The 57,671-nt window shown below is 38.4% G+C and carries 55 protein-coding genes and 1 pseudogene (1 of these 56 running past the window's edge); all 56 read right to left on the minus strand.

Going from position 1 to position 57,671, the window contains the following annotated elements; genetic code table 11:
- Positions 1-1,001: 1,001 nt before the first annotated feature.
- A pseudogene (locus ACFXN8_RS11790) lies at positions 1,002-3,929 on the minus strand (PolC-type DNA polymerase III); the annotation flags it as partial.
- Between the two features lie 227 nt (positions 3,930-4,156).
- Positions 4,157-5,863, minus strand: a complete 1,707-nt coding sequence (locus ACFXN8_RS11795) for a proline--tRNA ligase (protein WP_386845260.1) — start codon at positions 5,861-5,863, stop codon at positions 4,157-4,159.
- 190 nt (positions 5,864-6,053) lie between these two features.
- Positions 6,054-7,316: an RIP metalloprotease RseP gene (gene rseP, locus ACFXN8_RS11800; protein WP_386845262.1), complete on the minus strand. Its 1,263-nt coding sequence runs from the start codon at positions 7,314-7,316 to the stop codon at positions 6,054-6,056.
- 45 nt (positions 7,317-7,361) lie between these two features.
- A complete protein-coding gene (gene dxr, locus ACFXN8_RS11805; protein ID WP_386845264.1) occupies positions 7,362-8,507 on the minus strand; it encodes a 1-deoxy-D-xylulose-5-phosphate reductoisomerase in 1,146 nt (381 codons plus the stop codon).
- A 166-nt stretch (positions 8,508-8,673) separates the two neighbouring features.
- The gene (locus ACFXN8_RS11810) at positions 8,674-9,474 is read right to left on the minus strand and encodes a phosphatidate cytidylyltransferase (protein WP_376069205.1); all 801 of its coding nucleotides are present in this window, start codon (positions 9,472-9,474) and stop codon (positions 8,674-8,676) included.
- Positions 9,471-10,265 (minus strand): undecaprenyl pyrophosphate synthase, encoded by a 795-nt coding sequence (locus ACFXN8_RS11815; RefSeq protein ID WP_376069203.1) that lies wholly within the window; start codon positions 10,263-10,265, stop codon positions 9,471-9,473. The genes ACFXN8_RS11810 and ACFXN8_RS11815 overlap by 4 nt, the downstream gene beginning before the upstream one ends.
- 960 nt (positions 10,266-11,225) lie before the next feature.
- Entirely contained in the window at positions 11,226-11,783 is a 558-nt protein-coding gene (frr, locus tag ACFXN8_RS11820) for a ribosome recycling factor (protein WP_079560488.1), read from the minus strand.
- Positions 11,783-12,508 carry a UMP kinase gene (gene pyrH / locus ACFXN8_RS11825; RefSeq protein WP_376069197.1) on the minus strand — a complete coding sequence of 242 codons (726 nt, stop codon included), beginning with the start codon at positions 12,506-12,508 and terminating at the stop codon, positions 11,783-11,785. Before pyrH ends, frr begins: the two co-directional genes overlap by 1 nt.
- Before the next feature lie 253 nt (positions 12,509-12,761).
- On the minus strand, positions 12,762-13,649 hold the full coding sequence (gene tsf / locus ACFXN8_RS11830) for a translation elongation factor Ts (protein WP_386845267.1): 888 nt from the start codon (positions 13,647-13,649) through the stop codon (positions 12,762-12,764).
- A gap of 101 nt (positions 13,650-13,750) precedes the next feature.
- On the minus strand, positions 13,751-14,470 hold the full coding sequence (gene rpsB, locus ACFXN8_RS11835; RefSeq protein ID WP_049668466.1) for a 30S ribosomal protein S2: 720 nt from the start codon (positions 14,468-14,470) through the stop codon (positions 13,751-13,753).
- Between the two features lie 157 nt (positions 14,471-14,627).
- Positions 14,628-15,224 (minus strand): DUF6115 domain-containing protein, encoded by a 597-nt coding sequence (locus tag ACFXN8_RS11840; protein ID WP_386845269.1) that lies wholly within the window; start codon positions 15,222-15,224, stop codon positions 14,628-14,630.
- Positions 15,225-15,233: 9 nt separating this feature from the next.
- Positions 15,234-15,542 carry an RNA polymerase subunit sigma gene (locus ACFXN8_RS11845; RefSeq protein WP_349660875.1) on the minus strand — a complete coding sequence of 103 codons (309 nt, stop codon included), beginning with the start codon at positions 15,540-15,542 and terminating at the stop codon, positions 15,234-15,236.
- 36 nt (positions 15,543-15,578) lie between these two features.
- On the minus strand, positions 15,579-16,349 hold the full coding sequence (locus ACFXN8_RS11850) for a FliA/WhiG family RNA polymerase sigma factor (RefSeq protein WP_376069187.1): 771 nt from the start codon (positions 16,347-16,349) through the stop codon (positions 15,579-15,581).
- Positions 16,350-16,773: 424 nt separating this feature from the next.
- Positions 16,774-17,148, minus strand: a complete 375-nt coding sequence (locus tag ACFXN8_RS11855; protein ID WP_386845271.1) for a hypothetical protein — start codon at positions 17,146-17,148, stop codon at positions 16,774-16,776.
- Complete coding sequence (locus ACFXN8_RS11860) at positions 17,148-17,651, minus strand: chemotaxis protein CheD (protein WP_323645584.1); 504 nt, start codon at positions 17,649-17,651, stop codon at positions 17,148-17,150. The genes ACFXN8_RS11855 and ACFXN8_RS11860 overlap by 1 nt, the downstream gene beginning before the upstream one ends.
- Before the next feature lie 3 nt (positions 17,652-17,654).
- Positions 17,655-18,287 carry a chemotaxis protein CheC gene (locus ACFXN8_RS11865; protein WP_132357421.1) on the minus strand — a complete coding sequence of 211 codons (633 nt, stop codon included), beginning with the start codon at positions 18,285-18,287 and terminating at the stop codon, positions 17,655-17,657.
- Positions 18,288-18,296: 9 nt separating this feature from the next.
- On the minus strand, positions 18,297-18,743 hold the full coding sequence (locus ACFXN8_RS11870) for a chemotaxis protein CheW (RefSeq protein ID WP_079560480.1): 447 nt from the start codon (positions 18,741-18,743) through the stop codon (positions 18,297-18,299).
- A 27-nt stretch (positions 18,744-18,770) separates the two neighbouring features.
- A complete protein-coding gene (locus ACFXN8_RS11875) occupies positions 18,771-20,837 on the minus strand; it encodes a chemotaxis protein CheW (RefSeq protein ID WP_386845274.1) in 2,067 nt (688 codons plus the stop codon).
- A gap of 14 nt (positions 20,838-20,851) precedes the next feature.
- Positions 20,852-22,006, minus strand: a complete 1,155-nt coding sequence (locus ACFXN8_RS11880; protein ID WP_386845276.1) for a protein-glutamate methylesterase/protein-glutamine glutaminase — start codon at positions 22,004-22,006, stop codon at positions 20,852-20,854.
- Positions 22,007-22,882 carry a MinD/ParA family protein gene (locus tag ACFXN8_RS11885; RefSeq protein WP_376069173.1) on the minus strand — a complete coding sequence of 292 codons (876 nt, stop codon included), beginning with the start codon at positions 22,880-22,882 and terminating at the stop codon, positions 22,007-22,009. It abuts the gene before it with no gap.
- Complete coding sequence (flhF, locus tag ACFXN8_RS11890; protein ID WP_376069171.1) at positions 22,879-24,075, minus strand: flagellar biosynthesis GTPase FlhF; 1,197 nt, start codon at positions 24,073-24,075, stop codon at positions 22,879-22,881. The genes ACFXN8_RS11885 and flhF overlap by 4 nt, the downstream gene beginning before the upstream one ends.
- Positions 24,072-26,105, minus strand: coding sequence for a flagellar biosynthesis protein FlhA (flhA, locus tag ACFXN8_RS11895; protein ID WP_376069168.1), 2,034 nt, complete (start codon positions 26,103-26,105; stop codon positions 24,072-24,074). The genes flhF and flhA overlap by 4 nt, the downstream gene beginning before the upstream one ends.
- A 23-nt stretch (positions 26,106-26,128) precedes the next feature.
- Positions 26,129-27,217, minus strand: a complete 1,089-nt coding sequence (gene flhB, locus ACFXN8_RS11900; protein ID WP_386845279.1) for a flagellar biosynthesis protein FlhB — start codon at positions 27,215-27,217, stop codon at positions 26,129-26,131.
- Between the two features lies 1 nt (position 27,218).
- Complete coding sequence (gene fliR / locus ACFXN8_RS11905; RefSeq protein WP_376069162.1) at positions 27,219-27,995, minus strand: flagellar biosynthetic protein FliR; 777 nt, start codon at positions 27,993-27,995, stop codon at positions 27,219-27,221.
- A 4-nt stretch (positions 27,996-27,999) separates the two neighbouring features.
- The gene (fliQ, locus tag ACFXN8_RS11910) at positions 28,000-28,269 is read right to left on the minus strand and encodes a flagellar biosynthesis protein FliQ (protein ID WP_197141919.1); all 270 of its coding nucleotides are present in this window, start codon (positions 28,267-28,269) and stop codon (positions 28,000-28,002) included.
- Between the two features lie 13 nt (positions 28,270-28,282).
- Positions 28,283-28,948: a flagellar type III secretion system pore protein FliP gene (fliP, locus tag ACFXN8_RS11915; protein ID WP_376069157.1), complete on the minus strand. Its 666-nt coding sequence runs from the start codon at positions 28,946-28,948 to the stop codon at positions 28,283-28,285.
- Positions 28,945-29,613, minus strand: a complete 669-nt coding sequence (locus tag ACFXN8_RS11920; RefSeq protein WP_376069154.1) for a flagellar biosynthetic protein FliO — start codon at positions 29,611-29,613, stop codon at positions 28,945-28,947. The genes fliP and ACFXN8_RS11920 overlap by 4 nt, the downstream gene beginning before the upstream one ends.
- A gap of 10 nt (positions 29,614-29,623) precedes the next feature.
- Positions 29,624-29,986 carry a response regulator gene (locus ACFXN8_RS11925; RefSeq protein WP_049668450.1) on the minus strand — a complete coding sequence of 121 codons (363 nt, stop codon included), beginning with the start codon at positions 29,984-29,986 and terminating at the stop codon, positions 29,624-29,626.
- A gap of 21 nt (positions 29,987-30,007) precedes the next feature.
- A complete protein-coding gene (gene fliY / locus ACFXN8_RS11930) occupies positions 30,008-31,246 on the minus strand; it encodes a flagellar motor switch phosphatase FliY (protein WP_386845283.1) in 1,239 nt (412 codons plus the stop codon).
- Positions 31,239-32,234, minus strand: coding sequence for a flagellar motor switch protein FliM (fliM, locus tag ACFXN8_RS11935; RefSeq protein ID WP_376069148.1), 996 nt, complete (start codon positions 32,232-32,234; stop codon positions 31,239-31,241). Before fliM ends, fliY begins: the two co-directional genes overlap by 8 nt.
- A 31-nt stretch (positions 32,235-32,265) precedes the next feature.
- Positions 32,266-32,694, minus strand: coding sequence for a flagellar basal body-associated protein FliL (gene fliL, locus ACFXN8_RS11940; protein WP_376069145.1), 429 nt, complete (start codon positions 32,692-32,694; stop codon positions 32,266-32,268).
- Positions 32,684-32,905, minus strand: coding sequence for a flagellar FlbD family protein (locus tag ACFXN8_RS11945; RefSeq protein ID WP_049668748.1), 222 nt, complete (start codon positions 32,903-32,905; stop codon positions 32,684-32,686). The genes fliL and ACFXN8_RS11945 overlap by 11 nt, the downstream gene beginning before the upstream one ends.
- Positions 32,906-33,042: 137 nt before the next feature.
- Positions 33,043-34,008, minus strand: coding sequence for a flagellar basal body rod protein FlgG (gene flgG / locus ACFXN8_RS11950; protein WP_386845286.1), 966 nt, complete (start codon positions 34,006-34,008; stop codon positions 33,043-33,045).
- A 79-nt stretch (positions 34,009-34,087) separates the two neighbouring features.
- Positions 34,088-34,459, minus strand: a complete 372-nt coding sequence (locus ACFXN8_RS11955; RefSeq protein ID WP_376070000.1) for a TIGR02530 family flagellar biosynthesis protein — start codon at positions 34,457-34,459, stop codon at positions 34,088-34,090.
- Between the two features lie 15 nt (positions 34,460-34,474).
- Positions 34,475-35,164 carry a flagellar hook assembly protein FlgD gene (gene flgD / locus ACFXN8_RS11960; RefSeq protein WP_386845288.1) on the minus strand — a complete coding sequence of 230 codons (690 nt, stop codon included), beginning with the start codon at positions 35,162-35,164 and terminating at the stop codon, positions 34,475-34,477.
- Positions 35,165-35,166: 2 nt separating this feature from the next.
- Complete coding sequence (locus tag ACFXN8_RS11965) at positions 35,167-36,450, minus strand: flagellar hook-length control protein FliK (RefSeq protein ID WP_386845290.1); 1,284 nt, start codon at positions 36,448-36,450, stop codon at positions 35,167-35,169.
- 21 nt (positions 36,451-36,471) lie between these two features.
- A complete protein-coding gene (locus ACFXN8_RS11970) occupies positions 36,472-37,080 on the minus strand; it encodes a MotE family protein (RefSeq protein WP_386845292.1) in 609 nt (202 codons plus the stop codon).
- Between the two features lie 4 nt (positions 37,081-37,084).
- Entirely contained in the window at positions 37,085-37,534 is a 450-nt protein-coding gene (gene fliJ, locus ACFXN8_RS11975; RefSeq protein WP_386845294.1) for a flagellar export protein FliJ, read from the minus strand.
- A 1-nt stretch (position 37,535) separates the two neighbouring features.
- Entirely contained in the window at positions 37,536-38,864 is a 1,329-nt protein-coding gene (fliI, locus tag ACFXN8_RS11980) for a flagellar protein export ATPase FliI (protein WP_386845296.1), read from the minus strand.
- Positions 38,865-38,869: 5 nt separating this feature from the next.
- Positions 38,870-39,658 carry a flagellar assembly protein FliH gene (gene fliH, locus ACFXN8_RS11985; RefSeq protein ID WP_386845298.1) on the minus strand — a complete coding sequence of 263 codons (789 nt, stop codon included), beginning with the start codon at positions 39,656-39,658 and terminating at the stop codon, positions 38,870-38,872.
- Complete coding sequence (fliG, locus tag ACFXN8_RS11990) at positions 39,651-40,664, minus strand: flagellar motor switch protein FliG (protein WP_053483301.1); 1,014 nt, start codon at positions 40,662-40,664, stop codon at positions 39,651-39,653. Before fliG ends, fliH begins: the two co-directional genes overlap by 8 nt.
- Positions 40,665-40,679: 15 nt before the next feature.
- The gene (fliF, locus tag ACFXN8_RS11995) at positions 40,680-42,269 is read right to left on the minus strand and encodes a flagellar basal-body MS-ring/collar protein FliF (RefSeq protein WP_386845300.1); all 1,590 of its coding nucleotides are present in this window, start codon (positions 42,267-42,269) and stop codon (positions 40,680-40,682) included.
- Between the two features lie 339 nt (positions 42,270-42,608).
- Positions 42,609-42,914, minus strand: coding sequence for a flagellar hook-basal body complex protein FliE (fliE, locus tag ACFXN8_RS12000; protein ID WP_376069125.1), 306 nt, complete (start codon positions 42,912-42,914; stop codon positions 42,609-42,611).
- 23 nt (positions 42,915-42,937) lie between these two features.
- A complete protein-coding gene (flgC, locus tag ACFXN8_RS12005; protein WP_376069122.1) occupies positions 42,938-43,399 on the minus strand; it encodes a flagellar basal body rod protein FlgC in 462 nt (153 codons plus the stop codon).
- 3 nt (positions 43,400-43,402) lie between these two features.
- A complete protein-coding gene (gene flgB / locus ACFXN8_RS12010; RefSeq protein ID WP_386845303.1) occupies positions 43,403-43,795 on the minus strand; it encodes a flagellar basal body rod protein FlgB in 393 nt (130 codons plus the stop codon).
- A 1,265-nt stretch (positions 43,796-45,060) separates the two neighbouring features.
- Positions 45,061-45,840: a GTP-sensing pleiotropic transcriptional regulator CodY gene (gene codY, locus ACFXN8_RS12015; RefSeq protein ID WP_376069118.1), complete on the minus strand. Its 780-nt coding sequence runs from the start codon at positions 45,838-45,840 to the stop codon at positions 45,061-45,063.
- An 87-nt stretch (positions 45,841-45,927) separates the two neighbouring features.
- Positions 45,928-47,328: an ATP-dependent protease ATPase subunit HslU gene (gene hslU / locus ACFXN8_RS12020; RefSeq protein WP_376069115.1), complete on the minus strand. Its 1,401-nt coding sequence runs from the start codon at positions 47,326-47,328 to the stop codon at positions 45,928-45,930.
- The gene (gene hslV / locus ACFXN8_RS12025) at positions 47,328-47,873 is read right to left on the minus strand and encodes an ATP-dependent protease subunit HslV (RefSeq protein WP_376069112.1); all 546 of its coding nucleotides are present in this window, start codon (positions 47,871-47,873) and stop codon (positions 47,328-47,330) included. The genes hslU and hslV overlap by 1 nt, the downstream gene beginning before the upstream one ends.
- A 20-nt stretch (positions 47,874-47,893) precedes the next feature.
- A complete protein-coding gene (gene xerC, locus ACFXN8_RS12030) occupies positions 47,894-48,793 on the minus strand; it encodes a tyrosine recombinase XerC (protein ID WP_376069110.1) in 900 nt (299 codons plus the stop codon).
- 426 nt (positions 48,794-49,219) lie between these two features.
- Complete coding sequence (trmFO, locus tag ACFXN8_RS12035; protein ID WP_376069107.1) at positions 49,220-50,533, minus strand: FADH(2)-oxidizing methylenetetrahydrofolate--tRNA-(uracil(54)-C(5))-methyltransferase TrmFO; 1,314 nt, start codon at positions 50,531-50,533, stop codon at positions 49,220-49,222.
- A gap of 18 nt (positions 50,534-50,551) precedes the next feature.
- On the minus strand, positions 50,552-52,630 hold the full coding sequence (gene topA / locus ACFXN8_RS12040) for a type I DNA topoisomerase (protein ID WP_386845307.1): 2,079 nt from the start codon (positions 52,628-52,630) through the stop codon (positions 50,552-50,554).
- A gap of 92 nt (positions 52,631-52,722) precedes the next feature.
- Positions 52,723-53,619 (minus strand): DNA-processing protein DprA, encoded by an 897-nt coding sequence (dprA, locus tag ACFXN8_RS12045; protein ID WP_376069102.1) that lies wholly within the window; start codon positions 53,617-53,619, stop codon positions 52,723-52,725.
- 600 nt (positions 53,620-54,219) lie between these two features.
- Complete coding sequence (gene sucD, locus ACFXN8_RS12050; protein ID WP_376069099.1) at positions 54,220-55,122, minus strand: succinate--CoA ligase subunit alpha; 903 nt, start codon at positions 55,120-55,122, stop codon at positions 54,220-54,222.
- A gap of 17 nt (positions 55,123-55,139) precedes the next feature.
- The gene (gene sucC, locus ACFXN8_RS12055) at positions 55,140-56,300 is read right to left on the minus strand and encodes an ADP-forming succinate--CoA ligase subunit beta (RefSeq protein WP_376069098.1); all 1,161 of its coding nucleotides are present in this window, start codon (positions 56,298-56,300) and stop codon (positions 55,140-55,142) included.
- A 162-nt stretch (positions 56,301-56,462) separates the two neighbouring features.
- Positions 56,463-56,765, minus strand: a complete 303-nt coding sequence (locus tag ACFXN8_RS12060; RefSeq protein ID WP_376069095.1) for an EscU/YscU/HrcU family type III secretion system export apparatus switch protein — start codon at positions 56,763-56,765, stop codon at positions 56,463-56,465.
- A protein-coding gene (locus tag ACFXN8_RS12065) for a hypothetical protein (RefSeq protein ID WP_386845310.1) crosses the window boundary here: on the minus strand, positions 56,762-57,671 show its 3' end. Its footprint extends 983 nt past the window's final position; the window shows 910 of its 1,893 coding nt (coding positions 984-1,893); its start codon lies off the right edge, out of view — the gene reads right to left on this strand; the stop codon is at positions 56,762-56,764. The genes ACFXN8_RS12060 and ACFXN8_RS12065 overlap by 4 nt, the downstream gene beginning before the upstream one ends.

Here is a 57,671-nt window from a genome sequence, read left to right on the forward strand (position 1 = left end):
GCGTCCGATGAGCCGCTTCACTCGCGTTGCTCGCTCCAGGGTCTCATCTGTGACGCTGATCCCCAAGGAGTCGCCCAGCCTCCACTCCAATCAACTTATATACATGACAGATGTTTTAACAAATGGCATCCACAAATTTTGGTGATGAGCCTTTTAAATCTTCACTTGTAAATATCTGTGAAGTATCAACCTTTTTCGCTTTCTATAAAAAGGTTATCAAATGTCTCTTGCAAACCAAAATATTTCTTAACTTTTGAATCATTAAGTCAGCCAACTAATCACTTCCTTTACGAAGTTTTCGTTCTCTTTAGTCATACACGAATCTGACTTATTGTAGGTTTTGTTTCAACGTTAACGACTTGTGCCCTTCCCTCTGAAATGTTTTTCCCTCCGACTTATTGGTTATTCAGTCATCAACAGCATTTCTTCGTCAGTACTACGGCACTACTGCCACTCCTTTAAAGTATGTTATAGCCATTTAGCATTTCCATACACCGTCGTCATTGAAGTGCAATCTTCTCTTACGTTAGGAGCTTCACACGTTCCACTATTTCTATCTGTACATAATTCCCTTAGGTTCCCTCTAAATTCCGCTAGGCTGGATTGTGCCTGTAACACAATATGGATTTTCATAACCTAACACTTACTCATCCACACCTAGAAGTCCTAACTGGACCCCGTAGCATTTCTACTACGTGACATTCACGAAAAGTCAGTCGAGGGTTCGTCTCGGTTATTCTACCGCTTCTAACCATAGGAATTTTATAGACGCCAGGCCTATCATTCACAAGAGATTTCTATCTCTCTTTCCACAGCCGAACTGTTTGGGTGAACTTCAGCCTACTTTAACGAGCTTCAAACGTTTTTGGTGTTTGCAATACCATCTACGCTTGTCGTAGCTTCAGCGAGTGTGTTTCAAGGCGTTACTCTCTCATTCCACACTTCGAAATAGCAGTTCTACCAACTAAGGTGGTTAACCTTTTCAGTTAACAACGTGTCGCACTCAAATCGATATCAGGTACCTTATCTCCTTTAAAGCCAAGGAACGTTTCGAATGGGATATCTTGCCCATCCTTTTTATACGGTGTTCCACATTCCGTACAATCTTTATTTGGCAAGTCAAAGCCTGAGCTTACTGAACCATCATTAAAAAACTCGGAATGCTTACAATTTGGACAAATATAATGAGGTGGAAGTGGATTTACTTCAGTAATCTCCATAAAGGTCGCTACTAGTGAAGATCCAACTGAACCACGGGAACCTACTAAATAGCCATCAGCTAATGATTTTTTCACAAGCTTTGCAGAAATTAAATAAATTACTCCGAAACCATGTCCTAAAATTGATTTTAATTCCTTTTCAATTCGGGCCTTTACGATTTCTGGAAGCTCTTCTCCGTATATAAGATGAGCCATTTCATAGGTTAAATTTGTAACCTCATCATCTGAGCCTTCAATTTTTGGTGTATATAAATCATCTTTAATTGGCTTTACATCGCCTATCATATTGGCGACTTTTTGAGAGTTGGTAACAACAACTTCCTTCGCAAGATCCGGTCCTAAAAAATCAAATTCTTCAAGCATTTCATCAGTAGTTCTAAAATGAACTTCAGGCAACTTCGATCTATTTAAAATATTGGCGCCACCTTGAGAGCCAATTAGAATTTGTCTGAACATCCCATCTGTTGGATCTAAGTAATGGACATTACCGGTAGCTACAACGGGTTTATCCATTTTCTTTCCTAGCTTTACAAGCTTGCGAATAATATCTTCAAGCGTCCATTCATCACGTACGACATTGCGCTCAATTAACGGTGCATACACGGCCTTTGGTTGAACTTCAATATAATCATAGAATCTCGCAACTTGCTCTGCTTCCTCTGGGGATTTATTCATCATCGTCTCAAATAATTCACCATTATTACAACCTGATCCGATTAATAACCCTTCTCTATATTGCTCTAGGACCGCTCGTGTGACACGAGGTACACGATAGAACGTTTTTGTATGCGAGTGGGTAACTAATTTAAATAAATTTTTTAGTCCAACATTATCTACTGCTAATATCGTGCAGTGCATTGGTCGTCCCTTTTTATAGGCATCCCCGCCACCAATATGCTTATTAAAGTCATCGTGATATTTAATACCTAATTCATCTGCATCTTTTAACAGCTGTAAAAGTAAGAAGCCGGTTGCTTCTGTATCGTAAATAGCCCGGTGATGCTGAGTTAAATCGATATTGAATTTTTTACAAAGTGTATTTAAACGATGGTTTTTCATCGTTGGATAAAGTAATCGAGCTAACTCCAACGTATCAATAACTGGATGAATTGTTCCCTCTAGCCCATATTTTTTATAGCCTGTGTATAAGAAGCCAATATCAAATGATGCATTATGGGCTACTACTATGCCATCTCCGATAAATGCATGGAACTCCTTAATGACTTGCTCCACTTCTGGTGCATTTCGTACCATATCATCTGTAATGCCTGTCAGTTCAATGGTCGTCGCAGAAAGTGGGTGATGGGGATTGGCAAAGCTCTCATATTTGTCGATTACCTGCCCATCTTTAATTTTCACCGCGGCAAGCTCAATGATCGTATCGTAAGCAGTAGACAGACCTGTCGTCTCTACGTCAAACACGACAAAGGTATCATCATCTAATAATCGATGCTCAGCTGCATAAGCAATCGGCACACCATCATCTACTAAATTAGCCTCCAAGCCATAAATAACTTTTATACCATGCTTTTTCCCTGCTGCATAAGCCTCTGGGAAGGACTGCACAACAGCATGGTCGGTAATAGCTACCGCTGGATGACCCCACTTCGCAGCCTGCGTAACAAGTCTATCAACTGGTGTCACAGCGTCCATTGTGCTCATTGGTGTATGCAAATGCAATTCAACTCGTTTTTCTCCCTCTGGAGCCTTATCCTGTCGTGTTTCTTTTTTGATTTCATTGATATCGTTTGCCATAACGATTAAATCACGAATGAATGTGTCAGTTTGTACGGAGCCTCGTACTTTTACCCACATACCCTTTTTCAAATATTGCATAAGTTCCGCATCATCATTATCACGTGAGAACATTTTTACAACGATGGAATCTGTATAGTCGGTAATTTTAATTTGCAATAAAGAACGACCGCTTTTCAGCTCTTTAACTTCTGCATCAAATACAAAGCCTTCAATGATCACACGACGTTCTTCCTCAACAATGCGTTTAATTTCCATTGTTTCATCATCTTTAATAAACATACCAAGCTGGAATGGTCGATCACCAAGATTGGCAAGAGCAGGATTTTCTTTCTTCTCCTTCTCACGTTTTTGATAATCTTGGATTGCTTGCTGAGCTAAAGCGGCTTCTTCTAAACGCCTCTGCTCCATGAAAGCTTCCTGTGCCGCAATCATTTCTTCTGTTTGATCTTGAAGCACGAAATCACTCACAATATGCGGAAAGCCGAACTGACTATAGCTTGCAGAAATCTTTTCTGCATACTTTGTTTTCAGCATCATAAATTCCATTTCTTGCATGCAGGACAACGTAATTTTTTGCCCATTCCACATAGGGACTTGCGATACTAGGCAATTTTTTAAAGTTGGCGCCATATCATCGATTTGCTCTACTATTGTTAACCAATATTGTTGGACAAGCTCCTCCGTAACATTTTGCTCTACCGTATCAAAAGTTGTGTGGATTTCAGCGATAGCTGAAAATTTCTCAGCTAAGCGAGTACGAAAAAGTTGGTATAATGAAAAAGGAAGTATATCTCGTAATTTAATGGTAAAATTCCATAGCCTATTCTTTTTGTGTACAGTTAGTCGTGATAATTCACCTTCCTCAAAAAAAGACATATACACATCATCTGTTAATTCTAGTTGTTGCAAGAGCATTTGAAACCTTGTTCTTGCTTCTTGTTGCTGTTCCAATCTATTGACACCTACTTTCAGAAAGAGGCAGACTTACATGCCCCTTGTTTTATTTCCTCACCAACATTTACGATTTGAAGAAAAAAATTCGCACCCTTTCCGCGGGCGACCATCAAGCCTCACAAATCCTAAACATCTATGAATTCATGCTTGGCTCGCTGTCCCCGAGAAGTGGCGCGAATTTTTTATCTATTTAATACCATTTGGGACAGAAGTTTTTAAGGAAGTTAATGTTTGCGGAAAAATTCATTTAAGCGATCAATGACCTCTTCTTTTTTCCATTCGAACGTTTCACCTGTTTGACGGAATTTAACCTCAACAATACCTTCAGTCGCTTTTTTACCTACTGTTACACGAACAGGTAAGCCAATTAAGTCAGCATCTGCGAATTTAACCCCTGCGCGCTCTGCACGATCATCAAATAGCACATCATAACGGTATGATTTCAATAAGCCATATAGCTCATCAGCTAAGGCAACCTGTGTTTCATCCTTTGTATTAACAGGTACAACATGGATATCATAAGGAGCTAATTGTGTTGGCCAAACAAAACCATTGTCATCTTGGAAATGCTCTGCAACAGCAGCTAAAATACGTGATACACCAATACCATAGCATCCCATAATAAATGGCTGTGCCTTACCTTGCTCGTCTAAGAATGTACCATTCATTTTTTCAGAGTAAGTTGTGCCTAACTTGAAAATATGACCAACCTCGATACCTTCTGCAAATTTAATAATACCTTGTCCATCTGGAGATGGATCACCCTCTTGAATAAAACGAATATCTAAGTATTCATTCACTGCAAAATCACGCTCTGGATTAACATTTACTAAATGGAACCCATCCTCATTTGCACCAGCTACACCGTTACGAATCGATTTAATAGCTTTGTCAGCTACTACTTTTATGTCTACTGGTAATTTAACAGGACCGATTGAACCAACTCCACAGCCTAATAACTCGCGGATTGCCTCTTCACTAGCAAGTTCAACAGAACCAGCATCAAGTGCATTTTTCAGTTTAATATCATTAATTTCGTGATCTCCACGAGCAAGTACTACCACTAATTCACCGTCTACATCAAATACTAATGACTTGATGACATTTGAAGGGTCAACATTTAAGAAAGCTGATACTTCTTCAATCGTTTTTTGATCTGGTGTCTCCACTTTTTCAATGTCTTTTAATGCTGCATCTGATGGTTGATAGTCTACAAGAACTTCTGCCATTTCAATGTTCGCAGCATAGTCAGATGTATCAGAGTATGCAATAGTATCTTCCCCAATTTCAGAAAGCACCATAAATTCATGGGTACCTTTCCCACCAATTGAGCCGGCATCTGCAATAACTGCACGATAGTTTAAACCAAGACGGGAGAAAATATTTGAATAAGCACGATACATATCATCATATGTTTCATCTAAACTTTCACGCGATGCATGGAAAGAGTATGCATCTTTCATAATAAACTCTCTGCCTCGTAGTAAACCAAAGCGAGGACGCTTTTCATCACGGAATTTAGTTTGAATTTGGAAAAGTGTTAGCGGTAATTTTTTATAAGATTTGATTTCATCGCGTACTAAAGTTGTAATCACTTCTTCATGTGTTGGCCCTAATGCGAAATCACGATTATGACGGTCCTTTATACGCATTAATTCTGGACCATATTTTTCCCAGCGGCCTGACTCCTGCCATAGTTCTGCAGATTGTAATGAAGGCATTAAAAGCTCAACTGAATTGATTGCTTCCATCTCTTCACGAACAATATTTTCTATTTTTGTTAACACACGTTTTGCAAGCGGTAAATACGAGTATACCCCACTTGTATTTTGACGAATAAACCCTGCACGCAGTAATTGTTTGTGTGATTTTACCTCTGCATCAGCAGGTACTTCACGTAGCGTTGGGATAAGTGTTTTACTTTGCTTCATTCAGTGTTCCACCTTTTTTATAGATAAGTTTTATACTCTAATTAGCATAAACAAATTTAGCTTTGAACGCAATCTTTCAAAAAAATTGCGCTCAAAGCTATGTTTTTCCAATCAATTTTCACCTTGGCGTAATTGCCAGGGCTTCTTCTAAATATGTTTTACTTGAAAAACTTAACTTAACTTCATTTAGTTAAAAGAAAAATCGTTGTATATCGTTCCATGTAACTACGACCATTAAGATCATTAATAGGACGATACCTACAAAATGAACAAGCCCCTCTTTTTGACGATCGATTGGTTTGCCTCTTACTGCTTCGAAACCAAAGAACAATAGACGACCACCGTCAAGTGCTGGAAGCGGTAGTAAATTCATAATTCCAAGGTTAATACTTAACATCGCAGCCCAATTCATTAAATTGATGAATCCATATTGAGCTACCTGCTCTGTCGCTTTATAAATTCCTACTGGACCTGATAAAGCATCTATCGTGAATTTACCGGTAATTAACATACCAAGCAATTCAAATATTTTAGCAGTCATATTATAAGTTTCTTGAGCGCCATAAACAACAGACTTTAACGGATTAAATTCACGTGGGCTCTCATACTTAACCCCTATTTGACCATACTTATCGCCATTTTGTTCTATTTCTTTTACCTTCATTTTTAGGTTAACTTGCTGACCATTTCGATCAACTATAACAGTAATATCTTCACCTGGATGATCTTGTACAATAGCAGCTAAATCTTGCCATTTTTCAACCGCTTGTCCGTCAATGTTAACTACTCTATCCCCTGCAAGCATTCCTGCCTGTGCAGCTGGATCATTTTCTACTACTTCTGTAATGATTGGCTCATACGTAGGCACACCATGAATTAAACCAATCAGCATATAAATAACAAAAGCTAATATAAAGTTAAATAATGGGCCTGCAAAGATTGTCATAGCTCGTTGACCGACTGTTTTAGCGTTAAATTGACGGTCATATGGTGCAATTAACGTTTCTTTACCGTTTTCTACGAGAATACAATCTCTTGCAACATTATAACGAACTAATTTTTCCTCTTCATCGTAGCCTTCTACAAACAAATCCTTTTCTAAATCTGCACGCTCAACTTCTAAAAATAATAAATCTGGTAATTGCTTATTATTTTGATTAAAGATAATTTTCTTTACCTCATTATCTTCATCTACAATAAGCCCTACTCGATAGCCCGGCTGTAATTCGGCGCCATCCATGTCCTCACCAGCCATACGCACGTAACCACCGATCGGCAATAAACGTAGCGTATAGATTGTTTCACCATGTGTTTTCCCATAAATTTTCGGTCCCATACCGATTGCAAATTCTCGAACCATAATTCCTGCTCGTTTCGCAAACAAGAAGTGACCAAATTCATGGAAGAATACAAGTAGGCCAAATATTAAAATAAATGCAATAGCTGTTTGCATAATCCCCCACCTTTAAAAGCGAATAGTTATCGATATCTTCTCTCTTTATTTTACCATGTCTAACACTGTTTTTCTTGTTTCACTGTCTACATGCAAAATTGTTTGCAAATCTGGCACTAATATGTTGTTATGTGCTTGCATTACACGCTCAATCGTTTCGTCAATTTCAAGGAAAGTTATTTTCCCTTGTAAAAATGCCGCAACTGCCGCTTCATTCGCTGCATTCATCGCTGTTAAAATTGTACCGCCTGCGCGACCAGCCTCATATGCTAATCGCAATGCAGGATAACGTTCAAAATCCATTTCTTTAAAATGTAACTGACCAATCTGTGCTAAATTAAGTCGTTGTCCGTTATGCAGTGGCATACGATCTGGGTAGCTTAATGCATATTGGATAGGTACACGCATGTCCGGCGTACCTAGCTGTGCAATGACACTAGTATCATGATACTCAACTAGGGAGTGAATAATACTTTCTTTATGCAAAAGTACATCAATTTTATCATATGGCATGTCAAATAAGACATGTGCTTCAATGACTTCTAGTCCTTTATTCATCATTGTAGCAGAATCTATCGTAATTTTCGCACCCATTGACCAGTTCGGGTGGTTTAGTGCATCTGCAACCGTTACATGCTTCAATTCCTCGCGTGTTTTGTCACGGAAGCTACCACCAGAAGCTGTAATAATTAAACGTTCAATATTTTTTGGATTCTCACCATTCATCGATTGGAAAATTGCTGAATGCTCACTATCTACCGGCAAAATTGTTGCATTGTATTTCTTAGCCTCTGCCATTACTAAATGTCCAGCGGTTACAAGCGTTTCTTTATTGGCAATGGCAATAGTTTTGCCCATGCGAATTGCGGCCAATGTCGATTCTAGTCCAACACTTCCAAGAACCGCATTTACAAGCACTGTCGAATCAGGATGTGTAGCAACCTCTACAAGTCCTTTTGCACCAAACGTAAAGTGTACTTGTGGATAATCATTAGCGAGCATTATTGCATCTTCTTCTAATTGAACAGATACAAGCTCGGGCTTTAAAGTTTCAATCATTTCACGCGTTTTTTCGATATTTTTTCCTGAAGAAAACGCCACTAAATGAAAGGCATCGCGTTGTTCTTTTAAAATATCATAGGTTTGCCAACCGATTGAACCAGTTGCACCAAGTAAACTAATTTTTTTCACGACAAATTGTCCCCTTTTTCTATCTCAGCAAATGATATAGCACGATTATTACCACTCTGTTTAGAGGAAAATGCTATTATTAGGGCTCATCATCATAACGTAGAGTTAATTTCGGTTCCGACTGGGCGCTTTTTAGAGGCGTCCGATGAGCCACTATTGTTTTTAGTTACCAAAAAAAGTGTAAAAAATGTAGTAAAGGCACGACGAATAGTAGACTATCGAAGCGGTCTAAAATACCGCCATGCCCAGGTAAAATTTTGCCTGAATCTTTTACGTCAAAATGGCGCTTTATAGCCGATTCCACTAAATCGCCCATTTGACCAATAATTGATGCCAAGATTGTGATGAAAATAAGCGAGACATAGCCACCATTCGCAAATGGATAAATTGCCTGCATACCAACAGCAAAGATTACTGCAATAACAATGCCACCTACAAAACCTTCTACAGTTTTCTTCGGTGAAATTTCAGGCCATAGCTTATTTTTACCTAGTTTTCTTCCAACAAAATATGCACCTGAGTCAGTTGTCCAAACTACAAGTAAACAATATACGACAAACTCTAGACCATAGCTTCGTGTTTCGATTAAGTAATGGAAGCCTAACCCGACATAAAACGCACCTAATAAAATAAATGCAACTTCATCGAATGTAATTTTATTTTTTACAAGGACTACATATATGAGCAATAGCATCATTAGACCATACACAACCATTAAATCGGAGGAATAGCCAAATGCATCTACTACCTTACTTGACCAGTCCTTTGGTATAACAAGTAGTATTAATGTTAGTAGCCCTAAAAAACCAGGCACTGAAAATAGTGAAATACCTTTCATTTTTAGGATTTCATAAAAGCCAACAACAGCCATTGCAAGCACAAGTATTGTAAACGGCACTTTTCCATAAATAACAAATGGAATAAATAACGCTGCTGCAATTATTGCTGTGATAATTCGTTGTTTCAAGTTGTTTCTTCTCCCTTCAACCCACCGTAACGGCGATTACGTTTCTGATAGTTTTCCACCGCTTCCAGTAAGTTTTCCTCACTAAAATCTGGCCACAATGTATCTGTAAACCAAAATTCTGTATAGGCGAGCTGCCATAACATAAAGTTGCTTAAACGCACTTCACCGCTAGTACGAATTAATAAATCTGGCTCAGGTAGATGAGCCGTCATTAAATGAGATGTCAAGCATTCTTCTGTTATGTCTTGCATCGTTAATTGACCTTCCTGCACCTTTTGAAGCATGGTTTTCATGGCATTAACCATTTCCGAACGACTTCCATAATTCAGAGCAAAATTTAAAATTAATCCTGTATTATGTTTCGTTTCCTCCATCGCCTCAAACAACGCTTTTTGCGTATGTGCAGGTAACAAAGATGGATCTCCTATCATTTCAACACGTACATTGCGTTCCATCATTTCAGGTAAAAAGGAACCTAAAAATTCCACAGGTAAACGCATTAGAAAATCGACCTCAGGTTTTGGTCGCTTCCAATTTTCTGTAGAGAACGCATACACCGTCAAAACTTTAATACCTAGATCTGATGCAAATCTAGTTACCTTTCGTACTGTTTTCATACCTTCGTGGTGCCCAGCAACACGTGGCATGGCACGTTTCTTCGCCCAACGTCCATTTCCGTCCATAATAATCGCTACATGGGCAGGAATCGGCTCGTTTTTAGCAAGGGCAACACGTTCCTCCAATGATTGTGAATCCATATTTACTTGTTTACCTAATAGCTTTTTAAACATGCTAACTCCCCCACTACAACTAATCGGACGTATACTAACCTATCATAACAAACAAAAGCGCTTTTTGTCTTTTTTTTCCCTCTAAATTGACTATGTATGAACTATCTTATTTTAGAACTACACACATTTTAGGCTTATCACCATAAACCATAACGTGGGGTTGATTTCCGTTCCGACTGGGCGCTTTGTTGCTGACGCAGGCGTTATCACAGAACGTGATGTTTTTAGCCTTCGTTCCTCTTTCGCTAATCCCCAAGTAGTCGCCCAGTCTCCACTCCAATCAACTTATCCTCATGATATACGTTTTAACAAAATGTCATCCCTAGCTTTTGGTGATGATCCCTTTATAAAGAAAGGCTAGAAAACTTTTATCATGCCCACTCAAGTATGAATATTAAGAGGTGTTTCCCTTATTTCGTTCAATCTTCAATAATGTATTTCGCTTAAGTAAAGAACAGTTCTTCTTAATCTTAAAAGAAAGCAAAAATAGATGAAAGGTATTTCCCTAAAACTAATCAATTATGCCTCGGCATAATTGCGTCCGGAATCGGCTTTGTGCTTAGGCCTGCACGAGGGCCGACACGATGTCGGTCATTTCGGTAATGCCACAGGACGTGGCGTTTTTACCGATGCAGGTCAGTTAGCCGTTATCGCATGGATGCGATGGTTTTAGGCTAACATCCCCTAAGAACTCCTCTCCGATTCCGTGACATCCGCCGGAGGCTTTAACTTCTTTCATCAGGTGTTTGGACATCCGCTGAAAAGTAGCTTAAATCCGCATTCATCTCACCACTCATAGAGGTGGGGGACTTCTGATGAAAGAAGTTAAAGTTTAATGTATAAGACTTTACTACATCTTTTACATAATAATTTAAAAGTAAAGAGAAAAGACGTCCTGATATTTATAGGACGCCTTCATCTCATCAAAAAGTTCCATCATAGATATGCAAAGCGAGTTGCTTACACTTCTAAAATTTCTTTTTCTTTCTCTTTCGTAACTTGATCTACTTTAACAATGAATTCATCTGTTAATTTTTGAATATCTTCACCGTAGCCACGTAGACCATCTTCTGTGATTTCGCCAGCTTTTTCAAGTTTTTTCAGATCATCATTAGCATCGCGACGAACATTACGTACAGCGATTTTTGCATCCTCTGCTTCTTTTTTCACTTGCTTCACAAGATCTTTACGACGCTCTTCTGTTAAAGCCGGGATCATTAAACGAATAACAGATCCATCATTTGTTGGTGTAATACCAATATCTGATTTCATAATCGCTTTTTCGATTTCACCTAAGATTGTTTTATCGTAAGGTGTAATAACTAATAATCGCGCTTCTGGTACCGAAACACCTCCAAGCTGATTAATCGGTGTTGGTGCACCATAATAATCAACCGTAATGCGATCTAATAGAGAAGCATTTGCACGACCTGCACGGATTGAAGCTAGTTCACGTGAAAAAGCGGCAATTGTTTTGTTCATTTTTTCTTTAGCTTGTTCTAAAACTTGTTTAGCCATTATGCATTCCTCCTAACAACTGTTCCAATTTTCTCGCCTTGTACGGCACGTTTAATATTACCTGGTTCCGTAATTGAGAAGACAATTAACGGAATATCGTTATCCATACATAAAGTAGAAGCTGTTGAATCCATTACTTGTAAGCCCTGTTGAATAACGTCTAAGTATGTGAGTGTATCATATTTAACGGCAGTTGCATCTATTTTCGGATCTGCAGAATAAACACCATCTACATTATTTTTCGCCATTAAAATCGCATCTGCGTCGATTTCAGCCGCTCGTAACGCAGCTGTAGTATCAGTAGAGAAGAATGGGTTACCTGTACCTGCTGCAAAAATTACTACACGTTTTTTCTCTAGATGACGAACTGCTTTACGGCGAATATATGGCTCTGCTACTTGTGTCATTACAATTGAAGATTGTACACGTGTTTCAATTCCTAATTTCTCCAGTGCATCTTGTAACGCTAAAGAGTTCATAACCGTTGCTAGCATACCCATATAGTCGGCTGCCGCACGATCCATTCCCATTTCGCTACCGATTTTTCCACGCCATATATTACCGCCACCTACAACAACAGCAACTTCAACATCAAGATCTACTACTTCTTTTACTTCTTCTGCAACAGACTTGATTATTTTTGGTGATAAACCGAAGCCCGCTTCTCCAGCTAACGCTTCACCACTTAATTTTATAACTACTCGTTTATATTGTGGCACACTCATTGTAAACCTCCGTCAGACTTTATTTAAAACATCTCTATTCCCTTTTCCATTATAGTATAAATAACAATAATTGCTAGTTATGAATAAGGCAGAATAAGAAATTATATGGTTCATCACCATAACGAGTGGTTGATGAACCAATTTTATCTTTTTTTCGTTCATTTCGGAAAAATAGGGAACACGCTATGTTGTGTTCCCCATTTTTTTCTAGAAAATCTAGATATTATTTGATTAAGATCAAATGCAAGCTAAATTAGTTACCTTTAACTTGGCTCATTACTTCTTCAGCAAAGTTATCTTCACGTTTTTCGATACCTTCACCTACAGCATAACGTACGAAGCCATTTACTGAACCGCCAGTTGAAGCAACGAAATCGCGTACTTTTTGATCTGAGTTTTTAACGAATGTTTGGTCAAGTAAGCAAACATCTTCGAAGTATTTACCAAGACGACCTTCAACCATTTTTGCTACGATGTTTTCTGGTTTACCTTCGTTAAGAGCTTGTTCAGTTAATACTTTACGCTCACGATCAACTTCTTCTGCAGAAACTTCATCGCGAGAAACATAAGTAGGGTTAATAGCAGCGATATGCATAGCAACATCTTTTGCAGCAGAAGCATCTGTAGAACCTTCTAAAGATACTAACACACCGATGCGACCGCCCATGTGTAAATAAGAACCGAATGCATCTGCATCAGTTTTTGTTTTCACTTCGAAACGACGAAGAGTGATTTTTTCACCGATTGTTGCAACTGCAGTTGAAATTTGGTCTGCAATTTTCACACCTTCAGCATTTGCAAGCTCTAAAGCAGCTTCAACTGTTGCAGGTTTAGCAGCAAGTAATTGCTCAGCTAAAGAAGAAACTAATACTTGGAATTTTTCGTTTTTAGAAACGAAGTCTGTTTCAGCATTTACTTCAAGAATGATTGCTTCGTTACCTTGTTCTAAGATGAAAGTTGTACCTTCTGCAGCGATACGGTCAGCTTTTTTAGCAGCTGAAGAAAGACCTTTTTCACGTAGGAAATCGATTGCAGCATCTAAATCGCCATCAGTTTGTACTAATGCTTTTTTACAATCCATCATTCCAGCGCCAGTTTTTTCGCGTAATTCTTTTACTAATTGTGCAGTAATGTTTGCCATTTAGTGTTTCCTCCTCAAATTGGTTGTACAAATTTTAGTGATAGGTTCTAAAAAAGGTGATAAGGGTTTTGAGCCACTTATCACCTTTTTCTAAACGTGAATTACTCAGCAGCAGCTTCTACAGCTGGAGCTTCCTCTTCACCTTGTTTTGACTCGATTAAAGCGTCAGCCATTTTAGCAGTTAAAAGTTTAACAGCGCGAATAGCATCATCATTAGCAGGAATTACGTAGTCGATTTCATCTGGATCACAGTTTGTATCAACAATACCTACTAGAGGGATGTTTAATTTAATAGCTTCTGCAACAGCAATACGTTCTTTACGTGGGTCAACCACGAACATTACGTCTGGAAGAGCATGCATATCACGGATACCGCCTAAGAATTTGATTAGACGTTCGTGTTCTTTTTTAAGTTGGATTACTTCTTTTTTAGGTAGAACTTCAAAAGTTCCATCTTCTTCCATTTTTTCGATTGCTTTCATACGTGCAACACGTTTTTGAATTGTACCGAAGTTTGTAAGAGTACCACCTAACCAACGTTGGTTGATGTAGTAGTTGCCTGAACGTTCAGCTTCATCTTTGATCGCTTCTTGTGCTTGTTTTTTCGTACCTACGAAAAGAACTTTACCACCGTCTTGACCAACTTGACGCATGAAGTCATAAGCTTCCTCTAATTTTTTAACAGTTTTTTGTAAGTCGATGATGTAGATCCCGTTACGTTCAACGAAGATATATTTCTTCATTTTTGGGTTCCAACGACGAGTTTGGTGACCGAAATGTACACCAGCTTCAAGTAATTGTTTCATAGAAATTACTGACATGTGTATTTCCTCCTAGTATGTTTGGTTTTTATCCTCCGCATTTATCACTTGCAACAAGCTACCCTAAGCTTAGAGCACCACTTACTACATCAAAATGCGTGTGTATTAATAACACCATTTGCAACTATATCATAGCTTTACCCCATTCGCAACTGTTTTAGTTATGAAATTTCAATAAAAGCTCGATTTCTGTTTTTCCTTTTTGAAGCTGTTTTGCAATTTCTTCTGATGTTTTACCTTGTTTCGCTAATTCAACAACTTGTTGTTCCACTGTTAATGGTTTAGCTTCTTCCTTTTCGGTTGCATCACTTGGTTGTCGGGCCGAATGTACCATCTTAGCTTCAGCTTTAGCTCCAGTTTGCTGTTGACGTGAATAAGCATTGGCTACGATATTTTTGGGCACATAAATACGCGGTTCATGATCGAGACTAATAGAACCATCTACTGTATTTTCTTCCTTTGTCAGAGAAGGCGGTTGCCCCTGCTCCTTTAGTCTCACAATCTGTTCTTCCTGTTTCACAGCATTCGTTTGAGTTTCAGACTTTGAAACTCTTTGCAGCTCTTGAATTAGGCGATCATTTTCATCTTTCATCTCCGCTAAATAGACACTAATGGTGTCATCCATTTCACGCATTAAGCGCTCCTGTTTTTTTTCTAAGTCCTTAAATTTTGCTAGCTTCGTATTTAATATAATAAGGAAATAAAATGAAAGTAGCTGTAAAATAAATAGAACCGCAATTAGTATGATTGTCATAGTAAACTCCTATCCACTAAAATCCACGAAATTTCCTTTAAACGGATGCTGCGCTTGCGTTTCTCGCTTCTCGTTATCCTTATTTTTCTTTTTTCGAGTACCTTTTATATACTCGCCACCTGCTTCTTCATCTTCACTAATCCCATCCATACCCTCTGAAGTATTCACAACTTTTTGCTTGCGTTCTACTTCTTTTTTCAACGCTTCATTTGCATGTGCTTGCTGAGCCAAAGTTTGTTGTTGTGCCTGATCAGCCATTTTTCCTGCTTCAAATGTTTTTGGAATAGCTATTTGTAGTTCGACACCCTTTAAACTCATAAGACCCCTCCTTCAACGATATGTATATAAGGATTATTATGCATTAATCATTTCATTAGATAATAATTTCCGTAGCTTTAATAGCGCCTTGGAGTGGATTTGTGAAATGCGTGATGTTGATAATTCAAGCATTTCTCCAATTTCTGTTAGTGTTAATTCCTCAGTATAAAACAAACTAAGCACTAGCTGCTCCTTATCGTTGAGCTTTTGGATATTTTCCGCTAAATCCCCAAGCAGTTCTGACTTAATGATGGCTTGCTCAGGTGTCTTAGTCGTATCATCACGAATAACAAATGACTTTCCATCAGTCTCCTCTTGATCTTGCTGCTCATTAATGGAAAGAACATTTGAAAAGAAGTGCTCCTGTACAGTTTGGTAAACTTCCTCAACAGGTAAAGTCATATGTTCTGCAAGTTCCTCAGGTGTTACATGACGCATATATTTTTGTTCTAACTGTTCAATCTGTGCATCTAACTTTTTCGCTTTTTCACGTGCTGAACGTGGCAACCAATCTTCCTTACGTAAACCATCAATAATGGCTCCTCTTACTCTAAAAGAAGCATATGTATCAAATTTCAAGTCTCTATTAATATCAAATTTATTCAACGCGTCAAACAGACCTACCATACCTAAGCTCATTAAATCGTCTCGCGATACACTCTTTGGTAAGCTCGCACCTATGCGTTGTACATGATAAGATACTAGCGAAATATATTTTTTTATAAGCAAATCACCAGCATCTGGATCACGTTCATTTATCCAGCGGTTCCACAGCTTTTGTTCATCGTTCAGAATTGGTTGTGTCATGTAATCCACCTCTCTAAGAAAAACGCATTTACGCGCCTGTTTGCCACTGTCTTATATCAATACAAAAAAATATTTGTAGCTGACGTCTCACTTTCGCTACGAAAACACTTGTAGCTGACGTTCCACTTTCGCTACGAAAACACTTGTTGAAAGAAGATCCATTATGCCTCGGCATAAGCAACAAAGCTTTACTAGTTATGAGCCCTTAACATAAAAACCCATCTAATTCTTTCCTATATTATAACAAGAATCGACTATAATTTCATTTGTTTCTCGTACTCTATCACAGATTCTTTACATTTATGTGTCAGCATATTTTAGTTCGGATATAGTCAAAACCCGTTAAAACACCCTAAGCTATAAAATAAGAATTTGCAAAAGAATTAAGATAACTAAAAAGAGCCGCTACTTGCGACTCCCTTTTTTAAGCATTATTTAATTGTTGATCCGCCTCACGATTCATCATCGTTCGTACAGCCTGAGCAATTTCTTCCGAGTTTTCATCTTGAAACTCAACGGTTGAGTTAGCCGTCGGTGTTTCTTGATTTTCTTCCTCTGGATTGTCAGATTCGTTTTCTTCATGCTCACCTTCAACGACTTCTTCCTCGCCCTCAGGTGTGAATAAAACGTAGGCAATTAAAAATCTGACAATATACATGACGAAAAACACAATTATTCCCGCCACAAATGACCCTATGATAATACGTAGTGGTGTATAGGATTTTTGAAATGTAATAAAAAAATATAGAGAAAAGGCCAATAATGTTCCCCATAGGTTATAAAAAATAGAACCAAACATTATATTTCGCTCACTCCTTGGTTAACCGTTCGAATATGTAATGTCGACGTCGCAGGATTAAATTCAATTGTTCTACCACTATTGCCGCCTGTGTCTTCGGCAACTAAACGAATTCCATGACGCTTCAGCTCATGCTTTACAGCTTCTACATTACGTGGGCCGATGCGCATAGAATCTTTATCTGAAGTGAATTGAAACATTTGCGCACCACCTGCAATTTTTGCCTTTAGCTTGAATTTTTGCACGCCTTCTAACTTTAATAAGTCAATCATTGCCGCAATGCCTGTGTCAGCAAATTTAGCCACATTTATTGACTCTTGTCTACCTAAACTCGAATCTGGCAACATCACATGTATTAAACCAGCCATTTTTTTTGATTCATCATATAAAATAACACCTACACAAGACCCAAGACCTGATGTTCTGATCGTATTTGGTAACTTTACTACATCCATTTGTGCGATTCCAACTTTTATAACTTGCCCATCACTACTGTTTAGCATCATCTATGAAACTCCTAATGCTTTAAAAATAGCATCAAAGGAGTCTGGATCTGGTAATAAGAAGAAATGACCTCTCACTGTTTCTTGATCCTCTACACCGTCTTCAAAAATGGATGTGTTTATAACGATAACATTATCGCTAACGTGTGATAATTCAATCAAGCCAATACTAATAATGGCACCAAACATGTCAACACTTAGTCCCGGCACAGTTGGATAAATTTTTAAATTCGTAAAGTCAGATAATGCCGATAAATAAGAGCCGGATAAAATATTACCCATTTCCTGCATAGCTGATAAACCTAACTCTGAAACAGGTCGTTTTTTAAAGTCGAATGATTCATCAAATATGAGACGACGGATAAAACGATTTGCTTGTTCAATTGGCAGGATAAAGAACATACTACCTTCAGCATCACCTTCAATGCGTAGATAGATTCCAACTACGACATTTTCAGATCCTCCTGCAAGCTCCATCATGTCATTAAATGACACCATTTCAACCTTTGGTACTCGCATATCAATTTTTTTACCAAGTAAATTGGAAAGTGCTGTCGCAGCATGCGCAGCACCTATATTACCAATTTCCTTTAATACGTCTAAATGTAGTGATGTAATCTTCTGATTATATGTCATTATCGATCCCTACTTTAGTGGATTTAATACTTTCTCTAAATGCAATAAAATTAATAATCGTTTATCTATTTTTGCTACTCCTGAAATAAACTCTTCTTCCAGTGAACCTACTACTTCGGGCTGTGGTTCAATTGAGTCAGCTGGGATGTCTAATACATCATTTGCAGAGTCAACGACGAAACCTACTTCCATATCTTCTAATGAAATAATGATGATACGTGTTGTTTCTTCATGCTCAGAGATAGGTAATTCAAATCGTTCACGTAAATCAACAATTGGCGTTACGACACCGCGTAGGTTAATAACACCTTTTACATATTTTTCTGTTTTTGGTACACGTGTAATATGCATTAGTTTTTCAATTCCTTGTACATGTGACACCGGAATCGCATATTCTTTATCTGCTAGTTGAAAAACAATTACTTTAATACTTTCTTGTTCCACTGCGTTTGTCATTGTTTACACCTCTCTTATTCATTCACCTTATTTAATAAGTGCGTTACAATCCACAATTAAGGCTACTTTCCCGTTACCTAAAATTGTTGCACCTGAAATTGCAAAGATATTCGTTAAGTAATTCCCTAATGATTTCAGCACAATTTCTTGTTGGCCAATGAATGAATCCACAACTAAACCAGCAAGCTTCTCACCTTTTCGAACGATGACCACTGAATGGAATTCGTCACCCTGAGGTTCTTTGCGAGGTACCTCAAAGATTTCTTCTAAGAATACTAGTGGTACTACTTTGCCACGGAAGTCGATTACTTTTTGATTATGCGCATTCATAATTTCTGATGAACGGATAATTGAAGTTTCAATAATTGATGAAAGTGGAATTGCATAAATTTCTTTTTCGATTTCTACTAGCATGACAGAAATAATCGATAATGTTAGTGGTAATTGAATCGAGAATACTGAGCCTACATCTTGTGTAGATTCAATTGAAATATTTCCACCCAAGGATTCGATTGTTGTTTTAACAACATCTAATCCAACACCTCGGCCTGATACATCAGAAATAACATCCGCCGTTGAGAACCCTGAGGCCAAAATAAGCTCATTAATTTGCTTATCTGACATCGAGTATGATTGTTCTTGTGTAACAATACCTTTAGAAATGGCTTTCGCAAGTACTTTTTCACGGTTAATACCTGCTCCATCATCTTCAATTTCAATAAAGACATAGTTACCACTATGATAAGCACGCAGTACAACTGTTCCTTCTTCTGGCTTACCTTTTGCAAGGCGAGCTGTAGGATTTTCAATACCGTGGTCAACAGAGTTACGAATTAAATGAACAAGTGGATCCCCAATTTCATCGATTACTGTACGATCTAGTTCTGTTTCAGCACCAATAATTTCGAGGTTAATTTTCTTGTTTAGATCACGAGATAACTGACGAATCATTTTCGGGAAGCGATTGAATACTGTTTCAACCGGAACCATACGCATCGTTAAAATAATCGTTTGTAAGTCACCCATGACGCGGCTCATGCGCTCTACTGTTTCATTTAACTCTCCATGGTTAACCTCAGTTGCAATAGACTGTAGTCGTCCTCGATCTATCACAAGCTCTTCAAATAGATTCATTAATATATCAAGTCGCTCGATATTCACACGAATTGTTTTATTACCAACAGGCGCATGGCTTTTATCAGCCTTAGCAGGAGCCGCTGCTGTTGCAGGTTTAGGTGTAGCAGTGTTTTTTTCAGGGACAGTAGCCGGTTTAGCCTCCGCTTCTACCGTTGCTGTTGCTGCTACTTCTTGAATTGCTTGTTCTTTTTCACTATGTTGCTTTGATTCAATAGCGGCGACAATCACTTCTTCGACTTCTGAAACTTTCATAATCTTTTTCTGCATATCTTCAGCAGATTCTTTTGTTACGAAAGCGACGTAAAATTGTTGATCGAACTGTTCGTCTTCAAGCTTTTCTACAGATGGACTTGATTTAATAACCTCTCCATCTTTTTCTAAAATCTCAAACACCATAAATACTCGTGCTGCTTTTAAAAGACAATCCTCACGTAATTTCACTGAAATTTCGAATGCGTTGAAACCTTGTTCAGCAGATTGTGAAATAACTGTTTGTTCAAAACCGTCATACTCTAATGTACTTGCTACAGCAGTAGTTGGTGTCTCAGTAGTTCCTACCACTTCAGGAATCGCTTCCTCACCCAATTCAATGCGCTTTAATTGAGCAACAGTTGAAGATACATCACGTTTTCCATCTCCGCCATTCGCAATGTCCATCACCATTTCTTCTAGATGGTCTACAGACTCAAAGACAACATCTAGAATTTCAGGAGTTACATGGATTTTCTCGTTTCGGATTGCATCCAACACATTTTCCATTTTATGAGTTAAATCCGCTAAATCTTCAAAGCCCATTGTCGCAGACATACCTTTTAATGTATGCGCAGAGCGGAAAATTTCTCCGACAATCGCCAAATCATCTGGATTTTTTTCTAGTTCTAATAAATGTTCACTACACGCTTGTAAATGGTCTTTACTTTCTTCAATAAACATCTCTAAATATTGATTGACTTCCATAAGAGGACACCCCTTTAAGGCAAATATTTCATTATTGTTTGTGCAATATCGTCTACATCTGCTACTTCATCGACAAGTTGCGTTTCCACTGCCGCTTTCGGCATACCATACACTATGCAAGTTTCAGCTGACTCAGCGATTGCCATCACATTTCCAGTACTTTTTAGTGCTTTTAGTCCGTTAGAGCCGTCATGGCCCATACCTGTCATAATAACCGCCACTTTATCAAAATCTTTCAATTGGCTCACATCTTCAAACATCACATCTACAGAAGGGCGATGTCCAGATCTAGGTGGTTCATTATTATCAAGGACTATGCCAAAGGAGGTACCTACTTTTCTAAGTTTTAAATGATACCCACCAGGTGCAATATACGCCACTCCATTTTGGAGAATATCTCCTTGCTCAGCTTCTTTTACGGTAATCTCACTTAATTGATCCAGACGATTAGCAAGAGATTTTGTAAATCCTGCCGGCATATGCTGGACAATTAAAATTGGTGCTTGAATTGATTTTGGGATTTTTGTAATCACTTCTTGTAAAGCTCTAGGCCCGCCTGTGGAGGTCCCTATCAGTACAATTTTCCGACCTACTTTACTCCATTCTTCATGTGGCTTGGATAGTTCTGCCCTTGTCGGGAAAACATTGACAGAAGGAGTCACCCTGCCTTCACTAAGTGAATTTCTTCCAATGATACTCGCTTGTAATGGCTGTTCTTGTTGTCTTTTACTACCAGAAGGTTTCTTTAATTTTGAAATAGGTACCAATGATGCTTGTTCAACCTTGTGGACAAGTTCCGTTTGGATTTTATGTAAATCAAGAGAAATTGTTCCGCTCGGCTTTGCGACAAAATCTACTGCCCCAAATTCAATTGCTGATAAGGCATTTTCTGCTCCTCGTTGTGTTGTACTAGAGAGCATAACAACAGGTACTGGACATACAGCCATAATTTCTTTTAAAGCATCAAGCCCATTCATTTCAGGCATCTCAATATCCATCGTCACAACTGTTGGCTGCAATGTTTGAATCTTTTTTATCGCATCTTTCCCATTTCGTGCTGTTCCAACTACTTCAACCTTCGAGTTGCCAACAAAAAAGTCACTAATTAGCTTTCTCATAAAAGCAGAATCATCAACAACTAACAGCTTGCTTTTATGTAAAAAGTCCAATTAATCACGTCCTTTCGAAAAAATATTTCTTAATTTAGTTAAGAATTTACCCGCTGACTGATCATGTGCATGAACTTCTTCCACACGGTGTTCCATAAAACGCGCCACTATAAGTTGAAGTGTCTTTGTAATAAGTGCGTCTGGATAAGCAAGTGAAAAAGGCACTTGCTCACGCACAGCCTTACGCACAGCAGAATCTTCAGGTAATGAGCCTAATATCGTAACCTCTTTGTCCAAAAAACGTTCCATCGTACGCTTTAGTCGCTCATTGGTTTCCATTCCTTCTTCTTTACTATAGGCTCGGTTACAGAGTACATAAAATTGCTTGTCCGCATCTCGCATATGAATATATTTCATCATTGAATACGCATCAGTTATAGATGTCGGCTCTGCTGTTGACAAAACAATGATTTCATCTATAGAGGTTAATAAATCTAATGACCAATTAGTAGCTCCTGCTCCCATATCGAACAAAATGTAATCAAAGCTTTGTTGAAGCTGCTCAAATGCGTAAACGAGTCGTTCAAACATTTCCTCTGACCATTCTAAGACGCCCGACATACCAGACCCACCTGAAATATACTTTAAATTGTAAGGACCTTCAAATATTACCTCATCTAGTAACTTATTTCCTCCCAAGTAATCTTTTAAACTATAAGAAACATTTTTTCCAATTAAAATATTGATATTGCCCATACCAATATCCATATCAACGATGACAACTTTTTTCCCTTTATTGGCCAATGTAATGGCAAAATTCATCGTGAAGTTACTTTTACCAACCCCACCTTTGCCGCTCACAACCGCAATTGCCCTACCTAATTCACCCTGCTGTTTCAACATTTTCAAGCGCAATGTTTCAGCTTGGTCTCTCATTTTTCTTCACCTTGAAAAAATAAATTTAGTACTGCTTCTATATCAGCTTCTTCAATATCTTCTGGTACTTCTTGACCATTCGTATAGTAAGCAAGTCCTTTATTATATTTAATCATTAAATTAATCATTGTGCCAATAGAATTTGTTTCATCCATCTTTGTAAAAATGAATTTTTCAATTGGTAATTGCTTAAATTGCTCTATAATGTTTGACATGTCCTTTTCTTTCGTTGTCATTGCAAGTACTAAGAAGGACTCTGCTTGATCATCGAATTTTATAAGACGCTGTAAATCGTCTACATATTTTACCTCTTTATAATTGCGGCCTGCTGTATCTATAAACACTATATCTAAGTGGGCCAATCGGTGGATTGCTTGTTCAAAATCTGTTGCATTATAGGCAATTTCGACAGGAGCCTGTAACAGTCCAGCATACGTTTTTAACTGCTCAATTGCGGCAATACGGTAGGTATCTGTCGTGATAAACCCTACTTTTTTCTTTTTTTCTAAAACTGCTCTAGCAGCCATTTTAGCAATTGTCGTAGTCTTTCCGACACCTGTTGGACCTAAAACATTAATATATTTTTTTTCATAGGATATACCTCCGATTGGGAGATCCTCTAGCACTTTGCGCAATAAGCTTTTCGTAATCATCTTACATTGAGAAAAATTGATGTCTGACGCTTCTTTGAAATGCGTAAAAAGCTCATCACCAATCGTTGTGATGAGCTCCTCACTTAGCTCCTGCTGTCTTAAGTATTCAATGAAGGGTAAGAGTTCATCTGGATATTGATCTTGGATAGTCTTCTTATGCATAGAATGCATTAAAGATTTTAAATCTGCAATTTCCTTCCTCAAATCATCAGAAATGCTGGCTTCCTCATGTAAGGGCGCATCATTCTGCGGCTGTACTTGGTGTATTTTAGCTTGAACAGCATTTGTAATCTCTTGTAACCTTGCATTTTCATGTTTAGGTGTTGTTATAGGGTAAGCTACAGGTGCTGGAGCCACATTACTTGGCTCCATTGAATCAATCCCTGCAACAACCTCAAAGCTTTTCTTTTTAATGATCCCAAAAAATTTCTTTGTAACGACTACTTTTGAGTTCAAAATGACAGCGTCCTCACCTAATTCAGCACGCACAAGCTTCATCGCTTCTGGTATGGAGGATGCATAATATTTTTTCATTTTCATTCAACATTCACCACCCCAACACTTTGAATTTCAACCGAAGCATCAAGTTCGTTGTATGATAGAACTGGAATTTGCGGGAAATAGCGCTCCGTAAGTTGACGTAAATACATACGAACTGCTGGAGAGCATAAGATAATAGCAGATTGTTCCATAAAGGAAACGCGTTCTACTTCTGCAGCAATGGTCTCTAAGATCGTTTGAGAATCTTGTGGATCCATCGCTAAATAATTTCCGTGATCCGTTTGTTGAATACTATCAGCAATCAATTTCTCTACTTTACCCGAGACAGTAATAACTTTTAATGATGAGCTGTCCCCTACGTATTGAGAAGTAATCTGACGTGCCAATGCTTGACGTACATACTCAGTTAATATATCGGCATCACTCGTTAACTTTGCATAGTCTGCTAGCGTTTCAAAAATAATTGGTAAGTTTCGCACTGAAACATTTTCTCGTAGAAGTTTACCTAGTACTTTTTGAATTTCTCCAGTCGATAATGGAGTAGGTGTCAACTCTTCAACTAAAATTGGATGCGTTTCACGTAAATGATCGATTAGCTGCTTCGTCTCTTGACGACCAAGTAATTCATAAGCATTTGCACGAATCATTTCCGTTAAGTGAGTCGACACAACGCTCGGTGGGTCAACTACTGTGTAGCCAAACATTTCAGCATCCTCTTTCACTTGCTCCGTAATCCATTTTGCAGGTAGGCCAAATGACGGTTCAACTGTGTCAATTCCTTCGATGGAATCATCATCTCCTGGACTCATTGCTAAATAATGATCAAGCAGAAGTTCACCACGTGCCATTTCATTACCCTTTATTTTAATTCGATATTCATTTGGTTGTAATTGAATATTATCGCGAATACGGACAACCGGAATGACAATCCCTAATTCTAATGCTAACTGTCGACGTATCATAATGACTCGATCTAATAAATCGCCACCTTGAGCAGCATCTACTAACGGTATTAAACCATAGCCAAATTCAAACTCGATTGGATCCACATTTAATAAATTCACAACATTTTCAGGGCTCTTCATGCCGTCTGTTGCCACTTCTTCCTCAATTTCAAGTAATTCTTCTTCATCCTCTGGTTTTTTATGGTCCATCATATAAGCACCAGCAATTAGCGAACCACCAATTGGAAGTGTTATCCAGAGGGGGATAGGTGTGAAAAATCCAAGTAAAAGTATTGTTCCACCCGCTACATAAAGCAGTTTTGCTTGAGCAAATAACTGTCCTGTAATATCTTCACCAAGACTACCTTTAGAAGATGCACGCGTTACGACAATCCCTGTCGCTGTAGAGATCAGTAGCGCGGGAATTTGTGAGACAATACCATCCCCAACCGTTAACTTAGAAAAATGATTTGCTGCCTCTGCAAATGGAAGCCCCATCTGCACAACACCGATGATGATACCAAATAATAAGTTGATAATAACCATGACCATTGAGGCAATGGCATCCCCTTTTACGAATTTTGTGGCACCATCCATCGCTCCGTAGAAGTCCGCTTCACCCGCTACTTTCTCGCGTCGTTCACGAGCTTCCCGCTCAGAAATAACTCCTGCATTTAAGTCAGCATCAATACTCATTTGTTTACCCGGCATCGCATCAAGCGTGAAACGTGCTGCTACTTCCGCTACACGCTCCGCTCCTTTTGTAATAACGATAAACTGAATTAACACAAGAATTAAGAATACAACTAAACCAACTAGTACATTCCCGCCGACTACGAAATCACCAAACGTTTCAACAACAGAACCTGCATCACCCTTCGCTAAAATGGCACGTGTTGTTGAAACACTCAGTCCGAGTCGGAACAAAGTTAACAATAAAATAACTGAAGGAAAAATAGAAAAGTCTAATGCTTCCTTCATACTCATTGCTGTCAACAGTACTATTAATCCTAATGTAATATTAATGACGATTAAGAAACTTAACATCCACGGAGGAAGAGGGATGATGAGCATCGCAACGATTAAAATAACCGCACCTAATACCCCTATATCGCGAACTTTCATTTGTGTCCCTCCTACTAAAAGCTTTAAATTTTCCGCTTAATTCGATAAACATAAGCAAGCACTTCTGCTATTGCTTTGAAAAACTCTTCTGGTACTTGATCACCAATTTCTACTTGATCGTACATTGCTCGTGCTAATGGTCTATTTTCAACCATAACCACATCATGTTCTTTCGCAATCAGTTTAATTTTTTGAGCAATAAAGTCTGTACCCTTAGCAACGATGCGTGGAGCATCCATACTTTCCTCATCATATTTGATGGCAATCGCATAGTGAGTTGGGTTTGTTATGACAACATCGGCGTTTGGAATCTCTGACATCATTCGACGCATCGCCATTTCGCGTTGGCGTTGTTTGATTTTCGATTTTATCAGCGGATCGCCCTCACTATTTTTATATTCATCTTTAATGTCTTGCTTAGACATTTTAAGATTTTTTTCGTAATCATGTTTTTGATACATCCAGTCTAAAAGGGATACACATAGTAAGACGAGCGAAGCAGCAATCCCCATGATACCAACAAGCTTACCCACTGTAATGAGAGTCATCCATGGGCTTTTAAAGGATAACGCCAAAACTTCCGGCAAATTCGTCCAAACGATAATTGTCGTAACGCCACCTATGAAGCTAATCTTTAATACTGATTTGAGAAGCTCTATAATGGCTTTAACAGAAAATATTTTTTTCAACCCTTTGATCGGGTCCATTTTTTTTAAATCAAACTTCATCGGCTCTAATGTGAATAGGAAACCGAACTGTAGGAAGTTACCTGCTAATGCTCCAACAAATGCAATTCCCATTATTGGGACAACAATAAAAGCCATTTGCACTAATGTTTCTGTAAATAGGTGCATCACACTATCAATTGTTAGTGTTTCTACGCGAATGTTATGAATAAAAGTTTGCCTGAAAAAAGCTAAAAGATCGTCTCGCATTGAACCCGCAAAGAAGAATAAAAAGATAAATACCATGAGCATGACAATTGCACTGGAAATATCCTGACTTTTGACAACCTGTCCTTTTTTTCGAGCATCTTGTCGTTTTTTAGGCGTCGCCTTTTCCGTTTTTTCTCCCGCAAAATACTGTAAATCTAAATCTAGCAGTAGCAACATTTTACCCACCACCTAAAATAGCCATTAAATCACGCATAGCATAAATCATAATTGAAAGAAGCTTTTGAATAACTTGAATCATTACAGCCATCATTGTGAACAACACTAGAAAACTAACGCCTATTTTAATAGGAAAACCGACAACAAAAATATTTAATTGTGGTACAGTTTTCGCTGTGATACCTAGTGCTAAATCAACTAAAAATAAAGTTGCTACAACAGGAGCAGCCATTTGAAAGGCAATCGCAAAAACAGCCGTAAATGTTGTGATGATAAACTCGATATAATTGTCATTTGCGAAATTAGGAAATCCTTGATTCATCGGTAAGAATTGATAACTATAATAAATTCCATCAAGAATCATATGATGTCCATTTATAGCTAGAAGGAACAGTAATGCTAGCGAATTAAAAAATTGTCCTATCAATGGACTTTGTGCGCCTGTTTGCGGGTCAATAATGTTGGCAATGGCAAAACCCATCTGAAAATCTATAAAGCTTCCGGCAATTTGAATTGCCGACATGATGATATAAGCAACTAGACCAAGTAACAGCCCAATGAGCGCTTCTTTCATCACTAAAAGTATGTAATCACCATTAAATACAAATGGTTCGACGTCAATCGTGTAGTACATCATCCAAGCTAAAACTAATGCGAGCGTTATTTTAACTTGTGGCGGAATCGTTCTGTACGAGAAAAAAGGCACCGTGACAAAAAATGCCGATACGCGCACAAGTACTAATAAGAAAACCGTAAAATGCGGGATTAATTCATTCATCTACTCACCCTATATAACGCGTTAAATTCTCAAAAATGTCTCTCGCATAGCTAGTCACTTGTGATAACATCCAAGGACCGAAAAATACGATGGCTGCTAATACAGCGACGATTTTTGGAACGAATGCTAAAGTTTGCTCTTGAATCGATGTTGTTGCCTGAAAAATACTTACCGCTAAACCAGTGATTAAAGCAACTAATAGTAGCGGACCGCTTGTTAGAAGGATAATCATAATGGCACGCTCTGCAATTGAAATAACCAATTCACCTGTCATACTGTATCATCCCCTAAAAACTTTGTAGTAATGATTTCATCACAAGATACCAACCATCAACGAGTACAAATAATAAAATCTTAAACGGCAATGAAATCATAACCGGTGGTAACATCATCATCCCCATCGACATTAGAGTACTTGCGACAATCATGTCGATTACTAGGAATGGAATAAAAATCATAAAACCAATTTGAAACGCTGTTTTAATCTCACTCAATGCGAAAGCAGGTACGAGCATCGTAAGGGGAATTTCTTCTACAGATGCTGGTTTTTCTGCTTTATTATACGTTAAGAATAAATCAAGATCCTTTTGTCTTGTATGCTTACTCATAAACTCTTTAAACGGCTCACTGGCCCGATCATACGCCTCTTCAATGCCAATTTCCTCAGAAAATAATGGCTGTAATGCCTCTTTATTGACCTCTTGAAATGTTGGGGCCATGATAAAGAAAGTTAAAAACAAGGCAAGACCTACAATGACCTGGTTCGGTGGCATTTGCTGTGTAGCTAACGCAGTACGAACAAACGATAACACGATCACTATTCGTGTAAACGATGTCATCAAAATTAAAATACTCGGTGCCAGTGAAAGAACTGTTAACAGCAAGAGAAGCTTCACAGCACTAGAGACATTTGTTGGGTCGCTGTTGGAAAAAACACTGATTACATCATTCATTTATCATCATTCTCCTTTTGCTTCCATCTCTCTAGTTCTTCACTGCGCTCCTGTTTAATTTCGGAAATCTTTTTTTCGAACAGCTCACCAAAAGAGTTTTGTTTTTGCTGTACTGATGCACTCTCATTATTTTTTTTCTTAAACTTAGATAATACTTCTGCAATATACGGTGATGTTGCTGCAAGTTCTTGTCGTTCATTATATAGCGCTAAAAGTGTTGCAACTTCATCCGGATCAGTAATTTCACGTAATAGCTGGACATCCTCACCGACCCCAACTAAATAGAGTGTTTTACCTACTTGTAATAGTTGTACCGACTTTTGGGCACCTAACGATAAACCGCCTAAATTTTGTACTAATTGATTACGTTGAAAGTTTAAATTTCTTTTATTTAAAAACTTCATTAATCCATAAAATAAAGCTACAACAAAAATAAGCGCCAAAACCATTTTTATGTATTCCCACGCAGACATGTCTCCAGCCGCTTGTATATCTGAATCTTTCTTAGCAGCTGGAGTAATATCTTCTTTACAATCTCCTTTTTTGATGCAGTCGCTAACAGAATTCGTGTTAGATTCTGCATATACAGAAGTCGTTGTAGGGTACAAAAACAGGAAGGATACAAGAAATGCGAAAACCATCGTTAGACGAAATGATTTTAACATTTGCATTCAATCATCCTAGAGCTTTTTGAATCGCTTCAATTACACGATCAGCTTGGAAAGGTTTAACGATAAAGTCTTTCGCACCAGCTTGAATTGCATCGATTACCATTGCTTGTTGTCCCATTGCTGAACACATAATGACAGTTGCATTTGGATCTGAACCCTTAATTGCTTTAAGAGCTGCAATACCGTCCATCTCTGGCATTGTAATATCCATTGTTACTAAATCTGGCTTTAATTCGTTGTACTTTTCAACAGCCTGTAAACCATCCGCTGCCTCCCCAACAACTTCAAACCCATTTTTCGATAAAATATCCTTGATCATCATGCGCATGAATGCAGCATCGTCTACAATCAAAATTCTTTTAGACATGGTTAACTCCTCCAATTGAAACTATCTTAAATTATTTAAACGCTCTGCTTGACTTAAAACATCTGTAATGCGGACACCGAAGTTTTCATCAATAACAACGACTTCACCTTTAGCGATTAAACGGCTATTAACTAAAATATCAACTGGTTCACCAGCTAATTTATCTAGTTCAATAATCGAACCACTAGATAGTTCTAATATCTCTTTTACAGAACGCTTTGTACGTCCTAACTCTACAGTAACTTGCAATGGAATATCAAGTAGCATATTTAAATTTCTAGCTTCAGATTGCGAGATAACATTCGGATCAAAACTAGCAAACTGTGCTTGTTGAACATTGACCGGTTGAACAGGTCTTGTTGCTTGCGGAATCTGTTGTTGCTCTTGATACATTGGTTGCTGCACCGGCGCTGGCTGCTGTTGATATACTGGCTGTGCAGGCGGTGGTGTTACAGGTGCTTGTGGTGGCACAGGCGCTTGTGGTTGGACAGGCGACGGCGCTACTGGCGCTTCAGGTGCTAGTGTTGCAGCCACAGGTTCCTCAATTGATTGTGTTTCTCCTAATAGAGATTTAACAATGTTTTGACTAAATTTCAGCGGTAATAATTGCATTATATTCGAATCAATTAAATTACCAATTCTCAATCTGAACGATACTTTTACGAGTAAATCATCTTCAGGAATGTTTTCTCGTCCTTCATTTTGAGAAATATTCATTAAATCAATAGTAGGTGGCGAAATATCCACTTTTTTATTAAATACTGTCGACATTGAAGTAGCCGCAGAACCCATCATTTGATTCATAGCTTCTTGCACGGCACTTAGCTGAATTTCACCTAAGTCTGGTTTCGGATTTAAGCCATCTCCACCTAACATTAAATCAGCAATAATCGCTGCATCGGATTGCTTAATAACGAGTAAATTCATACCTGTTAATCCGATTGTATATTCAACCTGTACGGCTACATAAGGATGAGGAAATTCCTCTTCTAATTTATTACGGTTAATCATTGAAATACTTGGGGTAGTAATATCTACTTTTTGCCCTAATAACGCTGAAAGCGCTGTGGCAGAGCTACCAAACGATATATTTCCTACCTCACCTAACGCATCTTGGGCAAACGAATCGAGGTAATCCTCTACTCTTATATCATTATTATCCTCATTTGCAGAAGCTTCAGTGCCGCTGTTTTTATCTTCCAACGTTTCGCCCCTTAATAACGCTTCAATTTCTTCTTGGGAGAGCATTTCATCACTCATCTTCGTCTCCTCCTTTCAAAGGGTCGATAATCTGGATTGCTAATTTTTTACCTTGTTTTCCTGGCTGAACGGTAAATTTCGGTAATGTTCCTACTTTTAATAGTAGTGGATCTTCAATTTTTTGTTCTAATTGAATGACATCTCCAATCTGCATTGTGAGGAAATCCTCAATGGTAATGTCGGTAATACCTAGTTCAACAGAAACCGGTAGTTGGGCCTGTTTCACACTTGTTTCAAGCATTTTTGTTTGCTCTGGAGACATCTCTTTTGTATTTGCCTGCATCCAGTAGCGAACAGAAAGATTTGGAACAATAGGTTCCAATACAACATGCGGAATACAAATATTGATCATACCGCTTGTCTCACCGATTATCGTATTTAAGGAAATAACGACAACCGTTTCATTTGGCGAAATCATTTGTAAAAATTGAGGGTTGACCTCCAGCTCTACTAAAATTGGATCAATTTCCGCAACATTTTCCCATGCCTCGCGTAAATTGTCGAATGAACGCTCAAAAAGGTTTGTCATAATTTTAGTTTCAATTTCTGTTAAGTTATCCACATTACTATGACTCGCCCCACTACCGCCCATTAAACGATCTAACATAGAGTAGGCAATGTTTGGGTTTATTTCCATTAAGATATTACCATCTAATGGCGGCACTTCAAACACATTAATGAGTGTCATATTCGGAATCGAACGTACAAACTCTTCAAATGGTATTTGGTCCACTGATGCAACAGTAATCTGCACATAGCTTCTCAGCTGTGCAGAAAAGAAGGTTGTCAGTAATCGTGCAAAATTTTCATGTATTCGGGTCAAACTTCGGATTTGATCTTTTGAGAAACGTAGTGCTCGTTTAAAGTCATATACCTTAACCTTGCGCCCCTCGTCCTCTTTTTTTATGTCGTCCGCTGACATTTCCCCGGTTGATATTGCGGAAAGCAGCGCATCTATCTCGGATTGAGATAACACATCTCCTGCCATTTGCCCACCTCCATTTCAAGCAGTTTCTGTTTTATTGGGTGATGAAGGAGGTAAAATAAACTTCCTGAACTTCTCCCTCTTGCATCAATTCATTAATTTTTATTTTTAATGATTTTTGGAAGACTTGTTTACCTTGCTTACCTTCTAAATCTTTTTGCTCCATTTCGGAAAGCTCTTGAATAACAATATTTTTCACTTGGAAATCACGCTTCGTTAATTCAGCAGCAGCATCTTTACTTGATGTTTGAATTTTTAACGAAAAGCGTACAATTTTGTTATCAGCTAGATTTGTCGTAATTTCCGGAACTTCTACAGAAGCTTCTACGATTTCATCAATAGTTGGCTCAAGAGAGCCTGCTGGCTTATTAAATTGGGTATATAACACAAAACCAATACCCCCGATAAGTATGATTGCTACTAGTACGATGATAATCATCGTTAACGCTTTGTTATTCTTCATCTTCTTCACCTCGTAGATGCGGGTTTGATAGTATTTGTATATTTTTATAAAAGGCTGTTACCTTTTGTCGCACCTCATCTTCACTCTGTAAAACAATGATTTTGGTTCCAGTCGTTAATGTAATGGTCGTATCTGGAAAAGATTCGACCGTTTCTATGTATAAAGCATTCAATGTAAATGCTTTGCCATTTAAACGTGTTAGTTCAATCATTGAAATAGGGCCGGGTCTAGCACGAGAGCCGGCCCGACCCTCCCTCATATGAAATTATGTTTTTAGTTTTGAGCACTTTGTCATCTTAATCGGTATTTTCTTTACCTACATATTAAGTATTTATCTCATATTAAAACTTAGCGTTTTAAATTCACAAGCTCTTGAAGAATTTCATCAGAAGTTGTGATAATACGTGTATTTGCTTGGAAACCACGTTGTGCCACAATCATTTCAGTAAACTCCTCAGAAAGGTCGACATTGGACATTTCAACGTAGCCAGATTCAATACCACCAATCCCACCTACAGTTCCTACTTGAGCGTATGGTTCTCCAGAGTTAGCTGTTGGTTGGAAGTAATTCCCTCCAACTTTTTGAAGACCGCCCGCATTTGGGAACTTCGCGAGTATAAGTTGACCTGCATATTGTTCGTCACCTTTATAGTCTACATACGTAACTGTACCATCTTGACCAATAGACATTGATTGCGCTGTTGTTGGGATACGAATCGGTGAAATTTCAGTTGCGAAATCCATATCCTCTGCGATATTACCATCTATATCAGCTAGTCCATTCGCTGCTTTTTGTTCGTCAGCTGCAGCACCATCGATTGAATCGCCATCAGCAGAAATCGATAACTCATCACTTGCGTGACCTACTAAATATTTACCATCAGCGTTCACTAAATATCCATTTCTATCCATATAAAAATTACCGGCACGTGTATAGAGAATATTGCTGTAACCCTCTGCATCTAGTGCCCCCTCTTCATCAGGTGCACCATTTGCATCCCCTACCATGAAGAAACCATCACCAGCGATAGCTAAGTCTAAATTACGAAAAGTTGATTGTAGTGAACCTGAACCGTGTATTGTATCGATTGCAGCAAGTTGTGAGCCTAAACCGATTTGTTTAGCATTAACACCACCACGAGTTTGAGTAGGTGAAGAGGCACCTGCTTGCGTTTGAGAAATTAAATCTTTAAATACGACACGCCCCTTTTTAAAGCCGTAAGTATTTACATTAGCAATATTATTCCCAATTACATCTAGCTTCGTTTGGAAGTTTTTTAAACCTGAAATACCAGAATACATAGAACGTAACATAATGTCGTTCTCCCTTCGTCTTTTAATTGTGTGCCTCTATCAATCAGCACACCTAGGCCTCCTATTACAGGTCCAGCCCTTACAGCACGATTGTGCCATCAATATTTGTAAATATTTGCTGCTTTGCCTCCGTGCGGTCCATTGCTGTAATGACAGTTGCGTTTTTAGCACTGACAATTAAAGCTGCTTGATCCATCAAGACTAATGGTTGTTTGACACCTTTTGAGTGCGCTTCAAATACCTTGTCCGATACAACCTGCCATTCTTGTTCAGTAATCGCAATATTACGCTGGATAATCCGTTCATGCGCATGCTTGCTCACTTTTAGTTCTTGTTGCTTAGTAGCCTCCTGTAAATGGGCTTTAAACGATTGCTGTGATTTTATTGGCGTAGGTTGTGTCTGGCGAATGGATGGATGCAATGGTACACGATGTATTGAAAACTGATCCATCATTCTTCTCCACCTTTATTCGCTTATTTCGGTAAATTCTTTTTGTGTTAATTTTTTGTCATTGTCTAATACGTAATAGATAACGCCATCTTTACTCGAAACAGAAACAATACGCGCTTGTAGTTCTTGCTCGCCGTCTTTATAGGTAACTTTTTTACCAATTAGCTTGCTTGCTTGCACAAGAGGAGATTCTTTTTCAGTAGTGTTACCATTCGAATCCGTTCCTGTACCGCCTAAAATTGCCGAGATATTGCCAGGTGTTATTTCCTTACCATCAGCTAATACGAATACTACAGCTCCGTCAACAAATTTTAATGATTCAATAATGCCCGTTCCTTCGTTGACTATAGAATTACCTTTTTCATCCTTCTCATCCGTTCCCTCACGCCACTTTACTTCCTTACCAACAAATGTTGTATAACTCATAAGCTGTGTTTGTTGCTGTGAGGCAAGTAATAATTCCATCGCTTTTGTCATATTTTGCATTTGCTCTAAAGAAGAGAATTGTGCCATTTGAGAAATGAATTCACGGTCGTCCATAGGGTTCGTTGGATCTTGATTTCGTAATTGCGTAATTAGTAATTGTAGAAAAGCATCCTTACCTAGTTCGCTATTACCCGTTTCCCTAACTGGCTTCTTATAATTCTTATAGTAAAAGTCATCGGTTATTTTTCCAGTCATTTTATCAGTCGTTGTATCTGCCACTCCTACACCTCCTCACTTATTAGATAGTCATTAAAGGTCTTACCTTCATCGTCATCGTCGTTTTTTTGCTCCTCCTCATCTTGCTGTTGTTGCTTGAAGAAATTATTGAAGAAGCTTTGGTCGCGTTGTTGGCGATCTGCGTCTTGCAATGATTGAGCAATATCGAGACGATCCACTTGAATATTTTGCTGTACAAAGGCTTGCTTTAATTGATGCGCCTGACTATCAAGTAATTCACGACCTTGAGCTGTTGAAGCGAGTAGACGGGCTGTCAGGACACCGTCATTTTGCACAAGTTCGATACGAATTGTTCCTAGATTTTCTGGATACAATTTCAATGTTAAGCGCGTAATACCTTGTGCATTAGAGATTTGAGCTCTGTTGATAATTGCTTGCATCTCTTTCAATAATGCCTCAGATTGTGCTGGTTTTGCAGCCGGCAATGTTACTTGGAACGTGTCTGCTTTTGTTTGGACTGTATTAGAAGTCACCATCTCATTAGCACTTGTGTCTGTCTGTTTTGTAACTTGAACTTGTTGAACTATTTTCTGAAAGCCTTGTAACGGAAGTGTTACGGTTGTTTTAGTTGTTACTTGCTGTTCAGATAGAGTCGTCTCTACTTGTGTTTGCATCGTTGTCAGAAGACTCTTGATGTTAGTTAGCACGTTTTCTTGTGAAGCTGTTAAGTCTGTTTTTTGTCCAACTAGCTGCGCTAACTTTAACACTTGAAGCAAGGGCGCTACTTCTTTTGGTGTCACTTGTCCTTCACCTTGTAAAGCTGCTACGATTTGCGTTTGAAGCACAGGTGCCTGAGCGTCTACTATTGCTAGAAGCTCCCATATATCTCTTGCTTCTTTATCCTCTCCTAGCAACTGTTGCACTAATTTTTGAAGTTGCTCAGTATCAATCCCCAATGCATCCATTAAGTGATCAAGATTTAACATTTCATCTATTGCAACAGCTTTGCCTTCTTCACCAATTTGAAGCATTAACAAGCCATCGTCGTGTGGAATACCTAGTACATCTAGTACATCTCCTATAGATTCAGCATTTAAAACTGCTGCTAAATCAGAGGTATCTTTTGTATCAGTTGACTGTGTATGCTGCTGTATTTGGTTTGAAGAAGAAATAACCTTTCCAAAAACAGACCCAAACGTTGCTAAATTATCTTTGTTCGACGGTCCATTTGCTTTCACATTGGAATCGCCTGATGTTGAAGGCTTTGTAGCGGCGTTTTTAGTTGGTATAGCCTTAGACATCATTTGCATCATTGCTACATCCATCATTTCACCTCCTTTCAGATGTTCTTATTGTTTAGCCATCATTTCTGTATATTTCGCTGCATCTTGTGGATCCATTTTTTCAAGAATCGCTGCTAATTTATCTGGCTTTAAATTTGTTAAAATACGAAGTGCTTCCGTATCACTCATTTTAATAAGAACTGGCGCTGCTGCTTTAGGGGACATCTTATCGTATGTTTTTAAAATATCATTAAAATCACGCTTTACGTCACTTTGCTCCCTATTTAACTTTTCAACTTCGAATTTCAGCTGTTCATTTTCTGTCGTTAACTTTTCTTTTTCAGTTGTTGCCGTATCCATCTTTTTTTGTAGCTGCACGATTTCTGCTTCTTTTTCTTGTATTTCAGCCTGTAAATTTACAACCTTCGAACCATTATTCACGACAGCATCTTTTGCTTGTTGTTCTTCTGAAGGAACGAATGGTAAGCTTTGAACTGCCTTCTTCCCTAAATCAAAGACATTCGTATTCATTAGGGTTGCAACAACAAGTAGAACTGCGGCTACAAACATGATAGGTATTACAAACCATGTAAAAAACTTTCGAAGGCCTCCTGATTTACGTTTAGGCGGTTGTTCTACTAATTCCGTTTTAAGTCGATTATCTTTTTTTGCCATGAAATCACCTGATTTCTCTCTTGTTATACGTAAGCGATGAAATCTCATCTAAAAAAATGCCTTCGATACGATCCTGCTCTTGCTGGAATACTTTTAAATCTTTTTCTCGCATTTTTTCAAATTTACGTACTTCCAAGTTTTTTTCTAATAATTTTTCTTCGTGCCAATTCATTTTTGCACGAGCTTGAACAACTTTCTGCTGTACATCAACAATTGTTTTTTCGAGGCTATCAATAAATCGTGCATAATGATGTACCTCCTCTATTGATGAACCTACAGCTAAACGCTCCTGCTGAAACTCTATTAAATCTTCCTTCTTTTTTAACAAATCATATAGCTTAGTTGCTACTTCTTCAAAAGAACGTACGGATTCTTTATAAGCTATTTCTGTTTCATTTTTTTCCTGCTCTCGAATGGTTAACACTTTTTCAAAACGATATTTATAATTTACCACCCTAATGTCCACCACCGTTCGATGATAATGAAATTAACTCATTCATACTTTCCTCAAGGGTCACTTTATCTAAATAGCCCTGTTTTAAATAAGCGGTAATGAGAGGTTCATAGTAAATCGCTTCATCAATTTCTTTTGACGTTCCTCTCTTATAAGCACCGATATTAATTAGATCTTCCGACTTGTCATATGTATAATAGAGCTCCCTTAATCGTTCCGCAGCTTTTTTGTGCTCTGGTTCTGCCACATGATTCATCAAACGACTGACACTTTTTAACACATTAATAGCTGGATATTGACCTTTATTGGCAAGGTTTCGATCAAGGACTATATGACCATCTAAAATCCCTCGAACAGTATCTGCAATTGGCTCATTCATATCATCACCATCTACTAATACTGTATAAAAGGCAGTAATAGAGCCTTTCTCATTAGTACCTGTGCGCTCTAATAATTTAGGTAAAATCGCAAAAACAGATGGTGTGTATCCTTTTTGAGCTGGTGGTTCACCTGTCGCAAGACCGATCTCACGCTGTGCCATAGCAACACGAGTTACAGAGTCCATCATCAACATGACATTTAAGCCACGATTTCTAAAATATTCGGCAATCGCTGTTGCGGTAAAGGCTCCCTTAATTCGCATAAGCGCAGGCTGATCAGAAGTGGCGGCAACAACTATCGAACGACTTAAACCCTCTGGACCTAAATCTCGCTCTATAAACTCACGAACCTCACGACCACGCTCTCCAATTAGTGCGATTACGTTTAAATCCGCTTGTGTATTTCGCGCAACCATACCGAGCAATGTACTTTTCCCGACCCCAGAACCTGCGAAAATACCAACACGTTGTCCATTACCCACTGTAAGCATGCCATCAATTGCTTTCACACCTACTTCAAGTCTTTCATTAATAGGTGGGCGTGTTAGTGGATTTGGTGGGTCCTGCTCTGTTGGAACTGACATTAATCCTTTCGGTAATACAGTTCCATCTATTGGATTTCCCATAGAATCAAGTACCTTACCGATTAGCTCAGGGCCAACTTTTACCTCAAGTGGTGCCCCTGTACCTTCGACTAGACAGCCAATTGATATTTCTCGAAGGGAGGTAAAAGGCATTAAGACAACAATTTCATCTTTGAAGCCTACAACCTCTGCCAAGATAATTTGAGGACCGTTTTTAGAAGTTTCCACATAAATTTTACAAACGTCACCAATGGAACTATCTGGACCTTGCGACTCAATCATCAAGCCGACAACTCTAGTTACTCTACCAAACTTTTTAAAGGTTGGTATTTGAGGAATTTGTTCGATTAATTGAGCCGTTTTCATCTAGATCATTCCTTACTTTCTAATATTTCATGTAACTTCAATCTTAGTTCGTTTAATTGCTCATCAATACTTACAACAATACGACCATGATTTGTTTCAATATAGCAATCTGTTTCATTTTCTAAATCCTCATTTACAAAAATCATAAATGGTACGTCAGGTGGGAACATTTCAGCTAGTTCATCACGATTAGCAGTAATTATTGCATAGTAAGTAGGGGAAACATAGATTTTTATTTCTTTCATTTCTCTTGCTTCTTTAAGTCCTCTACGAACGATTGACGCAAATAATTCGTTGTCTCGCTCTAAAGATGCATCAATAATTCGCTCTGCGGCGGTTAAGCCTAGCTCTAAAATAATCGACTCCTGATCTTCAATATATTTTCGAGCATTCTCCCCCGCATGAATAATTATTTCATTGGCCGTTTGGAGAGATTGTGCCATCGCTTCATTCGCCTTGTTTGTCCCATCCTCATAGCCTTGACCAAATCCTTCATCATAAGCTTCTTGCACTCGATTAGGTCGTTCTTCTTCCCAACCTTGCTTTAAATGTTCCATTTCCTGGAAAAACATTTGTTTTTCTTGCTCAAAAGCCTCACGTTCTGCCTGTAAAGCAGCTCTAGCCTCTGCAAGTAAGCGCTCGCGTTCTTCTAGCACTTCTTCCATAGTAATTTGTTTTTGAGGTGGAATTTCTCCATTTTCTATCTCATGCAACTCAAACATTTCACGGATTTGAATCTTTTTGACATGATCACCATTGGACTGTGTGTGTACAGAACGGATGATTCTAGACAATGACGTCATCTCCTCCACCACGTGCAATAATAATCTCACCCGCATCCTCTAAGCGACGAATAACCGCAACAATTCGAGATTGCGCTTCTTCTACGTCACGCAGACGAACAGGACCCATAATTTCCATTTCTTCTTTAAATGTCTCAGCCATACGTTGTGACATATTGCGGAAAATAATATCTTTTACTTCTTCACTTGAAACTTTCATCGAAAGCAATAAGTCTTCATTTTCACAATCACGAATAACACGTTGTATCGAGCGATTGTCGAGCGTAACAATATCCTCGAATACAAACATACGTTTTTTGATTTCTTCTGCAAGCTCTGGATCTTGAATTTCGAGTGCATCGAGAATCGTTTTTTCCGTTTGTCGGTCTACACCATTTAACACTTCAACAACTGCATCAACGCCACCCGTTTCAGTGTAATCCTGTGTCACAGTCGATGATAATTTACGCTCTAAAACAGATTCAATTTCACTAATAACTTCTGGTGAAGTTGATTCCATTACAGCAATACGTTTAGCAATATCAGCCTGTACTTCCTGTGGCAATGAAGATAAAATAACACCCGCTTGCCCTGCCTCTAAATAAGAGAGGATAAGGGCAATTGTTTGTGGATGTTCATTTTGAATAAAGTTAAAAATTTGTGCTGGATCAGCTCTACGCGCAAAGTCAAAGGGACGCACTTGTAAAGAAGATGTTAGACGATTAATAATTGTTTGCGCCTGTTCTACACCAAGTGCTTTCTCCAATACTGTCTTCGCGTACCCAATACCACCCTGTGTAATATAATCTTGCGCAAGTGCGATATTGTGGAATTCTTCAATAATTTCCTCTTTAACATTTGCTTCTACTTTTTTTACGCTCGAAATTTCTAATGTTAAACGTTCAATTTCTTCTTCTGTTAAATGTTTATAGACAGAAGCTGAAACCTCAGGCCCTAATGAAATTAACAAGAGAGCGGCCTTTTGTTTTCCTGTTAATTCCTTATCTTTCTTGGACACAGCCGAACCTCCTAGTTAGTCTTCCGCAATCCAACTACGCAGTAACTTCGCAAAATCGTCTGGCTTTTCTTTTGCCATTTTTTCAAGTTGCTTACGACGCATTGTAGCTTCCGTTTCAATTTCTTCATTTATATCTTCAATCATTAGTTCTTCTTGTTCATCTAGGATACTAAGCTCTTCTTCTTCCTGTGCACGTTTACGAGAACGGACAATGAAGAAGGCAAGCAATACGATGACAGCGAGTAATATGCCGCCGATTACCCAAACCCACCATGGAATAACAGATTTTTCGCTAGCCGTCTCTGTTGCTTTACCATTTAAAGGATGCACTGAAACAGCTACTTTTTCATCGATTTGATCTTGAGTAAGTTCAGCTGCTACATCTTTCGAAATCGTCGTACGCACAATAGTACTTAAAATTTGTTGGATGTCCTCACGAATCCCATCTGGTAATGTTGCTGCGTCAGTTGCTGTTGGCGGTTCAACAATTACTTGGATACCTATATCTTGAACTTTATATGGTGCCTCTTGGATCTCTTTGCGTATACGGTTTACGTCATAATTAATTGTTGCTTCGGTATGCTCAGAATCCCCGTTACCCATGGTACCTTCGTTATAAGTGGTAAAGTTATCTGTTGTCGTTTCAGCCTCAGGTGTACCAGTAGCCGCAGCTGTACCAGAATATTGATCCGAAATACGTTGAGCACTAATTTCTATTCCTGCCATATTCTCTTCGTCAACCGGTGTAACTAGGTTTTCTTCACGATTTTCTTTTTTGAAATCAATGTCTGTTGTCACAGAAACTATTACTTTGTCTTGTCCCATTAGTGTACCTAGCATATTTTGAACTTGACGTTGTAGATCGCGCTCAACCAATTTCTTCGCTTGTAACTGACCTTCAGCTGTCGTTGTTGAAGCTCCATCAGTAGTTGCGGCATGTAGATCAAAGTACTCAGAAAATTGGTTAGAAATAACAATATCGTCCGTCTTTAAATTCGGAACACTTTTGGCAACTAGATTGTACATAGTAGTAATTTGTTGTTCTGTAAATTTATAGCCAGAGTCAGTATTCAAAACAATAGATGCTGTCGCATCTTCTTTAACATCCTTTAAGAAAACTCCCTCTTCTGGAACGTTGATCATTACCTTTGCATCTTTTACACCATCTAGATTTTTAATGAGCTTTGCAACTTCTGTTTCGGTTGCTGCTTTTTTTAATAGATTGAACTCATTATCCGTCATACCAAATCCAGAGCCCTTTGCAAAAGAGTAATCAATCGACCCTGTTTGCGGATATCCGTCCGATGCCAACTGTACTAACAATGAATCAACTTGTTCTTCAGGTACTAAAATCGATGTCCCTCCCGGTGCAAGTTCATATTTTACACCTTTGGTATCTAACTCTTCCTTCACTTGTCCGATTTCTCTTGTCGATAAATCCTTATAAAGTGGTACATATGTAATTTTTGTAGCAAAAAGTGTAATAACAGCAGCAAGTGCTATAACCCCTACCACTGAACCAATCATTACAATTTTTTGTTTTTTACTACGACTTGTCCAAAATTGGCTGGTGTCGTTTTTTATTTTCGTCAATCGTTCATTCATTATGAATCCTCCGGTTATAGTGAACAACCTATCCATCTAATAATTCGCGAAAACAGTGATATCCCATAACATTCAATCATTATTATCACCATATCGGGTTGATTTCCGTTTCGACTAGGAGCGTCCGATAAACCATTTGGGGCAATCAGGATGTTGGTCACGAAGGCATGATCACAAGACGTGATGCTTTTTGCCTTCGTTTTTCTATCGTCTCACTTCAAGGCTATCACCTTCTGTAACGTGAACGTGATCCCTAAGGAGACACCCAACCTCCACATCAATCATTCATTTAAAATATGGGATATATTCTTTACTTCAATTGTGCTTATTCAAATAAAGTTAGACACTCATACGCATTATTTCTTGGTAAGCTTCAATCACCTTATTGCGAACTTCAATTGTTGCATTTAATGTAATGCTCGCCTTTTGTGATGCAATCATCACTTCGTGCAACTCTACATCTCCACCATTAATTAACTTTTGAGTAAGGTTATCAGAAGTAATTTGTTGATCATTAACTTTCGAAATTGCTTCTTTTAAAGAGTTCGCAAAGCTCTGTTGTGCTTCATAAGGTGTCGTATTGAGTTTATTTGTTTCATTTACAACCTGCGTAGGTGTCATTTGTGCAACGGACGAAATTGTCATTATGTATCTTCCTTTCCTCTTATTTATCTTCCAATCTCTAAAGCCTTTGTCAGCATGGATTTATTTGCATTCAATACAGTTACGTTTGCCTCGTAGGAACGAGTAGCTGACATTAAATCTACCATTTCTTTTAATGGATCTACATTCGGCATGTTTACATAGCCATCTGCATTTGCATCTGGATGAGTTGGATCATACACAAGTTTGAAAGGTGTTTCACTATCTTCTTTTATTTGTGTAACTTTTACGCCGTTGCCAACACCACTTTTTGCGTTTTTGCCAAGTGCGGCATTAAAGAACTTTGAAAACTGTCCCTCTTGCGCTGTAAACGTCACAGACTTTCGACGGTACGGTTCCCACTCCCCATTCACTTGTCTAGCACGCGTTGTATCCGTGTTTGCCATATTTGAAGAAATGACATCCATTCGCAAACGCTGTGCTGTTAAAGCTGAGGCAGTGGTATTCATCCCATGAAAAATAGACATCTATTACTTACCTCCTTTAATAACCGTATTTAGAGTATTTAACTTACCGTTCATACGTTCAATTAATGCGTTGTAATAAATTTGATTTTCCGCAAGTTTTGCTTGTTCAGCATCCATATCTACGGCATTACCATTATTTCGATAACGTAAGCCATTCATATTATTCACACCAGGTGTTGATTGTCGAATCGCGAAATCATAATGTCTATTATCAGTACGATATGCCGAAATTGATATTTGTTGTTCTTTCTCCAACATATCTTTAAAACTTACACTTTTCGCCTTATAGTTCGGTGTATCGACATTCGCAATGTTATTAGCGATCGTTTTATGATTTAAAGTTGCATAGGAAAGTCCATTTTCCAGGCTACTAATAGTCCCTCCAAACATATCCAAAAAACTCACCTCATTTATGTACTTCTTATTTTATCCAATAATACAATTGTAATTAAGATGATACGTAGTGTCTATTGTCTTTTGTCACTTTCTAATAGTATAAATGCCCTATTTTTATTCATAAATAACCAGGACAATACTTCCGTATCCCTTGATTTTACTAGCTTCACACAACACAACTCACTACTAGTCATTTTACACTACTTTGACAGTGTTTACGGTTTTGGGATCTGTTTTATTCCATTTTATTACAAAATAACGGTAGACACAATGTCTAAATTAGAGTTCCTTTTTACTATTCAAATCTAAGTCTATAATATTGCATAAAATTCTGAATAGTGATTCTATACTGTCTTACAGGTAACAATTGGAGCATTTATTTTTTTTACTTATGCAAAAAGTAGTGCCTATACGAAAAGTCAAACTTAGGGATAAAGCAACGATATTAGAATCTAAGAGGGTTGAAAACTTACCTATAGAAAATGAGAAAAAGGATTAAAATATAGATGATTCCTCCCCCCTATTTAGTACTAAACCATAGTTCGACTTAATTTGAAGCAATGTTAACCAATCGCAAATTTCGTCGAATTACGAAAAAGTTCAAAAAGGCATCTGAATAAGATTATTCCAGATGCCTTCGTATTTCCAATGAAATTTATGTGTCATTTTATGTTTCACAATCAATTATACCCGGCATAATTGCGTCCGAAGGCTTTGGGCCAACAAATGTTTTCTGTGCGAAAGCGTAGTGTAACGTAGCGACAGCAACAACTGTTTTCTGTGCGAAAGCGCAGTGCTAACGTAGCGACAGCAACAACTGTTTTCTGTGCGAAAGCGCAGTGCTAACGTAGCGACAGCAACAACAGCACGATGTTGGTCACTCAGGCGTTTTCACAGGATGTGAATTCTTAGCCTAGGTTCCTCTGTTTCAGCGGGTGTTTGGCCACCCGCCGAAAGAAGTTAAATAAAGTATGACCCTTCACAAAACAAGGGGATGATTTTCATGCCATGAGTGCTTTCCAGGGAGTTTTACGTAAGAAAAGGTATAGCGACAGCCACAAAGGTCATATGTCGAATACACAATGCTAACGTAGAGAAGCGGAGGAAATGATCGACATTCGTCATAAGAAAGTAAGCAGCCTGGAACGGAAATATGAAAACCACAACATTCACAAAGATTTCCTTAGCCATTTTGTTTTTCTACACTATAAAAGGCATCTGGAATTCCAGATGCCTTAGACCGTCCCAATAGGACGCTTTATTATTTATTTCATTTTAATTTCAGCTAATGCATTTAAGAATTTATCGTTTAGTACTTTAATGTAAGTACCTTTCATACCTAGAGAACGAGATTCGATCACACCTGCAGATTCTAGTTTACGTAATGCGTTTACGATTACTGAACGTGTAATGCCAACTCGGTCTGCAATTTTTGAAGCAACAAGTAAGCCTTCATGGCCGTCAAGCTCTTCAAAGATATGTTCAATAGCCTCTAACTCACTATATGAAAGAGAATTGATTGCCATTTGTACAACAGCTTTGCTACGAGCTTCCTCTTCAATTTCCTCAGATTTCTCACGTAAAATTTCCATACCAACTACCGTTGCACCATACTCAGCTAAAATTAAATCATCATCCTCAAATTGTGAAGATAAGCGAGCAAGAATTAATGTACCAAGACGCTCACCACCACCAACAATCGGTACAATCGTTGTTAATGCATTTTGGAATAGCTCTTTGTTTTCAATTGGGAAAGCAGTATGCTCGTCATGAATATCTAGGTTTGAAGATGTTTCAGAAATTGTAAACAAGCTATGTGTATATTCTTCTGGGAATTGACGCTCTTCGAACATCTTTTTCATACGTTCGTTTTCAATTTGTTGGTGAATTGAAATGCCTAAAAGCTTTCCTTTACGGCTTACAATATAAACATTACTGTCGATAATATCCCCTAATGTATCTGCCATTTCTTTAAAGTTTACCGGTTTACCAGCAGATGCTTGGAGCATCGAGTTAATTTTACGCGTTTTTTCTAATAAATTCATTATATGTTCCTCCTATAAATAATCCGAAGAGTATTTTCCTAATATTCTAAATGTTTTTTCAACTGATTGAAACTATTCAGCCTTATCTTACAATATAAACTGTGACAAATCTTTGTTTTTTACTATACCCGCAAGTTTTTGATCTACATATGCAGCTGTGATTGGAATATTTGCAGGTGCAATTTCAGCAGCTTCAAACGATAATTCTTCTAATAAGCGTTCTAAAATTGTGTGCAAACGTCGAGCTCCAATATTATCAGTCTCCTGATTGACCTCAGTTGCAATTTCCGCAATTCGTTCAATCGCGTCTTCCGTAAAGTTTATTTCCACGCCCTCAGTTTCTAATAATGCCTTGTATTGCAAAATAAGTGATTGATCCGGCTCTTGCAAAATACGGACAAAATCTTGTTTCGTTAATTTTTCAAGCTCCACTCGAATCGGGAATCGACCTTGCAATTCAGGAATTAAATCTGATGGCTTCGACATATGAAATGCTCCAGCAGCAATGAAAAGCATAAAGTCAGTTTTTACAGCACCGTACTTTGTCGTTACAGTAGAACCTTCAACAATTGGCAGAATATCACGTTGCACACCTTCACGAGATACATTCGCAGAGGAGTTACCATCCTTACTAGCGACTTTATCAATTTCATCAATAAAAATAATACCTGATTGTTCAGCTCTTGAAATGGCTTCTTGTGCAACTTCGTCTGCATCTATGAGCTTATTTGCTTCCTCGATTGTTAAAATACGACGTGCGTCTTTCACTTGTAGACGACGTTTTTTCTGCTTTTTAGGCATTAAACTAGATAGCATATCCTGCATGCCACTGTTTGCAGACATATCCATACCCGTTCCTTGTAACGCATCAAAAATAGAAGGATTTTGTTCAGTTACTTCAACTGTAACCCATTCATTTTCTAATTTACCATTACGTAAATCGATAGCGATTTGCGCACGTTTGGAGCGCACTTCAGTTTCTTCAGAAGAAGAATCATCATTGGCTTGCTGTTCTTTCCCACCAAATAACATTTCAAACGGATTTTGCATGGACTGTTTTTTTCGTAATGAAGGAACCAACAACTTAACGATAGCTTCATTTGCTAATTCTTCTGCTTGGTCTTTCACAGACTCCATCATTTCTTCTTTTACAAGGCGATGAGAAGCTTCTACTACATCACGTACCATTGACTCTACGTCACGTCCAACATATCCTACTTCTGTAAACTTTGTTGCTTCCACTTTCACAAATGGTGCACCAGTTAGCTTTGCAATTCTTCGTGCAATTTCTGTTTTTCCGACACCTGTAGGTCCAATCATCAAAATATTTTTCGGAATTACTTCAGCCTTCATCTCATCACTTAACAGTGAGCGACGATATCGATTACGTAGTGCAATAGCTACCGCTCGCTTCGCTTCATTTTGTCCAACGATATAACGATCCAAATGCTCAGTAATTTGTCTTGGCGTTAAATTATTTTTTGTCATTAGTTAAGCGCCTCCACGATAATATTATGATTCGTAAACACACAGATTCCAGCAGCGGTTTCTAATGCCGCTTCTGCAATTTCGCGAGCAGACATTGTATCACCTGCATATTTTTTCAGGGCACGACCTGCTGATAATGCATAGTTACCCCCTGAACCAATTGCCAAAATTCCATCATCCGGTTCAATTACTTCTCCCGTACCCGAAACAAGAAGGAGTGTACTTTTATCCATTACAAGTAGCATGGCCTCTAATTGACGAAGCATTTTATCTCCGCGCCATTGCTTAGCAACTTCTACTGCTGCACGTTGTAAGTTGCCATTGTATTCATTTAACTTTCCTTCAAACATTTCAAAAAGTGTAAAAGCATCGGCAACGGATCCTGCAAATCCGGCAAGCACCTGCCCATTAAACAGACGTCTGACCTTCCTTGCTGAACCCTTCATAACAACCGCATTCCCTAGAGTCACTTGACCATCACCTGCCATTGCGCAACCCCCGTTATGATGAACCGCAAAAATCGTTGTCGCATGAATTTGTCCCATTTGCCTTCCTCCTTAGCTTATTATGCCCTTGGATGAGCATTCATATATGTTTGACGTAGATGCTCTTTTGTTACATGAGTGTAAACTTGTGTAGAAGTTAAATGAGCATGGCCTAATAACTCCTGCACCGTACGTAAATCTGCGCCATTATTCAATAAATGTGTGGCAAAAGTATGGCGAAGCATATGTGGATATATTTTCGTATGGAGTGAGGCCTTATCAATCATTTCTGTTAAAATATGACGTACACCTCGTGGAGTAAGTTCCCCACCGCGCATGTTGACAAACAATTGCTGATGACTTGTGTTTTTCATCAATCGCGGACGAGTTTGTTCTATGTAATCCTGCATAGCTAAACTCGCAAATTGCCCGAATGGAATAATACGTTCTTTTCGCCCTTTTCCCATTACCCTAATAATCGAATAATGGAAATCAACATCTTCTACTTGAATTGAGGTGAGCTCACTTACACGAATACCTGTCGCATATAACAGCTCCAATATAGCCATATTTCTTAATGATTTCAAATCATCGCCGACATTCGCATCAAATAGCTGCTTCAATTCTTCTTCATAGAAAAAACTAGGTAAACGTGATTCTTTTTTGGGATGATAAAGTGATCGAAATGCCCCATCATCTAATCCGTACTGTTTATTTAGAAAGCGAAAGAAGGAGCGTATTGAGGAGATTTTCCTTGATACAGATGATCTTGCTCTCTTTTCATCGTACAACTTCGTTACATAAAGACGTGCATGTATATACTCAACACTAGCTAAATCATTTACGCCCTCCGCTTGCAAAAACGCTAAAAAATCTAGTAGGTCCGATTCATATTCTCGCACTGTATGAACAGAGAAGTTTTTTTCAATTTGGATATAAAGCATAAACTGTTCAAGTGCATCTTGGGACGAAACTAACATGGAAAGATTCACCACCAATGAATTATTGATAACCTTCTCAAATTATGGGTCATCACCATAACGTGGGTGGTTTCTGTTCCGACTAGGCGCTTTCCTGAGGGCGTCCAGTCTCACTCCAACCAACTTTATACAAAGCATACGTTTTAATGTCATCCCCAACGTTTAGTGATGAGCCCAAATACTTACACCTTGCTATTAAAGAATGCACAATTTCATTTATCCTCTTTTGTTTGTCACATTGGGTATCGTTAATGAAGATAAACATACATACTGACACTATACCTATCTTCATCATATGGCAAGTGGAAATGCTTATATTTTGAGAAATTCTCCATACAAAATAATAAAATACGTGTAAATTAGCAATTTTGCTACAAAAAAGAAAAAGCCTCTAAGAGTATATCAACTTTTAGAGGCTTTTTGCAATCAAATTGTTTGTGAATTCACAAAATTACGAATTGTGCTTATTGCGCGTGTAGCATGCATCTCTGCACGCTCTGGCTTTGAACGACGTCCTGGTGGTAATTCAGGAAAAATTCCGAAGTTAACGTTCATCGGCTGGAAGTTTTTCGATTGTGCTTCTGTTATATAACGCGCCATACTGCCTAAAGCCGTTTCAAATGGGAAGATAATTTGCTCTTGTCCTAATGCTAATCGAGCTGCATTAATACCGGCAATTAATCCACTACCTGCAGATTCAACATATCCTTCGACACCTGTCATTTGACCAGCAAAGAAAATATTTTTTTGCTCGCGAAGCTGATAAGTTTTCTCTAGAACTTTTGGCGAATTAATGAATGTATTTCTATGCATTACCCCATAACGAACGATTTCAACATTCTCTAATCCCGGAATTAATTGTAGTACTTCCTTCTGTGGTCCCCATTTTAAATGTGTTTGGAAGCCAACGATATTGTAAAGAGTTCCCGCTGCATCATCTTGACGTAATTGGACAACCGCATAAGGTCGTTTCCCTGTTTTTGGATCTTCTAAACCTACTGGCTTCATCGGTCCAAATAACATTGTTTTCTCACCGCGAGCAGCCATTACTTCGATAGGCATACAGCCTTCAAAGTAAATTTCCTTTTCAAATTCTTTTAATGGCACAACCTCTGCCTCGATTAACGCTTGACGGAAACGATCAAATTCTTCCTTTGTCATAGGACAGTTTAAATAAGCTGCTTCCCCTTTATCGTAACGAGATTTTAAATAAACCTTTTCCATATCGATGCTATCTTTTTCAATAATTGGTGCTGCTGCATCATAGAAATATAGATAATCCAAACCCGTTAAGCCCTGAATTTTTTCAGCTAAAGCTTTCGATGTTAGTGGTCCTGTGGCAATAACAGTAATGCCTTCCGGAATTTCAGTGACTTCTTCATGAACGACTTCCACAAGAGGATGATTTTTCACTGCTTCTGTCACATAGCCTGCAAATTCATGTCGATCTACTGCTAATGCACCGCCTGCTGGTACTGAACATGCATCGGCTGCCTTCATAATAACAGAATCTAACATACGCATTTCTTCTTTAATTACACCTACGGCATTCGTTAATCCATTTGCACGTAGTGAGTTCGAACAAACAAGCTCTGCAAATTTATCAGTATGGTGAGCTGGTGTTTGCTTTACTGGACGCATTTCATAAAGTTTAACTTTCACACCACGTTGAGCAATTTGCCAAGCAGCCTCACTGCCTGCAAGACCTGCACCTATTACATTTACTACTTGTTCAGTCATGTTCTTACCATCTTTCTATCATTGAGTAGGTGTCTCTTCATAGTCACATTTCGTACACTGAATTTGCACACCTTTTTTAATTTTTTTCTCTACTAATAATGCACTACATTTCGGACACGGTCTACTAATTGGCTTGTCCCATGAAACAAATTCACACTCAGGATACTGATTGCATCCATAGAATAAACGCTTTGTTTTACTCTTTCGTTCTACAATTTCGCCTGTTTCACAAGAAGGACATTTTACGCCAATAGGTTTCATAATAGCTTTAGTATTGCGGCAATCTGGGAAGTTTGAACAAGCCATAAATTTCCCATAACGTCCAAGCTTAAAGACCATTGGAGATCCACAAAGCTCACAATCCTCGCCAGCCGGTTCATCTTTTATAACAACCTTTTCCATAGCCTCATCTGCATATTTTACATGGACCTCAAAATCCTTATAAAACTCATGTACAACTTCTTTCCACTGACGATCGCCTTCTTCAATATGGTCCAAATTTTGCTCCATTTGTGCTGTGAATTCGATATTTATGATATCAGGGAAAAACTCTAGTACGAGTTGGTGCACGATTTCTCCTAGCTCTGTAGGCATAAATCGTTTTGCATCTAATACGACATAGCCACGGCGCTGAATTGTATCAAGGGTCGGTGCATATGTGGACGGGCGCCCTATACCTAACTCTTCCATTGTTTTTACAAGACGCGCCTCTGAATAACGTGGTGGTGGCTGTGTGAAATGTTGCTTAGGCTCAATTTCAAGAGATTTTACTTGATCGCCAACTTCCATTTCAGGTAGAAGCTTGTTTGTCTCTTCTGTTTGATCATCTGTACCCTCAATATAAAGCTTCATGAAACCAGCAAATTTAACTTGCGAGCCGTTTGCACGGAATAAAACATCACTATTTTGTAGATCAACAGCAACTGTATCAAGTACGGCCGGCGCCATCTGACTTGCAATAAAGCGTTCCCAAATTAAACGATATAAGCGCAATTGGTCGCGACTAAGCACTGCCTTTAATTCTTCCGGAGTTCGCATCGTGCTAGTTGGACGAATAGCCTCATGGGCATCTTGTGCATTTGATGCTTTTTTAGCCGGCTTCGATTCTGTGGAGATGAATTCTTTGCCGTATTTGGATTCAATGTATGCAACAGCCTCTGTTTTTGCTGTATCCGAAATACGAGTAGAATCGGTACGCATATAAGTAATTAAACCGACTGTCCCCTCTTTTTTACCAACATCAATACCTTCATATAATTGTTGCGCAAGCATCATCGTTTTCTTTGCACGGAAATTCAACTTACGTGCTGCCTCTTGCTGTAAAGAAGATGTTGTAAAAGCAGGTGCTGCATTTCGTTTTCGTTCTTTTTTAGATACATTGACAACTTCAAAACTTGTACCTTTAACATTTTTTAAAATAGATTTTACTTGTTCTTCATTTGTTAATTTAATTTTTTCTTTGCCATCACCGTAATAAAGGGCATCGAACGTTTTCTTACCTTTTTCAAAAGAACCTTCTATAGTCCAATATTCTTCCGGTTGGAAGTTTTTAATTTCATTTTCACGATCAATAATCATGCGTAGAGCTACAGATTGTACTCGTCCTGCCGATAATCCCTTTTTAACCTTTTTCCAAAGAATCGGACTAATGTTATAACCAACAAGTCTGTCCAATATTCGACGTGTTTGCTGTGCATCTACTAAATCCATATTAATAGGACGTGGATTTTTAAAGGATTCTACAATCGCATCTTTTGTAATTTCATTAAAAACGACACGACAATCTGAATGAATATCAATATTTAACGCAGTCGCAAGGTGCCAAGCAATCGCTTCTCCCTCACGGTCTGGATCGGCCGCTAGAAAGACTTTCTTCACTTTTTTAGCCGCAGACTTTAAGTCCTGTAAAACAGGCCCTTTACCACGTATAGTAATATATTTAGGTTCATAATTATTTTCAGGACTAACGCCCATTTGGCTACGTGGTAGATCACGAACATGCCCGACTGACGCTTTCACTTTATATTTTTTCCCTAAATATCGTTCAATTGTTTTTGCTTTTGCTGGTGATTCTACAATCACTAAATAATCCGCCATCTATGTCTCCCCCTTAGCGAGGTCTATTGCTAATTTTTTTAAGTTACCTGTTGCAAAATGTATAACAGATTTTAAGATAATGCAACTTTTTTTCAATTTTTGTTAGAAAAGAGCGTAAGTGTTTCAACGATTTCGTGACCATTACACACTGGAATAGCTCCTTCTAATAGTAGTTTATTTGTACCTTTTGATTGCTCCGCATTAATTGGACCCGGTACAACAAATACATCTTTTCCTTGCTCTAATGCATAGTCCGTTGTAATAAGCGTTCCACTTCTTAATGCCGCTTCAGTTACAACTAAAGCTTTGGACAATCCACTAATGATTCGGTTACGCATTGGAAAATGCCATTTCTCAGGCTTCATATATGGGGGATACTCTGTGACAAGTAATTGATGCTCCGCCATATGCTCAGCGAGAGACTGATTTTCCTTAGGGTATATATAATTAAACCCGTGACCAAGCACTGCAATTGTGGAACCACCAACTTTTATGGTTGTCTCATGAGCTATCGTATCTGCCCCTCTTGCAAGCCCACTTACAACTGTATATCCGTGTTCAACAAGAGGTGGGACAATTATATCCATCGCAGTTTTTGTATATGCTGTAGCCTTTCTAGAACCTATAATGGCTACTTGTTTTTCTTTCGTCAATAGAGAATACCGACCTTTCACATACAATACAGTAGGTGGACTGGATATTTCAAATAATTGCGCCGGGTAAAAAGGATGATGAAAAGGTATTGGGGAAATATTGGCCCGTTCATAAGCTTCCCTAAACGAAAATGTCATAATCTGTCGAAAACTCTGGGATATTTCCAATGCTTTTTGAGATGATATTTGCAGTGCCTTCGCAATCTCGTAGGGGGGCGCTTCTTCAAAATTACTTAGTATATCCACCGGGGACAATAATTGCTGAAGTTTTTGAAGTGGTAATGGGTATAAATAATGTAAAGCTAGCAATCTCTGCGTATCGACTGAAAAAATCATTTAAAAGCCTCCTTTTATATAGAAGAAATTAAATGACCGCATTTTTAATGACACAGTTTTTTTAGGAAAGGTCCTTTTAAAAGTAAGTAGGAGTTAGAAATTTCATCTTTTGACACATTTCCATTAAAAGCATAGTAAAGCCGTGTCTAAATAAATTTTGCCTCGGCATAATTGCGTCTGGAATCTGCTTTGTGCTTAGGCCTGCAGATGTTTTTTGTGCGAAAGCGCAGTGCTAACGTAGCGACAGCGACACGAGGGCCGACACGATGTCGGTCATTTCGGTAATGCCACAGGACGTGGCGCTTTTACCGACGCAGGTCAGTTAGCCGTTATCGCATGGATGCGATGATTTTAGGCTAACATCCCCTAAGCACTCCTTTCTGATTCCATGACATCCGCCGGAGGCTTTGGGCCAACAGATGTTTTTTGCGCGAAAGCGTAGTGCTAACGCAGCGTCAGCAGCACCGATGTTGGTCACTCAGTCATTGCCACAGGACGTGGCGTTCTTAGACTGAGTTCCTCTATTTCAGCGGGTGTCCAAACACCCGCTGAAAGAAGTTAAAGAAAAAGATGTAGCCACAATGTGCTACATCTTACATTTTAATGGGTTTTACACTTTTCGTATAGCCCTTTTTCTTTAATTACTTTAATAAGCGTTTCACCAATGACAGATGGCGTTTCCGCTACTTCAATCCCAGCAACATTCATGGCCTTAATTTTCTCTGCCGCTGTTCCTTTACCACCTGAGATAATAGCACCAGCGTGACCCATACGTTTACCTGGAGGAGCAGTTTGTCCACCGATAAAGCCAACGACAGGTTTTGTCATATTCGCTTTAATCCATTCAGCTGCTTCTTCTTCAGCTGTACCCCCAATTTCCCCAATCATCACAACTGCATATGTTTCTGGATCGTTGTTAAACGCTTCCAAAACATCGATAAAGTTTGTACCATTGACAGGGTCTCCACCGATACCTACAGCAGTAGTTTGACCTATACCAGCTTGTGTTAATTGGTGTACGGCTTCATATGTTAATGTACCAGAACGAGATACAACTCCTACATGCCCTTTCGTATGGATATAACCAGGCATAATACCAATCTTACATTCATCTGCCGTAATAACACCTGGACAGTTTGGACCTACTAGACGTGTCTTTTTACCTTCCATATAACGTTTAACCTTAACCATATCAAGTACAGGAATATGCTCAGTTATACAGATAGTTAATTCTAATTCAGCATCAACAGCCTCTAAAATAGCATCTGCCGCGAATGGAGCAGGTACATAAATAACTGAAGTTGTCGCACCTGTTGCAGCCACAGCTTCCGCTACAGTGTTAAATACAGGCACTCCTTCGATTTCAAGACCGCCTTTACCTGGTGTTACACCAGCTACAATTTTAGTACCATACTCAAGCATTTGCTTCGTATGGAAAAGCGCTGTTTCGCCTGTAATCCCTTGTACAATTACCTTCGTATCTTTATCAATAAATACAGCCATTGTTCTCCCTGCCTTCCTTAGCCTACTAGTCCCACAATTTTTTGTGCACCGTCAGCCATTGAATCCGCTGCAACGATGTTTAAACCAGATGCATTTAAAATCTCTTTTCCAAGTTCTACATTTGTACCTTCTAAACGTACAACTAACGGCACAGCTAAACCAAGTTCTTTGGCAGCTGCTACAACACCCTCAGCGATAATGTCACATTTCATAATTCCGCCAAAAATGTTTACAAAGATGCCTTTTACATGTGAATCAGAAAGGATGATTTTGAAAGCTTCTGTTACTTTTTCAGCTGTCGCACCGCCACCTACATCTAGGAAGTTAGCAGGACTTCCGCCATAATAACTAATTGTGTCCATTGTAGCCATTGCTAGACCTGCTCCATTAACCATACAGCCAATGTTGCCATCTAATGAAATATAACTAAGGTCATATTTTGATGCTTCGATTTCCTTTGGATCTTCTTCATCAAAATCACGTAGTTCGACAATATCTTTATGACGATACAACGCATTTGCATCGAAATTAAATTTAGCATCTAATGCCAAAACTTCTCCTTGTCCAGTTATAACAAGTGGATTAATTTCTACAATAGAAGCATCTTTGTCGATAAACGCTTGATATAGGCCTAACATTAATTTAACAGCTTTCCCTACTAGGTTAGCTGGAATATTCATATTGAACGCCATGCGACGTGCCTGGAAACCTGTTAATCCCACAACAGGATCCACAACTTCTTTGAAGATTTTTTCTGGATGTGATTCCGCTACTTCCTCAATATCCATGCCGCCCTCTTCTGATCCCATCACTGTTACACGGGATGTTGCGCGGTCTAATACTAAACTTAAATAGTATTCTTTTTGAATATCAGAACCCTCTTCAATATATAAGCGTTTTATTTCTTTTCCTTCAGGACCTGTTTGATGAGTTACTAAAATTTTACCTAGTAATTCTTTTGCATATGTACGCACCTCGTCAAGGTTTTTAGCGATTTTTACGCCACCCGCTTTTCCGCGTCCACCTGCATGTATTTGCGCCTTGACTACTGTCACATTAGAGCCAAGTTCCTTCGCTACTTTCACAGCTTCATCAGGGGAAAAAGCAACTTTTCCGTTTGGTACAGCTACACCATATTTTCTTAGAATCTCTTTCCCTTGATATTCATGGATATTCATAATACATCCTCCCATCAAACATTTGCATAAAATTGTTTTACTAACATAATCTATTCTAACGAAAGATTCTGATAAAGTCTACACCTTGTCTTTTATTCATTTTTTATCTATTAATATGACGCTTTATTCTGTTTCGTGTACTAAAACAGAGTTTTATGAAAATCAGAATTCTCTATCTTTTCTATATTTTTGTGCATATTGTTGGTCTAATCGATAAATAAACGCAAAAACCTCGGCAACAGCTTCATACAATTCTTCTGGAATTGACTCATTTAAATCTAATTGTCCAAGTAATTGAACTAGGTTCGGATCCTCATAAATCGGGACATCGTGCTCATTTGCGCGTGCTAATATATTTTCTGCTATTTTCCCTTTCCCTTTTGCCACCACTGTTGGACTATCAAAACGTCCTAACTTATACGTGAGAGCGATAGCCTCTTTTCGAGTAATTTTTTCTTCACTCATACGCGGAAATCCACCCCACTATGTTCCTCCTCCTGTTCTACTACAGGGGTTTTTTCAGGTTTGGCTTTTTCAAATTGCTTTATAAAAACACCTGAAAGTTGATACTCTTTTTCAGCTAGGCCTACTTTTAACGCTGCTTTTAGTGGTTCTGCAAGCGGAATAATATCATTATTTTCATTAAATACTGTCACAGAAACGACACGGTTTTGAACTTGCATATCAATTACCGTTTCTTGCATAGATTCCATTTGTAAATAAAATAATATACGGGCGTAATTGGCATCAATTTTACCATCTTCCTTCATGCGTCCATTCCATTGTAGTGTTGCATCCATTTTCTTGCCGAAGAATTCTAATGGCACTTGCATTATAAGTTGATGCTGATGGCCATTCTCCCCTGATGCTAGTTGCATGCCGTTCATACGTGCCATTAACATTTCGGCAGCTTCCTTCAGTTGCGGAGTAATATTTGTTTCCTGCAATAATGTATGAAGCTGAGGTTTTAATTGATGTGCAATCTGCTGTAAATCCGCTGACTTATTACTAAGTGTCGCTTCATAGCTAACTCCTAGATTTTTTAATACCGTTTTAAGCGCATGTTCCATTGCTTTACTATCCATAGAATTTTGTACATGGGCATCTGCTTGCGTAACAATTTGCTGAATCATTGATTGGGGAGATTCAACACTATTTTTCATTAGATTCCGCATGAATGCTTCATTTTGTAGCGGAGTAGTAGCCTCATGCTTTAAAAGCGATAATAAATGGTCCTTCACTGAAAGAGCATTGGCGTCTTGTGTAAATAGTCGCTCCGAAGAATTTTCTACAAATGCTTTTAGAAGTTGTTCTTGCATCTGTTTTGCAAAAATTTCTAGCGTTTGTTTAGTTGCTGGTAGCTGATTAAAT

The organism is Lysinibacillus sp. NPDC059133 (assembly GCF_042755925.1).
Lineage (GTDB): Bacteria > Bacillota > Bacilli > Bacillales_A > Planococcaceae > Lysinibacillus.

Coding starts and splice junctions, on each gene's coding strand:
- dprA (WP_376069102.1), bottom strand. CDS start 53,619: ATGATTTTTTCAGTCGATACGCAGAGATTGCTAGCTTTACATTATTTA.
- rpsB (WP_049668466.1), bottom strand. CDS start 14,470: ATGTCAGTAATTTCTATGAAACAATTACTTGAAGCTGGTGTACATTTC.
- fliI (WP_386845296.1), bottom strand. CDS start 38,864: ATGAAAACGGCTCAATTAATCGAACAAATTCCTCAAATACCAACCTTT.
- ACFXN8_RS11920 (WP_376069154.1), bottom strand. CDS start 29,613: ATGTTAAAATCATTTCGTCTAACGATGGTTTTCGCATTTCTTGTATCC.
- ACFXN8_RS11860 (WP_323645584.1), bottom strand. CDS start 17,651: ATGCTAAACAGTAGTGATGGGCAAGTTATAAAAGTTGGAATCGCACAA.
- ACFXN8_RS12060 (WP_376069095.1), bottom strand. CDS start 56,765: ATGAGTGAAGAAAAAATTACTCGAAAAGAGGCTATCGCTCTCACGTAT.
- flhB (WP_386845279.1), bottom strand. CDS start 27,217: ATGTTGCTACTGCTAGATTTAGATTTACAGTATTTTGCGGGAGAAAAA.
- ACFXN8_RS11945 (WP_049668748.1), bottom strand. CDS start 32,905: ATGATTGAACTAACACGTTTAAATGGCAAAGCATTTACATTGAATGCT.
- pyrH (WP_376069197.1), bottom strand. CDS start 12,508: ATGAGTGTGCCACAATATAAACGAGTAGTTATAAAATTAAGTGGTGAA.
- ACFXN8_RS11845 (WP_349660875.1), bottom strand. CDS start 15,542: ATGAGTTTAAAGGGTGTCGAACTACAAATAGCTATTCCAAAAACATTT.
- fliL (WP_376069145.1), bottom strand. CDS start 32,694: ATGAAGAATAACAAAGCGTTAACGATGATTATCATCGTACTAGTAGCA.
- fliE (WP_376069125.1), bottom strand. CDS start 42,914: ATGACAATTTCGTCCGTTGCACAAATGACACCTACGCAGGTTGTAAAT.
- ACFXN8_RS11965 (WP_386845290.1), bottom strand. CDS start 36,450: ATGATGGATGTAGCAATGATGCAAATGATGTCTAAGGCTATACCAACT.
- flgG (WP_386845286.1), bottom strand. CDS start 34,008: ATGTTACGTTCTATGTATTCTGGTATTTCAGGTTTAAAAAACTTCCAA.
- rseP (WP_386845262.1), bottom strand. CDS start 7,316: ATGCAAACAGCTATTGCATTTATTTTAATATTTGGCCTACTTGTATTC.
- fliM (WP_376069148.1), bottom strand. CDS start 32,234: ATGGCAGGAGATGTGTTATCTCAATCCGAGATAGATGCGCTGCTTTCC.
- sucD (WP_376069099.1), bottom strand. CDS start 55,122: ATGGCTGTATTTATTGATAAAGATACGAAGGTAATTGTACAAGGGATT.
- ACFXN8_RS11855 (WP_386845271.1), bottom strand. CDS start 17,148: ATGTTTGGTTCTATTTTTTATAACCTATGGGGAACATTATTGGCCTTT.
- xerC (WP_376069110.1), bottom strand. CDS start 48,793: ATGTTAGTTTCGTCCCAAGATGCACTTGAACAGTTTATGCTTTATATC.
- flgC (WP_376069122.1), bottom strand. CDS start 43,399: ATGTCTATTTTTCATGGGATGAATACCACTGCCTCAGCTTTAACAGCA.
- flhA (WP_376069168.1), bottom strand. CDS start 26,105: ATGAAAGTTCGCGATATAGGGGTATTAGGTGCGGTTATTTTAATCGTT.
- fliR (WP_376069162.1), bottom strand. CDS start 27,995: ATGAATGAATTAATCCCGCATTTTACGGTTTTCTTATTAGTACTTGTG.
- ACFXN8_RS11870 (WP_079560480.1), bottom strand. CDS start 18,743: ATGACAAACGCAGTGGAACAAGAAAGTATTAAAGTAATTGTTTTTCAA.
- ACFXN8_RS11850 (WP_376069187.1), bottom strand. CDS start 16,349: ATGACACAACCAATTCTGAACGATGAACAAAAGCTGTGGAACCGCTGG.
- frr (WP_079560488.1), bottom strand. CDS start 11,783: ATGGCTAAACAAGTTTTAGAACAAGCTAAAGAAAAAATGAACAAAACA.
- fliF (WP_386845300.1), bottom strand. CDS start 42,269: ATGAATGAACGATTGACGAAAATAAAAAACGACACCAGCCAATTTTGG.
- ACFXN8_RS11970 (WP_386845292.1), bottom strand. CDS start 37,080: ATGGCAAAAAAAGATAATCGACTTAAAACGGAATTAGTAGAACAACCG.
- ACFXN8_RS11875 (WP_386845274.1), bottom strand. CDS start 20,837: ATGGAAGTCAATCAATATTTAGAGATGTTTATTGAAGAAAGTAAAGAC.
- hslU (WP_376069115.1), bottom strand. CDS start 47,328: ATGACAAAAAATAATTTAACGCCAAGACAAATTACTGAGCATTTGGAT.
- codY (WP_376069118.1), bottom strand. CDS start 45,840: ATGAATTTATTAGAAAAAACGCGTAAAATTAACTCGATGCTCCAAGCA.
- sucC (WP_376069098.1), bottom strand. CDS start 56,300: ATGAATATCCATGAATATCAAGGGAAAGAGATTCTAAGAAAATATGGT.
- fliP (WP_376069157.1), bottom strand. CDS start 28,948: ATGAATGATGTAATCAGTGTTTTTTCCAACAGCGACCCAACAAATGTC.
- hslV (WP_376069112.1), bottom strand. CDS start 47,873: ATGGGACAAATTCATGCGACAACGATTTTTGCGGTTCATCATAACGGG.
- fliY (WP_386845283.1), bottom strand. CDS start 31,246: ATGAGTGATGAAATGCTCTCCCAAGAAGAAATTGAAGCGTTATTAAGG.
- ACFXN8_RS11925 (WP_049668450.1), bottom strand. CDS start 29,986: ATGTCTAAAAGAATTTTGATTGTAGACGATGCTGCATTCATGCGCATG.
- trmFO (WP_376069107.1), bottom strand. CDS start 50,533: ATGACTGAACAAGTAGTAAATGTAATAGGTGCAGGTCTTGCAGGCAGT.
- tsf (WP_386845267.1), bottom strand. CDS start 13,649: ATGGCAAACATTACTGCACAATTAGTAAAAGAATTACGCGAAAAAACT.
- fliQ (WP_197141919.1), bottom strand. CDS start 28,269: ATGACAGGTGAATTGGTTATTTCAATTGCAGAGCGTGCCATTATGATT.
- ACFXN8_RS11885 (WP_376069173.1), bottom strand. CDS start 22,882: ATGAGAGACCAAGCTGAAACATTGCGCTTGAAAATGTTGAAACAGCAG.
- ACFXN8_RS11795 (WP_386845260.1), bottom strand. CDS start 5,863: ATGAAGCAAAGTAAAACACTTATCCCAACGCTACGTGAAGTACCTGCT.
- topA (WP_386845307.1), bottom strand. CDS start 52,630: ATGGCGGATTATTTAGTGATTGTAGAATCACCAGCAAAAGCAAAAACA.
- ACFXN8_RS11815 (WP_376069203.1), bottom strand. CDS start 10,265: ATGTTTAAAAAGCTATTAGGTAAACAAGTAAATATGGATTCACAATCA.
- ACFXN8_RS11865 (WP_132357421.1), bottom strand. CDS start 18,287: ATGACATATAATCAGAAGATTACATCACTACATTTAGACGTATTAAAG.
- ACFXN8_RS11840 (WP_386845269.1), bottom strand. CDS start 15,224: ATGACAATCATACTAATTGCGGTTCTATTTATTTTACAGCTACTTTCA.
- flhF (WP_376069171.1), bottom strand. CDS start 24,075: ATGAAAATGAAAAAATATTATGCATCCTCCATACCAGAAGCGATGAAG.
- ACFXN8_RS11955 (WP_376070000.1), bottom strand. CDS start 34,459: ATGGATCAGTTTTCAATACATCGTGTACCATTGCATCCATCCATTCGC.